Source organism: Kitasatospora sp. NPDC101108 (genome assembly GCF_055584725.1).
Genome location: NZ_JBVJLM010000004.1, coordinates 57,672 through 115,342 on the forward strand (window position 1 = coordinate 57,672; position 57,671 = coordinate 115,342).

5 protein-coding genes (2 of these 5 cut by a window edge) are annotated in these 57,671 nt (G+C 76.2%); all 5 read left to right on the plus strand.

Translation table 11 applies throughout. The annotated features are described in order from the left end of the window. A protein-coding gene (locus ACZ6Z8_RS11490) for a type I polyketide synthase (protein WP_465609148.1) crosses the window boundary here: on the plus strand, positions 1 to 8,081 show its 3' portion. Its footprint begins 20,245 nt before the window's first position; 8,081 of the gene's 28,326 nt are visible here — the last part of the coding sequence; its start codon lies off the left edge, out of view; the stop codon is at positions 8,079 to 8,081. Between the two features lie 10 nt (positions 8,082 to 8,091). After that, on the plus strand, positions 8,092 to 18,315 hold the full coding sequence (locus ACZ6Z8_RS11495; protein WP_465608526.1) for an SDR family NAD(P)-dependent oxidoreductase: 10,224 nt from the start codon (positions 8,092 to 8,094) through the stop codon (positions 18,313 to 18,315). A 36-nt stretch (positions 18,316 to 18,351) separates the two neighbouring features. Continuing rightward, positions 18,352 to 33,990 (plus strand): type I polyketide synthase, encoded by a 15,639-nt coding sequence (locus tag ACZ6Z8_RS11500; protein WP_465608528.1) that lies wholly within the window; start codon positions 18,352 to 18,354, stop codon positions 33,988 to 33,990. 234 nt (positions 33,991 to 34,224) lie between these two features. Then, positions 34,225 to 50,997: a type I polyketide synthase gene (locus tag ACZ6Z8_RS11505; RefSeq protein WP_465608530.1), complete on the plus strand. Its 16,773-nt coding sequence runs from the start codon at positions 34,225 to 34,227 to the stop codon at positions 50,995 to 50,997. 73 nt (positions 50,998 to 51,070) lie between these two features. Next, positions 51,071 to 57,671, plus strand: partial view of an SDR family NAD(P)-dependent oxidoreductase gene (locus ACZ6Z8_RS11510; RefSeq protein WP_465608532.1) — the 5' portion only. It continues 24,230 nt past the right edge of the window; only the first 6,601 of its 30,831 coding nucleotides appear in the window; it begins with the start codon at positions 51,071 to 51,073; its stop codon lies beyond the right edge, outside the window.

A 57,671-nucleotide genomic window follows, 5' to 3' on the forward strand; every position in this document is an offset into this window, starting at 1 on the left:
CGCGGCACATCGACTGGACGGCCGGCGCCGTCGAGCTGCTGGCCGAGGCCAGGGAGTGGCCGGAGACCGGCCGTCCGCGCCGGGCCGGCGTCTCGGCCTTCGGGGTCAGCGGCACCAATGCGCACGTGCTGCTCGAACAGGCCCCCCGGGTCGAACCTGCTCCCGAGGCCGAACCGGCCGCCGCTGCCCCGGTGCGGGCCGGTGCCGCGCCCTGGGTGGTGTCCGCCAGGTCCGAGGCCGCGCTGGACGCCTCGCTGGCCCGGCTCGGCACGGTCGAGGGCGCGTCCGCGCTCGACGTGGCCCACTCGCTGGCCGCCGGCCGGGCCTCCCTCACCCACCGGGCGGTGCTGCTGGACGGCGTCGAGGTCGCGCGCGGCCTCGCCACGGACCGGGCGGCGGCGTTCCTGTTCTCCGGTCAGGGGTCGCAGCGGTTGGGGATGGGGCGGGAGCTGTACGCCCGGTTCCCGGTGTTCGCGGAGGCCTTCGACGCGGTCTGCGCCCGGCTGGACCAGCACCTGGACCAGCCGGTGCGGGAGGTGGTGTGGGGTGAGGACGCGGAGCTGCTGAACCGGACGGACTTCGCGCAGGCGGGGTTGTTCGCGGTGGAGGTGGCGCTGTTCCGGCTGGTCGAATCACTCGGTGTGGAACCGGAGTTCGTGGCCGGGCATTCGATCGGCGAGATCGCCGCCGCTCATGTGGCGGGGGTGTTCTCGTTGGCGGACGCCTGCACCCTGGTCGCCGCCCGTGGCCGGTTGATGCAGGCGCTTCCGGAGGGTGGCGCGATGCTGGCGATCGAGGCGACGGAGGAGGAGGTCCGGCCGCTGCTCGGCGAGTCCGTCGCGCTGGCGGCCGTGAACGGCCCGTCCTCGGTGGTCGTTTCGGGTGCGGAGGAAGCGGTCGCGGCGATCGAAGCGCACTTCGCTGACCGCCGCACGACCCGGCTGCGGGTCTCGCACGCCTTCCACTCCCCGCTGATGGACCCGATGCTGGAGGACTTCCGTGCCGTCCTCACCGGGCTCACGTACCACGCGCCGTCGATCCCCCTGGTCTCCAACCTGACCGGCGAGCCGGTCACCGGCACGACCGACGCGGACTACTGGGTGCGCCACGTCCGGGAGACCGTCCGCTTCGCCGACGGCGTCCGCGCCCTGCTCGGCGCCGGCGCCGGCGCCCTGCTGGAACTGGGCCCGGACGGCGTGCTCAGCGCGCTCGCCCAGCGCTCCACCGGCGAGCACGACTGCGTGGTGGAACCGAGCTGCCGTCGCGACCGGCCGGAGGAACACACCCTGGTCACCGCGCTCGCCCGGCTGCACGTCGCGGGTGTGCCGGTCGACTGGACCGCACTGCTCGCCGGCACCGGCGCGGCCCGCGTCGACCTGCCCACCTACCCGTTCCAGCGCGAGCGGTACTGGCCCGAGCGCGCCCCCGAACCCGCCGCGGCCGGTGGCGACCCGGCGGACGCCGCCTTCTGGTCCGCCGTCGAACGCGCCGACACCGCCGCGCTCGGCACCGCCCTCGGACTGGCGGACGACAGCTCGCTCGCCGAGCTGCTGCCCGCACTGTCCACCTGGCGCCGCCGGCAGAGCGCCCGGACCGACGCCGACCGGCTGCGCTACCGCACCGCCTGGCGGCCGTACGCCGTCCCCGCCGGACCGGAGGCCCTGCCCGAGGGCTGGCTGGCCGTCCTGCCGGCCGGCCGGGCCGACGACCCGTGGACCGCGGCGGTGCTCACCGCCCTCGGTCCGGACGTGCTCCGGCTGGAGACCGGTCGGGACGAACGCGCCGCGCTGGTCGAACGGCTCGCGCCGCACGCCGGGGCGGTCACCGGCGTGATCACGCTGCTCGCCGCCGAGGACGCGCTGCCCACCGGGCTCGCCCGGCCGGACGAACTGCTCGCCGCGCTCGGCGAGGCCGGCATCGAGGCGCCGCTGTGGTGCCTCACCCGGGGAGCCGTCGCCGTCGGCGACACCGAGGCCCCGGACCGCGCCGCCCAGGCCGCCGCCTGGGGCATCGGCCGGGTCACCGCGCTGGAGCACCCGCGGCGCTGGGGCGGCCTGGTCGACCTCGCCAAGGCGCCCGACACCCCCACCGCGGCCCGGCTGCGCGCCCTGCTGACCGCTCCCGACGGGGAGGACCAGCTCGCCCTGCGCCCCTCCGGCGCCCTCGCCCGGCGCCTGGTCCGCGCCACCACGGACGCCGACGCGCGCCCCTGGACCCCGCGCGGCACCGTCCTGCTGATCGGCGACCCGGACGGCCACGCGGCGTCCACGGCCCGCTGGCTCGCCCGTACGGGAGCCCGCCAGGTGGTGCTGCTCACCGCCGGGGACACGGCCGACGGCTCGTCCGCCGTCGAGCGGCTCGGGGCCGAACTCGCCGAGCACGGCACCGGGCTGGGCGTCGTCACCGGTGCGCCCGGCGACCCCGCCGCCCTGGCCTCCGCGCTCGACCGGCCCGAGCTCACCGCCGTCCTGCACACCGGCCGCACCGCCGCGCCGGGCACACCCGACGAGCAGCTCGCCGGACTGCTCGCCGAACTCGCCGCACTCGACACCGCGCTCGGTGACCGGCCGCTCGACGCCTTCCTGCTGTTCGGATCCATCGCCGGCACCTGGGGCATCAAGGGCCGGGCCGACGAGGCCGCCGCCGGCGCCCTCCTGGAGGCCGCCGCCCAGTCCCGCCGGGCCGCCGGACGGGCCGCACTCGCCGTCGCCTGGGGTGCCTGGACCGGCAGCACCCCCGACTCCCTCGCCGCTCACCTGCGCGCCAACGGGCTGCCGCCACTCGCCCCCGAACGCGCGCTGACCGCCCTGGCGGCGGCCGCCGACGGCCCGGCCGCCGTCACCGTCGCCGAGGTCAGCTGGGAGCGGTTCGCCCCCGCCTTCGGCGAGACCCGGACCACCCGGCTGTTCGCCGAACTGCCCGAGGCCCGGCGCACCGCGGAGCCGCGGCAGCCGGGCGGTGGATCCGCCCGGGCCGAGGCACTGCGCGCCGACCTGCGCGACCGGTCCGCCGCCGAGCGCACCGAGGCCCTGCTCGCACTCGTCCGGGCCGAGGCCGCCGCCGTGCTCGGCCACGCCGACACCGACGACGTCCCCGCCGCGCACCCCTTCAAGGACCTCGGCTTCGACTCGCTGACCGCCGTCGACCTGCGCAACCGGCTCGCCACCGCGACCGGCCTGAAGCTGCCCGCCACCCTGGTGTTCGACTACCCGTCCCCGGCGGCCCTGGCCGCCCACCTGCGGGCCGAACTCCTCGACGAGGCGGGCGAGGCCGAACGCCCGGTCGCGGCCGTCGACACCGACGACCCGATCGTGATCGTCGGCATGGGCTGCCGCTACCCCGGCGGCGTTCGCTCGCCCGAGGACCTCTGGCAGCTGCTGCTCGACGGCACGGACGCCATCGGACCGTTCCCGACCGACCGCGGCTGGGACCTCGACCGGCTCGCCCACGGCGACCGCGACGGCCGCGGCCGCAGCGTCACCGGGCACGGCGGATTCCTGTACGACGCCGCCGAGTTCGACGCGGCCTTCTTCGGCGTCCCGCCGCGCGAGGCACTGGTCGTCGACCCGCAGCAGCGCCTGCTGCTGGAGACCGCCTGGGAGGCGCTGGAGCGCGCCGGGATCGACCCGGCCGGCCTGCGCGGCGGCGACACCGGCGTGTTCGTCGGCGGCGGCAGCGGCGACTACCGGCCCGCCATCGGCCAGCTCGGCCACGTCGAGACCGCCCAGTCCGCGAGCCTGCTCTCCGGCCGGCTCTCCTACACCCTCGGCCTGGAGGGGCCGTCGGTGAGCGTGGACACCGCGTGCTCCTCCTCGCTGGTCGCCCTGCACCTCGCCGCCCAGGCGCTGCGCGCCGGCGAGTGCTCGCTCGCCCTGGCCGGCGGTGTGACGGTGATGTCCAGCCCGGTCGGCTTCGTCGAGTTCGGCGAGATGGGCGCGCTGTCCCCGGACGGGCGCTGCCGGGCCTTCTCCGACGGGGCCGACGGCACCGGCTGGTCCGAGGGCGTCGGCGTCCTGGTGGTCGAACGGCGCTCCGACGCCGAACGCCTCGGCCACCGGGTCCTGGCCGTGCTGCGCGGCTCCGCCGTCAACCAGGACGGCGCGTCCAACGGCATCACCGCGCCCAACGGGCCGTCCCAGCAGCGCGTCATCCGGCGCGCGCTGGCCGGCGCCGGCCTGACACCCGGTGAGGTGGACGCCGTCGAGGCGCACGGCACCGGCACCCGGCTGGGTGACCCGATCGAGGCCCAGGCGCTGCTGGCCACCTACGGCCAGGACCGTGAGCGGCCGGTCCTGATCGGCGCGCTGAAGTCCAACCTGGGCCACACCCAGGCCGCCTCCGGAGTGGGCGGGGTGATCAAGATGGTGCTGGCCATGCGGCACGGCCTGCTGCCGCGCACCCTCCACCTGGACACGCCGTCCGCCCACGTCGACTGGACCGCCGGCGCCGCCGAGCTGCTCACCGAGGCCCGCGACTGGCCGGACACCGGCCGCCCGCGCCGGGCCGGCGTCTCGGCGTTCGGCGCCAGCGGCACCAACGCCCACGTGATCCTCGAACAGCCCGCCGAGGAGCCGCCGCCGGCGGCCGGACCGGCCGGGGACCGGCCGGACGACCGGACCCTGCCCGTCCCGCTCTCCGCCGCCACCCCGGAGGCGCTGCGCGAACAGGCCGCCCGTCTGCTCGACCGGCTCGCCGGCCACCCCGGCCTGACCGTCCGGGACCTCGGCCACTCGCTGGCCACCACCCGCACCCTGCTCGACCACCGGGCCGTGCTGCTCGCCGCCGACCGGGAGGAACTCGTCCGGGGCCTGCGCGCCCTCGCCGACGGGCGCCCCGGCGGCGAGGCCGTCCAGGGCTCGGCCCGCAGTGCGAGGACCGCCTTCCTGTTCCCCGGCCAGGGGTCGCAACGCCCCGGCGCCGGAAGCGGGTTGTACGCCTCCGAGCCGGTGTTCGCCGAGGCGCTGGACGCGGTGCTGGCCGGCTTCGAGGGCCGGCTCGCCGGCCCCCTGCGTGAGGTGTTGTTCGCGGAGGAGGGGTCGGTGGAGGCGGGGTTGCTGGACGACACGGGGTTCGCGCAGCCGGCGTTGTTCGCGCTGGAGGTGGCGTTGTTCCGGCTGGTGGAGTCGTGGGGTGTGCGGCCGGACTTCGTGGTGGGTCATTCGGTGGGGGAGCTGGCGGCCGCGCACGTGGCCGGGGTGTTCTCGCTGGAGGACGCGTGCACGCTGGTGGCGGCCCGGGCGCGGTTGATGTCGGCGCTGCCCCGTGGGGGAGCGATGGTCTCGGTCGAGGCGGCGGAGGAGGAGGTGCTGCCGTTGCTGACGGACGGCGTGTCGATCGCCGCCGTCAACGGCCCGCGCGCCGTCGTCCTCTCCGGCGACGCCGAGGCCGTCGAGCGCATCGCCGCCGGCCTGGCGGCCGACGGACGCAGGACTAGGCGTTTGCGGGTGAGCCATGCGTTTCACTCCGTACACATGGACGCGATGCTCGACGACTTCGAGCGGACCGCCCGGGGCATCGCCTGCACCGCCCCGCGCATCCCGCTCGTCTCCAACCTGACCGGTGAGATCGTCACCGGGGAGACCGGGGCGCACTACTGGGTCCGGCACGTCCGGGAGGCCGTCCGCTTCGCCGACGGCCTGGCCACCCTGGCCGCCCGCGGCGTGCGCCGCCACCTGGAACTCGGGCCGGACGGCGTGCTGTCCGCGCTCGTCCAGGCCGGCGGGGCCACCCAGGCCGACCCCGCCCGCCCGGTGGTCACCGCGACCGCCCTGCGGCACGGCCGCGACGAACGGACCACCCTGCTGACCGCCGTCGCCCGGCTGCACGCCGACGGGCTGGCACCGCACTGGCCCGCCGTCTTCGAGGGCACCGGCGCCCGCCGGGTCGACCTGCCCACCTACCCGTTCCAGCGGCAGCGCTACTGGCCCGAGCCCACCCCGGCCCCGGCTCCGGCCACCGCCGACGGGGAGTTCTGGACGGCGCTGCGCACCGAGTCCCTCGACGCGCTGGCCGACACCCTCGACGTCGACGGCGACGCGCTCGCCAAGGTCCTCCCCGCGCTGCGCGACTGGCACGACCGGCGCGAGGAGCAGGCCGCCGTGGACGCCCTCCGCCGGCGGATCGTCTGGCAGCCGCTCGACCGGGCCCGCTCCGGCGCCCCGGCCGGCACCTGGCTGGCCGTGCTGCCGGCCGGCCACGGCGACGACGCCTGGGTGGAGACCGTGCTCGGCGCGCTCGGCCCGGACACCGTCCGGCTGACCGTCGCGGCCGGCCTCGACCGCGCCCGCCTCGCCCAGGAGCTCGCCGAACTCCCGGACGGCGGCAGCGGATTCAGCGGAGTGCTGTCCCTCCTGGCGCTCGACGAGAGCACCGCGGAGGGTACCCCCGCCGGACCGGCCCGGACCGCCACCCTCCTCCAGGCCCTCGGCGACGCCCGGATCGGCGCCCCGCTGTGGTGCCTCACCAGGGAGGCCGTCGCGGCCGCCCCCGGCGACCGCGTCACCGGCCTGCCGCAGGCCGCGGTCTGGGGCCTCGGCCGGGTCGCCGCCCTCGAACTCCCGCAGCGCTGGGGAGGGCTGATCGACCTGCCGGGAACCGTCGACCGGGACGCCGCGGCCCTGCTGGCCGCCGTCCTGGCAGACCCGGCCGGGGAGGACCAGCTCGCCGTCCGCCGCACCGGCCTGTTCGCCCGCCGGCTGGCCGCCACCCCCGGCGGAACCGGCGACGACCAGCGCCTCTGGGAGCCCACCGGCACCGTGCTGATCACCGGCGGCACCGGCGCGCTCGGCGGCGAGGTCGCCCGCGGCCTCGCCGCCGCCGGGGCCCGGCACCTCCTCCTGCTCAGCCGCCGGGGCCCCGACGCGCCCGGCGCGGCCGGACTCCGCGAGGACCTCACCGCCGCCGGCGCCACCGTCACCATCACGGCCTGCGACGCGGCCGACCGGGAGGCGCTCGCCGCCGTCCTGGCCGCGGTGCCCGCCGACCAGCCGCTCAGCGCCGTCGTCCACGCCGCCGGCGTCCTCGACGACGGCGTGATCGACGGCCTCGACCCGGACCGCTTCACCGCCGTCCACCGGGCCAAGGCCGCCTCGGCCCTGCTGCTCGACGAACTGACCGCCGACCAGGACCTGGCCGTCTTCGCCCTGTTCTCCTCCGCCTCGGCCGCCGTCGGCAACCCGGGCCAGGGCAACTACGCGGCCGCCAACGCCCTCCTCGACGCCCTCGCCGAGCGCCGCCGCGCCCACGGGCAGGCGGCCACCTCGATCGCCTGGGGCGCCTGGGGCGGCAGCGGCATGGCCGCCGGCACCCGGGCCGCCGAGGCCGCCCGCCGCACCGGCATCCGGCCGCTCGACCCGGCCGCCGCGGTCAGCGCGCTGCGCCGGGCCGTCCTCGACGACGCCCCGACCACCCTGGTGGCCGACGTCGACCCGGAGCGCTTCGTGCGCGCCTTCACCGCCGTCCGGCCCAGCCGTCTGCTCGCCCAGCTGCCCGGCTACGCCGAGCCCCAGGGCCCCGGCGGCGACACCGGGAACGGCCGCGACACCGGGAACGGCCGCGAACTGCGCGCCGAACTCGCCGGACTGCCCCCGGCACGCCGCGCCGCCACCGTGCTCGGACTGGTCCGCGGCCGGGCCGCCGAGGTGCTCGGACTGCCCGGCATCGAGGCGGTCGGCCCGGACAAGGCCTTCCGGGACCTCGGCTTCGACTCCCTCGGCGCCGTCGAACTGCGCAACCGGCTCGGCGCCGCCACCGGCCTCGACCTCTCCCCGACGCTGGTCTTCGACCACCCGAGCCCCAGCGAGCTCGCCGAGCACCTGCTCGGCCTGCTGCTCACCGGACCCGGACGGGCCGGCACGGACGCCGAACCCGAGCGGGACCGCCTGCGGGCCCTCGTCGAGTCCGTCCCGCTGGACCGGCTCCGGCGCAGCGGCGTGCTGGACGAGCTGCTGAAGCTCGCCGACGGCGCCGCGGACGTCGGGGCCGCCGAGGACGCCGAGGACGACGACGCCATCGACGCGATGGACCTGGACGACCTGGTGCAGGCCGCCCTGCGCAACGACCCCGACCACGCCCAGGACTGACGGAGCTCCCATGACCACGCCCCACGACAAGGTAGTCGCCGCTCTCCGGTCCTCGCTGAAGGAATCCGAACGGCTGCGGCAGCAGAACCGCCGGCTGCTGGCCGCGGCCACCGAACCCGTCGCCGTGATCGGCATGGGCTGCCGCTACCCCGGCGGCATCGGTTCGCCCGAGGACCTCTGGGACCTGGTGGCGAGCGGCGCCGACGCGACCGGGGACTACCCGGCGGACCGCGGCTGGGACCTCGGCGCACTGCGCGACGCCGGCGTCGACGAGCGCGGCACCCGGGTCTCCCGGCGCGGTGGCTTCCTCGACGCGGTGTCCGGCTTCGACGCGGACTTCTTCGGGATCTCGCCGCGCGAGGCCGTCACCACCGACCCCCAGCAGCGGCTGCTGCTGGAGACCTCCTGGGAGGCCTTCGAACGGGCCGGCCTCGACCCGACGGCCCTGCGCGGCAGCCGCACCGGGGTGTTCCTGGGCACCAACGGCCAGGACTACGCCTACCTGCTGGTGCGCTCGCCGGCCGACGCCACCGGCGACATCGGCACCGGCATCGCCGCCTCCGCGCTGTCCGGCCGGCTCTCCTACACCCTCGGGCTGGAGGGCCCGTCGGTGACCGTGGACACCGCCTGCTCCTCCTCGCTGGTCGCCCTGCACTGGGCGGTCCAGGCGCTGCGGGCGGGCGAGTGCACACTGGCCATGGCGGGCGGCGTCAACGTGATGTCGACGCCCGGAGCACTGCTGGAGTTCAGCCGGCAGGGCGGGCTGGCCCCGGACGGGCGGTGCAAGGCCTTCGCGGACGGGGCGGACGGCACCGGCTGGTCGGAGGGCGTGGGCGTGCTGGTGCTGGAGCGGCTCTCGGACGCCCGGCGCCACGGGCACCGGGTGCTGGCCGTGGTCCGGGGCTCGGCGGTCAACCAGGACGGTGCCTCCAACGGGTTCACCGCCCCCAACGGGCCGTCTCAGCAGCGGGTGATCCGCCAGGCGCTGGCCAACGCCGGGCTGTCCGCCGCCGAGGTGGACGCGGTCGAGGGGCACGGGACGGGGACTCCGCTCGGCGACCCGATCGAGGCCCAGGCGCTGCTGGCCACCTACGGGCGAGGACGGGAGGCCGGCCGGCCGCTCTGGCTCGGCTCGGTCAAGTCGAACCTGGGCCACGCCCAGGCGGCGGCCGGGGTCGCGGGTGTGATCAAGACGGTGATGGCGATGCGGCACGGGGTGCTGCCGAAGACCCTGCACGCGGAGCGGCCGTCCGCGCGGGTGGACTGGTCGGCGGGCGACGTACGGCTGCTGACGGAGGCGCAGGAGTGGCCGGGCGGGGAGCGGCCCCGGCGGGCGGGGGTCTCCTCGTTCGGGATCAGCGGGACGAACGCGCACGTGATCGTCGAGGAGGCACCGCCGGAGGCGCCGCAGGAGCAGGATGCGGAGGCGCGGCCGTCGGTCGAGCCGGGCGCGGTGCCGTGGGTGGTGTCGGCGAAGTCCGAGGCTGCCTTGGGCGCCCAGCTCGCCCGGCTGACCGCGCTCGCCGGGTCGGCCGGCTCGCCCGTGGACGTGGGGCTGTCGTTGGCGGGCCGGTCGCGGTTCGGGCACCGGGCGCTGCTGGTGGACGGCGTGGAGGTCGCGCGGGGTGTCGCGAGCGAGCGTTCGACGGCGTTTCTGTTCTCGGGGCAGGGGTCGCAGCGGTTGGGGATGGGGCGGGAGTTGTATGCCCGGTTCCCGGTGTTCGCGGAGGCCTTCGACGCGGTCTGTGCGGAGCTGGACCTGCCGCTGCGCGAGGTGGTGTGGGGGACGGACCAGGATCGGCTGAACCGGACGGACTTCGCGCAGGCGGGCTTGTTCGCGGTGGAGGTGGCGCTGTTCCGGTTGGTCGAATCACTCGGCGTGGAGCCGGAGTTCGTGGCGGGGCACTCGATCGGTGAGGTGGCCGCCGCGCATCTGGCGGGGGTGTTCTCGCTGGCGGACGCGTGTGCGCTGGTGGCGGCGCGTGGTCGGCTGATGCAGGCGCTTCCGGACGGTGGCGCGATGCTGGCGATCGAGGCGACGGAGGAGGAGGTCCGGCCGCTGCTCGGCGAGTCGGTGTCGATAGCCGCCGTGAACGGGCCCACCTCGGTGGTCGTTTCCGGCACGGAGGAAGCGGTCGCGGCGATCGAAGCGCACTTCGCCGACCGGAAGACCAGCCGCCTGCGGGTCTCGCACGCCTTCCATTCGCCGCTGATGGACCCGATGCTGGACGACTTCCGTACCGTCCTCAACGGGCTCACGTACAGCGAGCCGTCGATCCCCCTCGTCTCCAATCTCACCGGCGAGCTGGTCACCGGCACGACCGACGCGGACTACTGGGTGCGGCACGTCCGCGAGGCCGTCCGCTTCGCCGACGGCCTCCGCACCCTGCATGCTGCCGGGGCCACCGCCTTCGTCGAGCTCGGCCCGGACGGCGTCCTGTCGGCCCTCGCCCAGGAGGCCGCCGCTCCGGCCGTCCCGCTGCTGCGCCGGGACCGGCCGGAGGAGACCGCCATGGTCACCGCCCTCGCCCGGCTGCACGTCGCCGGTGTGCCGGTGGACTGGGCGCGGCTGTTCGACGGCACCGGCGCCCGGCCCGTCGACCTGCCCACCTACCCCTTCCAGCACGAGCGCTACTGGCCCGCCCCGGGCAGCCTCACCGGGGACGTCGTCGCCGCCGGACTGCTGGCGGCGGACCACCCGCTGCTCGGCGCGGCGGTGCCGCTGGCCGGCACGGACAGTGTGGTGTTCACCGGGCGGCTCTCGCCCGGCACGGTGGCCTGGGACGGTGACGCGGACGTCTTCCCGGCCGCCGGGTTCCTGGAGCTGGCACTCCGGGTCGGCGACCACGTCGGCTGCGACCGGGTCGAGCGGCTCACCGTCACCAGCCCGCTGCCCCTGGGCACCGGCGACGGCACGATGGTCCAGATCCGCGCGGGCGCGCCGGACGGGACCGGCGCCCGGGCGGTGACGTTCTTCTCGCGCCCCGATGGCCCCCTGGACGAGCCGTGGACCGAACACGCCACCGGGCTGCTGACCACCGGAGCGCGCACCGCCGACTTCGACGCCACGGTCTGGCCGCCGGCCGGCGCGGCACCGCAGGGCGAGGGCGTCTGGCGGCGGGGCGAGGAGACCTTCGTCGAGGCCGAGTCGCCCGACGGTGCCGCGGGCTTCGGTCTGCACCCGGCGTTGCTGGCGTCGGTGGTGCGGGCGGACGGCCGTGGGTTGGTGCCGGTGGGCTGGTCGGGGGTGTCGTTGCATGCCTCGGGGGCGTCGGTGGTGCGGGCCCGGCTGGTGCGGACGGGCGCGAAGACGCTGTCCCTCGCCGTGGCGGACGCCGCCGGGGAACCGGTGATCTCCGCTGAATCGGTGGAGCTGGGCGATCCGCCCGTCGCTCCGGCCGGTCCGGGCGGGTCGCTGCTGCGGCTGGAGTGGGTGCCGGCACCGTCCCGTACGGGGGCGGCCGTCCGTTCGGTGTGGGTGGAGTCGCCGGCGGAGCTCGACGGGGAGGTGCCGGATGCGGTGCTGGTGTCCGTACCGGGCGGCCGGGTTCCGGAGGTGGTGCACGAGGTCACGGCGTGGGCGCTCGGGCTGGTGCGGGAGTGGTTGGCGGAGGAGCGGTTCGGGGGTTCGCGGCTGGTCTTCGTGACCAGGGGTGCGGTGCCGGGGGATGAGGTCTCGGACCTGGCCGGTGCGGCTGTGTGGGGTCTGGTGCGGGCGGCGGAGTCGGAGAACCCGGGGCGCTTCGTGCTGGTGGACACCGACGGTGACGTGCCGTTGGACGCCGTGCTGGCCGTGGGCGAGTCCCAGGTGCTGGTACGTGACGGCGTCGTCCGGGTCGGCCGGCTGACCCGGACCCCGAGTGGCGGGGCGCCCGGCGGCTGGGGCCCGGGCACGGTGGTCGTCACGGGCGGCACCGGCGGCCTGGGGCGGCGGGTGGCGCGACACCTGGTGGCCGAACACGGTGTTCGGAAGCTGCTGTTGCTGAGCCGCCGGGGCGGTCGCGGTGAGTGGGTGGAGGAACTGCGGGAGCTCGGCGCCGAGGTCGAGGTGCTGGCCTGCGACGCGGCCGACCCGGTGGCGCTGGCCGGGGCATTGGAGGGCCGGACGGTCACCGGCGTGGTGCACGCGGCCGGTGTGCTGGACGACGGCGTGGTCACCGGACTGACGCCCGAACGGCTCACCACCGTCCTGCGGCCCAAGGTGGACGCGGCCTGGAACCTGCACGAGCTGACGGCCGACCAGGACCTCAAGGCCTTCGTGCTGTTCTCGTCCGTATCGGGCGTGCTGGGCAGCGCCGGCCAGGGCAGCTACGCGGCGGCGAACGTCTTCCTGGACGCCCTGGCCGCCTGGCGCCGTCAGCAGGGCCTGCCCGCTCAGTCCCTGGGCTGGGGCGCCTGGGCGCCGACCGACGGCATGACCGGGACCCTCTCCGAGACGGACCTGCACCGGATCCGCTCCGCCGGGGTGCCGCCGCTGACCGAGGAGCAGGGCCTGGCCCTGCTCGACACCGCCATGACCCTGGACGAGCCCTACCTCGTGGCGACCGGCCGGATGGCCGCCGGAACGCGCCCGTCCGGCGAGCTGCCGAGCATGTTCCGCGCCCTGTTCCCCGCCGGGCGACGGACCGCCGCAGGCAGCACGGGGACGGGCGCCGCCCTCGCCGCCCGTCTGCACACCCTGCGCGAGGCCGACCGGCCGCGCCACCTCGTGGACCTGGTCCGTACCGAGGCCGCCGCCGTCCTCGGCCACGCCTCCGCCCGGGCCGTCGACCCGGGGCGGGAGTTCCGCGACCTCGGGTTCGACTCCCTCACCGCGATCGAGCTGCGCAACCGCCTCACCGCCGTCACCGGGATCCGGCTCCCGGCGACCCTGGTCTTCGACCACCCGACCCCGCACGCCCTCGCCGCACACCTCCTCGCCGAACTCCTCGACGGGGTCGCCGCCCCGGCGGTCCCGGCCGCCACCACGGCCCCCGCGGCCGGAGAACCGGTCGCGATCGTCGGCATGGCCTGCCGGTTCCCCGGCGGCGTCGCCTCACCCGAGGACCTCTGGCGGCTGCTGAGCGAGGGCCGCGACGGCATCTCCGGCTTCCCGTCCGACCGCGGCTGGGACCTGGACGCGCTGTTCGGCACCGGTCACGGCGTCAGCGCCACCCGTCGGGGCGGCTTCCTCACCGGTCTGGGCGACTTCGACGCGGGCTTCTTCGGGATCTCCCCGCGCGAGGCCCTCGCGATGGACCCGCAGCAGCGACTGCTGCTGGAGACGTCCTGGGAGGCGTTCGAGCGGGTCGGCATCGACCCGGTGGCGCTGCGCGGCAGCCGAACCGGTGTCTTCGTCGGCACCACCGGACAGGACTACGCCTCGCTGGTGATGAACTCGCGAGAGGAGGTGGAGGGGCACGCGAGCACCGGGCTGGCCAACAGTGTGATCTCGGGCCGGGTGTCGTACTGCCTCGGTCTGGAGGGGCCCGCCCTCACCATCGACACCGCCTGCTCCTCCTCGCTGGTGGCGATGCACCTGGCCGCGCAGTCCCTGCACAGCGGCGAATGCTCGCTCGCCCTGGCCGGCGGGGTGACCGTGCTGTCCACGCCGATGAGCTTCCTCGGCTTCACCCGTCAGGGCGGCCTGGCCCCGGACGGGCGGTGCAAGGCCTTCGCGGACGGGGCGGACGGCACGGGCTGGTCGGAGGGCGTGGGCGTGCTGGTGCTGGAGCGGCTCTCGGACGCGCGGCGCCACGGGCACCCGGTGCTGGCGGTCCTGCGCGGCAGCGCCGTCAACCAGGACGGCGCGTCGAACGGGCTGACCGCGCCGAACGGGCCGTCCCAGCAGCGGGTGATCCGCCAGGCGCTGGCCAACGCCGGGCTGTCCGCCGCCGAGGTGGACGCCGTGGAGGCGCACGGCACCGGGACCCGGCTGGGTGACCCGATCGAGGCGCAGGCGCTGCTGGCGACGTACGGGCAGGACCGTGAACTCCCGCTGCTGCTGGGCTCGGTGAAGTCCAACCTCGGTCACACCCAGGCGGCCGCCGGTGTGGCGGGGGTCATCAAGACCGTCGAGGCGATGCGGCACGGGGTACTGCCGAAGACCCTGCACGTGGACACGCCCTCCTCACACGTCGACTGGTCGTCCGGGGCGGTGGAACTGCTGACGGAGGCCCGCGAATGGCCCGGCGGGGAGCGGCCCCGGCGAGTCGGGGTCTCCTCGTTCGGGATCAGCGGGACGAACGCGCACGTGATCGTCGAGGAGGCGCCGCGGGTGGCGCCGCAGGAGGAGGACGCGGAAGCGCGGCCGCCGGTCGAGCCGGGCACGGTGCCGTGGGTGGTTTCGGGCGTCTCGGGGGCGGCGCTGGACGCACAGTTGGCCGGCCTCGCCGGGTCGGCCGGCTCGCCCGTGGACGTGGGGCTGTCGTTGGCGGGCCGGTCGCGGTTCGGGCACCGGGCGGTGCTGCTGGACGGCGTGGAGGTCGCGCGGGGTGTGGCCGGTGAGCGGCGGCTCGCGCTGCTGTTCTCCGGTCAGGGGTCGCAGCGGTTGGGGATGGGGCGGGAGTTGTATGCCCGGTTCCCGGCGTTCGCGCAGGCTTTCGACGCGGTCTGTGCGGAGCTGGACCTGCCGCTGCGGGAGGTGGTGTGGGGTGAGGACGCGGAGCTGCTGAACCGGACCGAGTTCGCCCAGGCGGGGTTGTTCGCGGTGGAGGTGGCGCTGTTCCGGCTGGTCGAATCACTCGGCGTGGAGCCGGAGTTCGTGGCGGGGCATTCGATCGGTGAGGTGGCCGCCGCGCACGTGGCGGGGGTGTTCTCGCTGGCGGACGCCTGCACCTTGGTTGCCGCCCGTGGTCGGTTGATGCAGGCGCTTCCGGAGGGCGGCGCGATGCTCGCCGTGCAGGCCACCGAGGAGGAGGTCCGGCCGCTGCTGGGTGAGTCGGTGTCGATAGCCGCCGTGAACGGCCCGTCCTCGGTGGTCGTTTCGGGCGCGGAGGAAGCGGTCGCGGCGGTCGAGACGCACTTCGCGGACCGCCGCACGACCCGCCTGCGGGTCTCGCACGCCTTCCACTCGCCGCTGATGGACCCGATGCTGGACGAGTTCCGTACGGTCCTCAACGGTCTGACCTGCCACGCGCCCTCGATCCCCCTGGTCTCCAACCTGACCGGCGAGCTGCTCGCCGGCACGACCGACGCGGACTACTGGGTACGCCACGTCCGCGAGACCGTCCGCTTCGCCGACGGCCTCCGCACCCTGGACGCCGCCGGCGCCACCGACTACCTGGAGCTGGGCCCCGGTGGCGTGCTCACCGCCCTCACCGAACGGACCCTCGGCCAGGGTGAGCCCGAGGGTGAGGACGAGTACCCGGCCGAGGGCACCGGCCGGGTCGCCGCCGCGGCGCTGCGTGCGGACCGCCCGGAGGAGGCCGCCCTGCTGACCGGCCTCGCCCGGCTGCACGTCGTCGGCGTGCCGGTGGAATGGGCCCGGGTGTTCGACGGCACCGGCGCCCGGCGGGTCGACCTGCCGACCTACGCCTTCCAGCGCGAGCGCTACTGGCCCGCGCAGGCCGCCCGCACCGGTGACGTGACCGGCGCCGGTCTGGCGTCCGCCGAGCACCCGCTGCTGGGAGCGGTCGTCTCCCCGGCCGATTCGGCGGGCGTCCTGCTGACGGGACGGCTGTCGCTGGCGGCGCAGCCCTGGCTGGGCGACCACCGGGTGGGCGGAGTGGCGGTGTTCCCGGCCGGCGGGCTGCTGGAGCTGGCCCTGCGGGCCGGGGACCAGGCCGGCTGCGACCGCGTCGAGCGGTTGACCGTCGCCGAGCCGCTGGTGCTGCCGGAGGACGGTGCCATCGCCGTCCAACTGGTGGTCGGCGCGCCCGACGATTCCGGCACGCGCCCGCTGGGCTGCTACGCCCGCCCGGCCGACGCCCTGGAGGAGCCGTGGACCTGCCACGCCACCGGCACCCTGGCGGTCGGCGGCCGCGACGGCGGGTTCGACACCTCGGTGTGGCCCCCGGCGGACGCATCGGCCGTCGAAGCGGAGAGCTGCCACGACCCGCTGGACCACGGCCCGGCCTTCCGTACGCTCCGCGCGGTGTGGCAGCGGGGCGAGGAGGTGTTCGCCGAGGCTGTTCTGCCCGGCCGGGCCGAGGACGCGACGCCCTACGGGCTGCACCCGGCGCTGCTGGAGGCCGCCGTCCAGGCGGCCGGTCTGCTCGGCCCCGAGGACGGTGCGCGGCTGGTGCCCGTGGACTGGCGGGAGGTGGCGCTGCATGCGACCGGCGCGGCCGTGGTGCGGCTGCGCGTCGCCCGGACGGGTGAGGATTGCGTGTCGGTCGAGGTCATGGACGCGGCCGGCGGACCCGTGCTGTCGGCGGGGTCGCTGACCCTGGCCGAGCCGGCCGCCGTCCGCGCGAACGCCGTGCCGGCCGGGGCGCTGCTGCGGCTGGACTGGGTGGACGCGCCCTCGACGGCCGACGGGCCGGTGCGCTCGGCGACCCTGGACGGGCCCATGGCCTCGTTGGCCTCGTTGGCCGAGGCGCCGGATGCGGTGCTGGTGTCCGTGCCGGTCGTGGGCGGGCGGGTTCCGGAGGTGGTGCACGAGGTCACGGCGTGGGCGCTCGGGCTGGTGCGGGAGTGGTTGGCGGAGGAGCGTTTCGGGGGTTCGCGGCTGGTCTTCGTGACCAGGGGTGCGGTGCCGGGGGATGAGGTCTCGGACCTGGCCGGTGCGGCTGTGTGGGGTCTGGTGCGGGCAGCGGAGGCGGAGAACCCGGGCCGCTTCGCCCTGCTCGACGTCGGCTCCGCCGCGGACACCACGGCCGCGCTGCCCGTCCTCGCCGCTCAACCGGCCGACGGTGACTTCCAGTTCGTGGCCCGCCGGGGTGCGGTGCGGGTCGGTCGGCTGGCGCGTGCCATGGCGGTGGCCGGGTCCTCGTCCGGTTGGGGCGGTGGGACGGTGGTGATCACGGGTGGTACGGGTGGTCTGGGTCGTCTGGTGGCCCGGCATCTGGTGGTGGAGCACGGGGTGCGTGATCTGCTGCTGTTGAGCCGGCGGGGCGGTCGCGGTGAGTGGGTGGAGGAACTGTGGGGGTTGGGCGCCGAGGTCGAGGTGCTGGCCTGCGACGCGGCCGACCGGGTGGCACTGGCCGGGGCACTGGAGGGCCGGACGGTCTCCGGTGTGGTGCACGCGGCCGGTGTGCTGGACGACGGTGTGGTCAGTGGGCTGACTCCTGAGCGGCTGAGGGCTGTCCTGCGGCCGAAGGTGGACGCGGCGTGGAACCTGCACGAGCTGACGGCGAGGCAGGACCTGAAGGCTTTCGTGTTGTTCTCCTCGGTTTCGGGGGTGATGGGCAGTGCGGGGCAGGGCAATTACGCGGCGGCGAACGTGTTCCTGGACGCGTTGGCGGCGTGGCGTCGTCAGCAGGGGCTGGTGGCGCAGTCGTTGGGCTGGGGTGCGTGGGTGCCCACGGCGGGGATGACCGGGACCCTCTCCGAGGCGGATCTGCAGCGGATCCGTTCCGCCGGGGTGCCGCCGCTGACCGAGGAACAGGGCCTCGCCCTGCTCGACACCGCCATGACCCTCGACGAGCCCTACCTCGTCCCCATCGGCCGCGCCGCCGGCCCGTCGAGGATGCCCGGCGCCGTGCCCGCACTGCTGCGCGGCCTGGTCCGCGGCGCCCGCCGGGCGGCCGAGTCCGGAGGCGGCAGCACCGGGACGGTCACCGCGCTGGCGGCCCGGCTGGCCGGACTGCGCGAGGGCGACCGGCTGCGCCACCTCACCGGCCTGGTCCGGACCGAGGCCGCGGCCGTCCTCGGCCATGGCTCGGCGCAGTCCGTCGAGGCCGACCGGGACTTCCACGACCTCGGCGTCGACTCCCTCACCGCCCTGGAACTGCGCAACCGCCTCACCGCCGTCACCGGCCTGCGGCTGCCCGCCACCCTGGTCTTCGACCACCCCACCCCGGCCGTTCTGGCCGCCCACCTCCTCGGTGTGCTCCTGGACCGGCGGGACACCGCGGACGGTGCCGCGCTGCTCGGACAACTCGACCGGCTCGACGAGGCCCTGGCGGACGGCGACACCGACCGGGCGACCCGGGACGCGGTCTCCCTCCGGCTGCGCCGAATGCTGGAGAAATTGCGAATCCTCGACGCCCAGAATGCCGAGGACGGCGTCGCGGAGCGACTCGAAGCGGCGAGTGCGGACGAGGTCCTCGCCTTCATCGACAACGAGCTCGGCCGTCTCAGCGACCGCTGACCGCACCTGCCTCTACACAGGAAGGCACCACCTCCCATGTCGAACGACAGCAAGCTCGTTGACTACCTCAAGTGGGTCACGGCCGACCTGCACCAGACCCGCCAACGGCTGCTGGAAGTCGAGTCCGGCCGGCACGAGCCGATCGCCGTCGTCGGCATGGCCTGCCGTCTGCCGGGCGGGGTGACCACCCCCGAGGAGCTCTGGCGGCTGGTCGCGGACGGCCGGGACGGCATCACCGCCTTCCCGTCCGACCGCGGCTGGGACCTGGCGGCGCTGTTCGGCGAGGGCGCCGGGAGCAGCGCCGCGATCGAGGGCGGATTCATCGCGGCGGCCGACTTCGACGCGGACTTCTTCGGGATCTCCCCGCGCGAGGCCCTCGCGATGGACCCGCAGCAGCGGCTGCTGCTGGAGACCTCCTGGGAGGCGTTCGAGCGGACGGGCATCGACCCGGCGGGCCTGCGCGGCACCCGGACCGGCGTCTTCGTCGGCACGGCGGGCGTCGACTACGTCGGTGTGGTCATGAACGCCGAGGAGGACATGGAGGGCCACGCGACCACCGGCCTGACGGCGAGCGTGCTGTCCGGCCGCCTGTCGTACACCTTCGGGCTGGAGGGCCCGGCGGTGACGGTCGACACCGCCTGCTCCTCCTCCCTGGTGGCGATGCACCTGGCCTCGCAGGCGCTGCGGGCCGGCGAGTGCACCCTCGCCCTCGCGGGCGGCGTGACGGTGCTCTCCACTCCGATGAGCTTCGCGGGCTTCAGCCGGCAGGGCGGGCTGGCCCCGGACGGGCGGTGCAAGGCCTTCGCGGACACCGCCGACGGAACGGGCTGGGCCGAGGGCGCCGGCGTGCTGGTGCTGGAACGGCTGTCCGACGCGCGGCGCCACGGGCATCCGGTGCTCGCGGTGCTGCGCGGCAGCGCCGTCAACCAGGACGGTGCCTCCAACGGGCTGACCGCGCCCAACGGGCCGTCCCAGCAGCGCGTCATCCGCGCCGCCCTGACGGCCGCCGGACTCTCGGCCGCCGAGGTGGACGCGGTCGAGGGGCACGGGACGGGGACTCCGCTCGGCGACCCGATCGAGGCCCAGGCGCTGCTGGCCACGTACGGGCAGGAGCGTGAACGACCGCTGCTGCTGGGCTCGTTGAAGTCCAACATCGGCCACACCCAGGCGGCGGCCGGGGTCGCGGGTGTGATCAAGACGGTGATGGCGATGCGGCACGGGGTGCTGCCGCGGACCCTGCACGTGGACGCGCCCTCCGGTGAGGTGGACTGGTCCGCGGGGGCGGTGGAGCTGCTGGCCGAGGCCCGGGACTGGCCGGAGACCGGCCGCCCGCGCCGGGCGGGTGTCTCGGCGTTCGGGATCAGCGGGACCAACGCCCACGTGATCGTGGAGCAGGCGCCGGAGGAGGCCGTGGAGGAGCCTGCGGCCGTGGTCGCCGGGCCGGTGGTGGTGCCGTGGGCGGTGTCGGCGAAGTCCGAGCCTGCTTTGGACGCCCGGCTGACCGCGCTCGCCGGGTCGGCCGGCTCGCCCGTGGACGTGGGGCTGTCGTTGGCGGGCCGGTCGCGGTTCGGGCACCGGGCGGTGCTGGTGGACGGCGTGGAGGTCGCGCGGGGTGCTGCGAGCGAGCGCTCGACGGCGTTTCTGTTCTCGGGGCAGGGGTCGCAGCGGTTGGGGATGGGGCGGGAGTTGTATGCCCGGTTCGCGGTGTTCGCGGAGGCGTTCGATGCGGTGTGTGCGGAGCTGGACCTGCCGGTGCGGGAGGTGGTGTGGGGTGAGGATGCGGAGCTGCTGAACCGGACGGACTTCGCTCAGGCGGGGTTGTTCGCGGTGGAGGTGGCGCTGTTCCGGCTGGTCGAATCACTCGGCGTGCGGCCGGAGTTCGTGGCCGGTCACTCGATCGGTGAGGTGGCCGCCGCGCATGTGGCAGGGGTGTTCTCACTGGCGGACGCCTGCACCTTGGTGGCCGCCCGTGGCCGGTTGATGCAGGCGCTGCCCTCCGGTGGCGCAATGCTGGCGGTGCAAGCCACCGAGGAGGAGGTCCGGCCGCTGCTGAACGACGCTGTCTCAATGGCCGCCGTGAACGGTCCGTCCTCCGTGGTTGTTTCGGGCGCGGAGGCTGCCGTCGCAGCGATCGAAGCGCACTTCGCTGACCGGAAGACCAGCCGCCTGCGGGTCTCGCACGCCTTCCACTCCCCGCTGATGGACCCGATGCTGGAGGACTTCCGTACCGCCCTCAACGGTCTGACCTACCACGCGCCGTCGATCCCCCTCGTGTCCAACCTGACCGGCGAGCTGGTCACCGGCACGACCGACGCGGACTACTGGGTGCGCCACGTCCGCGAGACCGTCCGCTTCGCCGACGGCCTGGGCGCCCTGCACGCGGCCGGGGCCACCGCCTTCCTGGAACTGGGCCCGGACGGCGTGCTCGCCGCGCTGGCCGAGCGGAACCTCGACGAGCACGAGGGCGGCACGACCTCCCCGGCCGTCCCGCTGCTGCGCCGGGACCGGCCGGAGGAGACCGCCATGGTCACCGCCCTCGCCCGGCTGCACGTCGCCGGTGTGCCGGTGGACTGGGCGCGGCTGTTCGACGGCACCGGCGCCCGGCCCGTCGACCTGGCCACCTACCCCTTCCAGCACGAGCGCTACTGGCCGCGCCCGGCCCGGCGTCTCGGTGACCTGACCGGAGCCGGACTGGCCTCCGCCGAACATCCCCTGCTGGGCGCCACCGTCGCCCTGGCGAACGCCGAGGGCACCCTGCTGACGGGCCGGCTGTCGCTGGCGGCACAGCCCTGGCTGGGCGACCACCGGGTGGGCGGAGTGGCGGTGTTCCCGCCGACCGGGTACCTGGAGCTGGCCGTGCGAGCGGGTGACCAGGTGGGCTGCGACCGGGTCGAGCGGTTGACCGTCACCGAGCCGCTGGTGCTGCCGGAGGACGGCTCGGTCGTGGTCCAGATCCAGGTGGGCGCGCCGGACGGCTCCGGCGCGCGCCCGGTGCGGGTCTTCTCCCGCACGGACGCCGAGCCCGACGCGCCGTGGACGGAGCACGCCGCGGGCGCGCTCGTCCGCGGCGAGCGGCCCGCCGGCTTCGACGCCTCGGTCTGGCCGCCCAAGGGGGCGGTGGTGGCCGATCCGGCGGCGGTGCGCGAGGAGGCGGAACTGGGCGAGGCCTTCGAGGGGCTGCGTTCGCTCTGGCGGCGGGGCGAGGAGACCTTCGTCGAGGCGGTGCTTCCGACCGAGGCGGCGGGCTTCGGTCTGCACCCGGCGCTGCTGGCGGCGGTGGTGCGGGCGGACGGCCGTGGGTTGGTGCCGGTGGGCTGGTCGGGGGTGTCGTTGCATGCCTCGGGGGCGTCGGTGGTGCGGGCCCGGCTGGTGCGGACGGGCGCGGAGACGTTGTCGCTCGCCGTGGCGGATGCCGCCGGGGAGCCGGTGCTGTCGGTGGAGTCACTGACGCTGGGTGAGCCCCCGGCGGTGGTGCAGGGTGCCGGTGCGGGCGGGTCCCTGCTGCGGCTGGAGTGGGTGCCGGCGCCGTCCCGTACGGGGGCGGCCGTCCGTTCGGTGTGGGTGGAGTCGCCGGCGGAGCTCGACGGGGAGGTGCCGGAGGCGGTGCTGGTGGCCGTGCCGGGCGGGCGGGTTCCGGAGGTGGTGCACGAGGTCACGGCGTGGGCGCTCGGGCTGGTGCGGGAGTGGTTGGCGGAGGAGCGGTTCGGGGGTTCGCGGCTGGTCTTCGTGACCAGGGGTGCGGTGCCGGGGGATGAGGTCTCGGATCTGGCCGGTGCGGCTGTGTGGGGTCTGGTGCGGGCGGCGGAGTCGGAGAACCCGGGGCGCTTCGTTCTGGTGGACACCGACGGTGAGGTGCCGTTGGACGCGGTGCTGGCCGTGGGCGAGTCCCAGGTGCTGGTACGTGACGGCGTCGTCCGGGTCGGTCGGCTGGCGCGTGCCGTGGCGGTGGCCGGGTCCTCGTCCGGTTGGGGCGGGGGGACGGTGGTGATCACCGGTGGTACGGGTGGTCTGGGTCGTCTGGTGGCTCGGCATCTGGTGGTGGAGCACGGGGTGCGTGATCTGCTGCTGTTGAGTCGGCGGGGCGGTCGCGGCGGCGACTGGGTGGAGGAACTGCGGGAGCTCGGCGCCGAGGTCGAGGTGCTGGCCTGCGACGCGGCCGACCGGGTGGCGCTGGCCGGGGCACTGGAGGGCCGGACGATCACCGGCGTGGTGCACGCGGCCGGTGTGCTGGACGACGGGGTGGTCACCGGGCTGACGCCCGAACGGCTCACCACCGTCCTGCGGCCGAAGGTGGACGCGGCGTGGAACCTGCACGAGTTGACGGCGGGGCAGGACCTGAAGGCTTTCGTGTTGTTCTCGTCCGTGTCGGGCGTGCTGGGCAGCGCCGGCCAGGGCAACTACGCGGCGGCGAACGTGTTCCTGGACGCCCTGGCCGCCTGGCGCCGTCAGCAGGGGCTGGCGGCGCAGTCGCTGGGCTGGGGGGCGTGGGTGCCCACGGCGGGGATGACCGGGACCCTCTCCGATGCGGATCTGCAGCGGATCCGTTCCGCCGGGGTGCCGCCGCTGACCGAGGAGCAGGGCCTCGCCCTGCTCGACGCCGCCATGACCCTGGACGAGCCGTACCTCGTGGCGACCGGCCGGATGGCCGCCGGAGCCCGCCCGCGCGGCGAGGTGCCGACCATGTTCCGCGCCCTGCTGCCCGCCGGGCGCCGCACCGCCTCCGCCACCGGCACGGGCGCCGCCGCCATGACGGCACTCGCCGACCACCTGTACGGGCTGCGCGGCACCGACCGGCTGCGCCACCTCCTCGACCTGGTCCGGACCGAGGCCGCGGCCGTCCTCGGCCACCCCGGACCGCAGTCCGTCGCGGCCGACCGTGACTTCCACGACCTCGGCGTCGACTCCCTCACCGCCCTGGAACTGCGCAACCGCCTCACCGCCGTCACCGGCCTGCGGCTGCCCGCCACCCTCGTCTTCGACCACCCCACCCCCACGGCCATCGCGGAGCTCCTGCTCGCCGAGGTGCTCGGCGGCCGGGACGAACCCGAACTCCCGCCGCTCGACCCCGCCGCCGCCACCGACGACCCGATCGCGATCGTCGGCATGGCCTGCCGACTGCCCGGCGGGATCGGCACACCCGAGGAGCTGTGGGAGCTGGTCGCCGAAGGGCGCGAAGGCATATCCGACTTCCCCACCGACCGGGGCTGGGACCTCGACACCCTGCTCGGCGGCGGCCCCGGCGACCGGGGGCGCAGCGCCACCGCCAAGGGCGGCTTCCTGCACGGGGTGGCCGACTTCGACGCCGCGTTCTTCGGCATCTCGCCGCGCGAGGCCCTCGCCATGGACCCGCAGCAGCGGCTGCTGCTGGAGACCTCCTGGGAGGCCGTCGAGCGGGCCGGCATCGACCCGGTGGCGCTGCGCGGCAGCCGGACCGGTGTGTTCGTCGGCACCGGCGGCCAGGACTACCTGACCCTCGTCATGAACTCCGCCGAGGACATCGAGGGGCACGCGAGCACCGGCCTGGCGGCGAGCGTGGTCTCCGGCCGGATCTCGTACACCTTCGGGCTGGAGGGCCCGGCGGTCACCGTCGACACCGCCTGCTCCTCCTCCCTGGTGGCGATGCACCTGGCCGCGCAGTCCCTGCGTAGCGGCGAGTGCACCCTCGCCCTGGCCGGAGGCGTGACCGTGATGTCGTCCTCACTGGGATTCCCCGGCTTCACCCGGCAGGGCGGGCTGGCCCCGGACGGGCGGTGCAAGGCCTTCGCGGACGGGGCGGACGGCACCGGCTGGTCCGAGGGCGCCGGCGTGCTGGTGCTGGAACGGCTGTCGGACGCGCGCCGCCACGGGCACCCCGTCCTCGCCGTGATGCGGGGCTCGGCCGTCAACCAGGACGGCGCCTCCAACGGACTGACGGCGCCCAACGGGCCGTCCCAGCAGCGCGTCATCTGCCAGGCCCTCGCCAACGCCCGGCTCTCGCCGGCCGAGATCGACTTCGTCGAGGGCCACGGCACGGGCACCACCCTGGGCGACCCGATCGAGGCCCAGGCGCTGCTGGCCACCTACGGGCAGGACCGTGAACAGCCGCTGCTGCTGGGCTCGTTGAAGTCCAACATCGGCCACACCCAGGCCGCCGCGGGAGCGGCCGGCGTGATCAAGGCGGTGCTCGCGATGCGGCACGGGGTGCTGCCGCGCACCCTGCACGTGGACGCGCCGTCCTCACACGTCGACTGGACGGCCGGGGACATCCGGCTGCTCACCCGGGCGGAGGAATGGCCACGGACCGGCCGGCCACGCCGGGCGGGCGTCTCGGCGTTCGGGATCAGCGGCACCAATGCGCACGTGATCGTCGAGGAGGCGCCGTCGGCCGACGCTCCCGCCGCGGATCAGGTGCCCGTGACGGTGCCGGCCGTGGTGCCGTGGGTGCTGGCGGGCAAGTCGGAGGCGGCGCTGGACGCGCAGCTGGCCGGGCCGGCGACGGTTGACGGCTCTCCGCTGGACATCGGCCTGTCGCTGGCCACCGGGCGCTCGCGGTTCGCGCACCGGGCGGTGCTGCTGGACGGCGTGGAGGTGGCCCGGGGCGTCGCCGACGGCGAGCGTCGGACGGCACTGCTCTTCTCCGGGCAGGGGGCCCAGCGGCTCGGCATGGGAAGGGAGTTGTACGAGCGCTTCCCGGTGTTCGCGGAGGCGTTCGATGCGGTGTGCGCGGAGTTCGGGCTGCCGGTGCGGGAGGTGGTGTGGGGTGAGGACGCGGAGCTGCTGAACCGGACGGACTTCGCCCAGGCGGGGCTGTTCGCGGTGGAGGTGGCGCTGTTCCGGCTGGTCGAATCACTCGGCGTGGAACCGGAGTTCGTGGCCGGTCACTCGATCGGCGAGATCGCCGCCGCTCATGTGGCGGGGGTGTTCTCGCTGGCGGACGCCTGCGCGCTGGTCGCCGCCCGTGGTCGGCTGATGCAGGCGCTTCCGGAGGGTGGCGCGATGCTGGCGATCGAGGCGACGGAGGAGGAGGTCCGGCCGCTGCTGAACGACGCTGTCTCGATAGCCGCCGTGAACGGTCCCACCTCGGTGGTCGTTTCGGGCGCGGAGGACGCCGTCGCGGCGATCGAAGCGCACTTCGCGGACCGCCGCACGACCCGCCTGCGGGTCTCGCACGCCTTCCACTCCCCGCTGATGGACCCGATGCTGGAGGACTTCCGTGCCGTCCTCACCGGGCTCACGTACCGCGAGCCCTCGATCCCGCTGGTCTCCAACCTGACCGGCGAGCTGGTCATGGTCACCGGCGCGACCGACGCGGACCACTGGGTGCGCCACGTCCGCGAGACCGTCCGCTTCGCCGACGGCCTCCGCACCCTCCACGCCGCCGGCGCCACCGACTACCTGGAACTGGGCCCCGACGCCGCGCTGTCCCCGGCCGTCCGCCAGACCCTCGCCGAGGCCCCGGGCGCCCCGGGCGCCGTCGTGGAACCGGCCTGCCGTCGCGGCCGCGCCGAGGAGAGCACCCTGCTGACCGCGCTCGCCCGGCTGCACGTCGTCGGCGGGGCCGTCGACTGGGCCCGGGTGTTCGACGGCACCGGCGCCCGGCGGGTCGACCTGCCCACCTACGCCTTCCAGCGCGAGCGCTACTGGCCCAGGACGCACGCTCCGGCCGGACGGCCGGGCGCCGCGCCGGAGGACGCGCTGGACGCCCGGTTCTGGGCGGCCGTCGAGGGCGAGGATTTGGACGCGCTCGCGGCCGACCTGGCCGTGGACGGCGCGGCGCTCGGATCCGTCCTCCCCGCGCTGTCCGTCTGGCGGCGCCACCACCGCGACCAGTCCCTGCTGGACGCGCTGCGCTTCCACGAGTCCTGGCCTGCTCTGCCGGGCGGCTCGACGGCCCGCCCGGCCGGCCCGTGGCTGGTCGTGACACCGGCCGAGGGCGGCGACGAGGCCTGGGCGGCGGCAGCCTGCGAGGCGGTCGGCGCGGAGGCCCTGTGCCTGTCCGTGCGCGCCACCGGGCGGGCCGAGCTGGCCGCGCTGCTGCGCGAACTGCCGACGGCCGGACGGCCGTTCGCCGGGGTGCTGTCCCTGATGGCGCTCGGCGCCGGAGACCTGCCGGCCGCCGGCACCCTCACCCTGCTGCAGGCCCTGCGCGACACCGGCCTCACCGCCCCGCTGTGGTGCCTGACCCGCGGCGCGGTCGCGGTGGCCCGTACCGAGGCACCGGCCGCGCCCGAGCAGGCCGCCGTCTGGGGCCTCGGCCGGGTCGCCGCCCTGGAACACCCCCAGCAGTGGGGCGGCCTGATCGACCTGCCCGAGGCACCGGACCCGGCCGCGGTGCGCCGGCTGGCCGCCGTGCTCGCCGCGACCGACGGCGAGGACCAGCTCGCGATCCGGGCCACCGCCGTGCACGCGCGCCGGCTCACCCCGGCCCCGGCCGGCTCCCCGGACGCCGGCTGGACCCCGGGGGAGAGCCGCGGCACCGTGCTGATCACCGGCGGCACCGGCGGGCGCGGCGCCGCCGTGGCCCAATGGCTCGCCGACGCGGGCGCCGACCACCTGCTGCTGGTCGGCCGCCGGGGCCCGGACGCCCCCGGCGCGGCCGACCTCGCCGCCCGGCTGCGCGCCCGTGGCGCCCGGGTGACCGTCGCGGCCTGCGACGTCGCCGACCGGTCGGAGCTGGCCGCCCTGCTCGCCGGGCTGCCCGAGGACGCCCCGCTGACCGCCGTCGTCCACGCGGCGGGCACCGTCGACGACGGCGTGCTGGACGACCTGACGCCCGAACGCCTCGCCGCCGCCCAGCAGGCGCGGGCGCAGGGCGCCCTCCACCTGGACGAGCTGACCCGCGGGCTCGACCTGACCGCCTTCGTGCTCTGCTCCTCCGTCGCGGGCACCGTCGGCACCGCCGGCCGGGCCGCCCTCGCGGCCCCGGCCGCCGTCCTGGACGCGCTGGCCCGGCGCCGCCGTGCCGAGGGCCTGCCCGCCACCGCCATCGCCTGGGGCGCCTGGGTCGGCGCCGAGTACAGCGCCCCGGCGGACCCCGACGGCCGGACCCAGCGGGCGGCCGTCCCCGCCCTGCACCCCGACCTCGCGCTGGCCGCGCTGCGCCAGGCCGTCACCCGGCCGGCCCCGGCGCTGGTGCTCCTGGACCTGGCCCAGCCGCAGGTCCTGGAGAGCCTGGTCGGTCTGCGCGGCAACCCGCTGCTGCGGGACCTGCCCGCCGCCCGCCCGGTGCTGGAGGCCGCCGCCGAGACCCGCCGGGGCTTCGCGACCGCCGCCTCCGAGCTCACCGGACGCCTGCGCGCGCTGGCCCCGAACGAGCGCACCGCGCTGCTCACCGACCTGGTGCGCACCCAGGTCGCGGCGGTGCTCGGCCACGCCGACCGCTCCGCCGTCGCGCCGGACCGCAAGTTCCGCGACCTCGGCTTCGACTCGCTCACGGCCGTCGAACTGCCCGCCCGGCTCGGGGCGGCCACCGGACTGAAGCTGCCCGCCACCTCGGTGTACGACTACCCGACCGCCCAGGCGCTGGCCGAGCACCTGCTGGCCGAACTGCTGGACACGCCCGCCGTCCCGGCCGCGACCGCCGCCGGCGGACCGGCGGCCGCCGGCGACCCGATCGCGATCGTCGGCATGGCCTGCCGGCTGCCCGGCGGGGTGACCTCCCCGGACGACCTGTGGCGCCTGGTCGAGGAGGGCGGCGACGCCATCGCCGGCTTCCCCGAGGACCGCGGCTGGGACCTGCGCACCCTGCTGGCCGGCGACCGGGACGGCCGCGGACGCAGTGCCACCCTGGAGGGCGGCTTCATCGACGGCGTCGCCGACTTCGACGCCGGGTTCTTCGACATCTCGCCGCGCGAGGCCCTCGCCATGGACCCGCAGCAGCGACTGCTGCTGGAGACCTCCTGGGAGGCGCTGGAGCGCGCCGGGGTCGACCCCCGGCAGCTCGGCGGCAGCCGGACCGGTGTCTTCGTCGGCACCAACGGCCTCGACTACGCCACCCTGATGATGAACTCCCGCGAGGACATCGGCGGCCACTCCGGCACCGGCCTGGCGTCGAGCGTGCTGTCCGGCCGGATCTCCTACACCCTCGGCCTGGAGGGCCCGGCCGTCACCGTCGACACCGCCTGCTCCTCCTCGCTGGTCGCCCTGCACCTCGCGGCCCAGGCGCTGCGCGCCGGCGAGTGCTCGCTGGCGCTCGCGGGCGGCGTGACGGTGATGACCACCCCGGTGAGCTTCGCCGGGTTCACGGTGCAGAACGGGCTGGCCCCGGACGGCCGCTGCAAGGCCTACTCGGACGCCGCGGACGGCACCAACTGGTCCGAGGGCGTGGGCGTGCTCGTGCTGGAGCGGCTCTCCGACGCCGAGCGCAACGGCCACCAGGTGCTCGCGGTGGTGCGCGGCAGCGCCGTCAACCAGGACGGCGCCTCCAACGGGCTGACCGCGCCCAACGGCCCCTCCCAGCAGCGGGTGATCCGCCAGGCCCTGGCGAGCGCCGGACTTTCGGCCGCCGAGGTGGACGCGGTCGAGGGCCACGGGACGGGGACTCCGCTCGGCGACCCGATCGAGGCCCAGGCGCTGCTGGCCACCTACGGCCGCGACCGTGAACGGCCGCTGCTTCTGGGCTCGTTGAAGTCCAACATCGGCCACACCCAGGCCGCCGCCGGCGTCGCGGGCGTGATCAAGACGGTGCTCGCCATGCGGCACGGGGTGCTGCCCAAGTCGCTGCACCTCGACCAGCCGTCCGGGCACGTGGACTGGTCGTCGGGCTCGATCGACCTGCTCACCGAGGCCCGGCCGTGGCCCGAGGCCGGCCGCCCCCGGCGGGCCGGGGTCTCCTCCTTCGGGATCAGCGGCACCAACGCGCACGTGATCCTCGAACAGGCGCCGAGCCCGGCCGAGGGCATCGAGGAGGAGGGCCCCGAGGAGCACCGGGTGCTGCCGGCCGTCGTCCCCTGGGTGGTCTCCGCCCGCTCCGGTGCGGCGCTGGACACCCACCTGACCCGGGTCTCGACCCTCGAACTCTCCCCGCTGGACATCGGGTTCTCGCTGGCCGTCGGCCGCTCCGGCTTCGAGCACCGGGCCGTGCTGCTCGCGTGCAGCGAAGGGCTGACCGAGGTCGCCCGCGGGGTCTCCGCCGATCGCACGACGGCGTTCCTGTTCTCCGGTCAGGGGTCACAACGGCTCGGAATGGGGCGGGAGTTGTATGCCCGGTTCCCGGTGTTCGCGGAGGCTTTCGATGCGGTGTGTGCGGAGCTGGAACTGCCGCTGCGCGAAGTGGTGTGGGGTGAGGACGCGGAGCTGCTGAACCGGACCGAGTTCGCCCAGGCGGGGTTGTTCGCGGTGGAGGTGGCGCTGTTCCGGCTGGTCGAGTCACTCGGCGTGCGGCCGGAGTTCGTGGCCGGGCACTCGATCGGCGAGATCGCCGCCGCGCACGTGGCCGGCGTGTTCTCGCTGGCGGACGCCTGCACCCTGGTCGCCGCCCGTGGCCGGCTGATGCAGGCGCTTCCGGAGGGCGGCGCGATGCTGGCCGTGCAGGCCACCGAGGAGGAGGTCCGGCCGCTGCTGAACGACGAGCTGTCGACAGCCGCCGTCAACGGCCCGTCCTCGGTGGTCGTGTCCGGCACGGACGACGCCGTCGCGGCGGTCGAGGCGCACTTCTCGGACCGCCGTACGACCCGCCTGCGGGTCTCGCACGCCTTCCACTCCCCGCTGATGGACCCGATGCTGGAGGACTTCCGGCAGGTCCTCGACGGGCTGACCTACCACGTGCCCTCGATCCCCGTCGTCTCCAACCTGACCGGCGGGATCGCCGTCCCCGCCGACCTGCGGTCGCCCGAGTACTGGGTGCGCCACGTCCGGGAGACCGTCCGCTTCGCCGACGGCATCCGCGCCCTCCGCGCGGCCGGCGTCACCGCGCTGCTCGAACTCGGCCCTGACGGCGTGCTCACCGCGCTCGCCGAACAGACCCTCGCCGACGAGGGCTCCGCGGGCCCGGACCGCACCGGCCCGGGCTCCGGCGGGGACACCGCCGACTGCGTCCGGGCCGCGGCCCTGCGCAAGGACCGCGCCGAGGAGCGCAGCCTGCTGACCGCGCTCGCCGAGCTGTACGCGGCCGGCGTCCCGGTCGACTGGGTGGCGCTGTTCGACAGGACCGGCGCCCGCCGGGTCGAGCTGCCCACCTACGCCTTCGAGCACCGCCGCTACTGGCCCCGCCCCGCGGCGCTCTCCGGTGACGTCGGCTCCGTCGGGCTGGTTTCGGCCGAGCACCCGCTGCTCGGCGCCGCCGTCCCGCTCGCCGACGCCGACGGCGTGCTGTTCACCAGTCGGCTGGCGCTGCGCGTCCACCCCTGGGTCCTGGACCACCGCATCGCCGGCCGGCCCGCCTTCCCCGCCGCCGGCTTCGTCGAGCTGGCCGTGCGGGCGGGCGACCAGGTCGGCTGCGGCCGGATCGCGGACCTGACCCTCGGCGACCCGCTGCCGCTGGCCGAGCACGACGAACCCGTCGTGCAGGTGCGGGTCGGCGCTCCCGACGACGCCGGCGCCCGCCCGGTGGCCTGCTACGCCCGCCCCGGTGACGCCGCCCCCGACGAGCCCTGGACGCGCTGCGCCACCGGCACCCTGCTGCCGCAGGAGGACGACCTGCCCGACCACGCCCAGGCGGTCTGGCCGCCGGCCGGCTCGGTCGCCGTCGACCTGGACGGGTTCTACCGCCACCCCGGGCGCGGCCCGGCGTTCCACGGGCTGCGCGCGGCCTGGCTGCGCGGCGAGGAGGTCTTCGCCGAGGTCGCGCTGTCCGCCGAACCGGCCGACGACGCCCGCTACTTCGGCCTCCACCCGGCCCTCCTGGACGCCGTGCTGCACGGCGCCGTGCTGCTCGGCGTCGGCGACGAGGCGCAGCTGCCGGAGCCGCACGCCTGGCAGGGCGTCGCCCTGCACGCCGGGGGAGCGGCCGCCCTGCGGGTGCGCATCGTGCGCCTGGACGGGTCCACGGTGTCGGTCACGGCGACCGACCCCGCGGGCGGGGCCGTACTCACCGTCGACTCGGTCGCCCTGCGCGCCCCGCAGGACGCCCCGGACGCCGTCCGGGCCGGCCGGGACCCGCTGTTCCGGATCGACTGGATCCCCGCGCCCGCCGCGCCGGTCGCCGCCACGCCGCCGCGCTGTACGGCGCTCGGCCCGGACGACTACGGCACCGGCTCCTCGATCGCGGCCCTCGCCGACCTCGGCCGCCCGGTGCCCGACCTGGTCCTGGTCGCGCTGCGCGGCCCGGACGGCGACGTGCCCGAGGCCGTGCACGCGCACACCGCCCGGGTCCTCGCCCTGGTCCAGGAGTGGCTCGCCGAGGACCGGGCGGCGGCCTCCCGGCTGGTCTTCGTCACCCGGGGCGCCGTCCGGGCCGCCGACGGCGAGACCGTCCGCGACCTGCCCGGCGGCGCCGCCTGGGGCCTGGTCCGCTCGGCGAACTCCGAGCACCCCGGCCGCTTCGCCCTGCTCGACGTCGAAGGCCCCGAGGACGTGACGGCGGTCCTGCCGCTGCTGCCCGGCCTGCTGGCCGACGGCGAGGCCCAGTTCGCCGTCCGCGGCGGGGAACTGCGGGTCGGCCGGCTCGCCCGGCTGGCCGACCCGGCGGACACCGCCCGGGAGACCGGCGGGGAGACCGGCGGGGAGACCGCCCGGGAGACCGGCGGGGAGCCCGCCGACCGCACCACGCCGCCCGCCTGGCACCCCGACGGCACGGTGCTGATCACCGGCGGCACCGGCGCCCTGGGCCGCCACCTGGCCCGGCGCCTGGCCCGCACCGGCACCCGGCACCTGCTGCTCACCAGCCGGCGCGGGCCCGACGCGCCCGGCGCCGCCGAGCTGGCGGCCGAGCTGGCGGAACTCGGGACCGAGGCCCGGGTGGTCGCCTGCGACACCTCGGACCGGACCGCCACCGAAAAGCTGCTCGCGGGCATCGCCGCCGAGCACCCGCTCACCGCCGTGATCCACACCGCCGGTGTGCTGGACGACGGCATCGTCACCTCGCTCACCCCCGAACGGCTGTCCGCCGTCCTGCGGCCCAAGGTCGACGCGGTCTGGCGGCTGCACGAACTCACCCGCGGCCTCGACCTCGCCGCCTTCGTCACCTTCTCCTCCATCGCGGGCGTCATGGGCAGCCCCGGCCAGGGCAACTACGCCGCCGCGAACGCCTTTCTGGACACCCTGGTCGACCACCGCAGGTCGCTCGGCCTGGCCGGCACCTCGCTCGCCTGGGGCCCGTGGGCCCAGGACGCCGGCATGACCAGCGAGCTCAGCGAGACCGACATGCGGCGCATGCAGTCCGGCGGCATCCCGCCGCTCTCCGTCGAACAGGGCCTCGACCTGTTCGAGGCGGCACTCGGCTCGGTCGAACCCCTGGTCATCCCGATGGGACTGACGGTCGGCGGGATGCGGCCCCAGGGCGAGGTGCCCCCGCTGTTCCGCGGCCTGGTCCGCGCCGCCCGGCGCACCGCGGCGCGCGCCGCGAGCGGAGCCGACACGGCCGCCGACTTCACCCGGCAGCTGCTGGACCTCGGCGAACGCGACCGGATGCGCTACCTGGTCGACACCGTCCGGGCCGAGGCCGCCGCCGTCCTCGGCCACCCCACCCCGGACGCCGTCGACGCCGAACGGGACTTCTACGAGCTCGGCTTCGACTCGCTCACCGCCGTCGAACTGCGCAACCGACTGGCCGCCGTCACCGGCCTGCGGATGCCCGCGACCGTCGTCTTCGACAGCCGCTCGCCGGGCGAGCTCGCCACCTGGATCCGCGGCGAACTCGCCGACCAGCGCACCGCGGACGGCCCGGACGGGACCGTGCTGGTGTCCGGCGGCGAAACCGAACTCGACTCCCTGGAGAGGCTGTTCACCGACGCCCTGGCCAACGGCAAGGTGCCCGAGGCGCAGCGGATGCTCGCCAGCGTCGCGGCGCTGCGCCCGACCTTCGAGGCGACCGCCGAGCTGGAGGACCTGCCCTGGGCGACCCGACTGGCCGAGGGGCCGCGCCCGACCCGGCTGATCTGCGTCAGCGCGCCCACCGCCAACGCCGGTGTGCACCAGTACTCCCGGCTGGCCGCCCACTTCCGGGGCGAGCGCGAGGTGTCGGCGCTCCCCCTGGTCGGCTTCGCCACCGGCGAGCGGCTGCCCGCCAACCCCGAGGTCGCCACCCGGGTGATCGCCGAGAGCGCCCTGCGGGCCGCCGACGGCGAGCCGTTCGTGCTGGCCGGCCACTCCTCCGGCGGGTCCTTCGCCTACGCCGCGGCCGGCCTGCTGGAACACACCTGGGGCATCCGCCCGGCGGGCGTGGTGCTCTTCGACACGCTGAGCTTCCAGCACAACGCCGACGAGGGCACCGACTACACCGGCATGATGCGGCTCAACTTCACCGGCGCCGACTCACCGGTGAGGCTGACCAACTCCCGGCTGTCCGCCATGGGCCGCTGGATGGTGCTGCTCAACCGGCTGGAGGTCCAGCACACCTCGGCACCCGTGCTGCTGGTCAGCTGCGAGCGGGCCCTCACCGGCGCCGACGCGGCCCCGATCGAGCAGCGCGCCCAGGCCGAACCGCTGGTGCCCGGCGCCCAGGTGGTCGGGGTGGACGCCGACCACCTGTCGATGATCCGGGAGGACTCGGAGAGGACCGCGAGGATCGTGGAGGAGTGGCTGCGCGGCCGGGAGTGAGCGCGGCGGACGGGTGAGCGGGCGGGCTCGGGCACCGGTGGGTGCCCGGGCCCGCCCGTCCGCGTCCGCGGTCGTTCAGGACCCTAGGGAAAACCGGGGCCGAGCGTGGCGAGACTGGGCGGGCCACGGGTCGGACCTGACGTCAGGTGTCGGCGGTCGGCGCCGGACCGGGCGCGCGGCAGGGCCCTCCCCGGCACGGTGTTCCTGGCGACCCCCGGAGAGGCTGACGTCCCGATGTCGAACGAAGACAAGCTCCGCGACTACCTGAAGCGGGCGATCGCCGATCTCCAGGAGACCCGCGAGCAGCTGCACGAGGTGACCGAGCAGCAGCGGGAACCGATCGCGGTCGTCGGGATGGCCTGCCGGCTGCCGGGCGGGGTCTCCTCGCCCGAGGAGCTGTGGGAACTGGTCCGGGACGGCGTCGACGCGGTGTCCGACTTCCCGGCGGACCGCGGCTGGGACCTCCCCGAGGGCTCCGTCACCTCCCGGCAGAGCGGATTCCTGCACGACGCCGGGGACTTCGACGCGGACTTCTTCGGCATCTCGCCGCGCGAGGCGCTGGCCATGGACCCGCAGCAGCGGCTGATGCTGGAGACCGCGTGGGAGGCGGTCGAGCGGGCCGGCATCGACCCGGGCTCGCTGCACGGCACCCGGACCGGGGTGTTCGTCGGGGCCGGCCACGGCGGCTACGACAGCGCCTCCACCGCCCACGGGCGGATCGACGGTGACGCCTCCGGGCACCTGCTCACCGGCAACACCGTCAGCATCGCCTCCGGCCGGATCTCCTACGTCCTCGGACTGGAAGGCCCGGCCGTCACCGTCGACACGGCCTGCTCGTCCTCGCTGGTCGCCCTGCACCTGGCCGTGCAGTCGCTGCGCCGAGGGGAGTGCACCCTCGCCCTGGCCGGCGGAGTGACGGTGATGTCCACCCCGCAGATGTTCACCGAGTTCTCCCGCCAGGGCGGCCTGGCCGCCGACGGACGGTGCAAGCCCTTCGCGGCCGCGGCGGACGGCACCGCCTGGGGTGAGGGCGCGGCCGTCCTGCTGGTCGAACGGCTCTCGGACGCCCGGCGCAACGGGCACCCGGTGCTGGCGGTGGTGCGCGGCAGCGCCGTCAACCAGGACGGCGCCTCCAACGGCCTCACCGCGCCGAACGGCCCGTCCCAGCAGCGGGTGATCCGGGCGGCCCTGGCCGACGCCGGGGTGGCGGCCCGCGAGGTCGACGTGGTCGAGGCGCACGGCACCGGGACCCGGCTGGGCGACCCGATCGAGGCCGCGGCACTGCTGGCCACCTACGGACAGAACCGTGAACGGCCCCTGCTGATCGGCGCGTTGAAATCCAACACCGGGCACACCCAGGCCGCCTCCGGCGTGGCCGGGGTGATCAGGACGGTGCTGGCCATGCGGCACGGCCTGCTCCCGCGCACCCTCCACCTCGACGAGCCGACCCCGCACGTCGACTGGACCGCCGGGTCCGCCGAACTGCTCGCCGAGGCCCGTGAGTGGCCGGAGACCGGACGGCCGCGCCGGGCCGGGGTGTCCTCCTTCGGGGTCAGCGGCACCAACGCGCACGTGGTGCTGGAGGCCGTCCCGGAGCCGGTGGAGGCCGAGCCGGCGGCGGAGGAGCTGCCGGGGGCCGTGCTGCCCTGGGTGCTGTCGGCCCGTGGTGACGCCGCCCTGCGCGCCCAGGCCGGACGGCTGGCCGCCCACCTCAGGACCCACGGTCCGCTCGCGTCGGCGGACGTCGCCCTCTCGCTCGCGACCGCCAGGGCGGGGCTGGAGCACCGGGCCGTCGTCCTCGGCCACGGCCCGGAGGAGCGGCTGCGCGCCCTGGACGCCCTGGCGGGCGGGGAGAGCGGAGCCGATGTCGTCCTGGGGACGGTGGACAAGGGGGCGACGGCGTTCCTGTTCTCGGGTCAGGGGTCGCAGCGGTTGGGGATGGGGCGGGAGTTGTATGCCCGGTTCCCGGTGTTCGCGCAGGCCTTCGATGCGGTGTGTGCGGAGCTGGACCTGCCGCTGCGGGAGGTCGTCTGGGGTGAGGATGCGGAGCTGCTGAACCGGACGGACTTCGCGCAGGCGGGGTTGTTCGCGGTGGAGGTGGCGCTGTTCCGGCTGGTCGAGTCGCTGGGCGTGCGGCCGGAGTTCGTGGCGGGTCACTCGATCGGTGAGGTGGCCGCCGCGCACGTGGCCGGTGTGTTCTCGCTGGCGGACGCCTGCACCTTGGTTGCCGCCCGTGGCCGGCTGATGGAGGCGCTTCCGGAGGGCGGCGCGATGCTGGCCGTGCAGGCCACCGAGGAGGAGGTCCGGCCGCTGCTGAACGACGCTGTCTCGACAGCAGCCGTGAACGGTCCGTCCTCGGTGGTCGTTTCAGGTGCGGAGGAAGCGGTCGCGGCGGTCGAGGCGCACTTCGCGGACCGCCGTACGACCCGGCTGCGGGTCTCGCACGCCTTCCATTCGCCGCTGATGGACCCGATGCTGGAGGACTTCCGTACCGTCCTCAACGGTCTGACGTACCACGCGCCGTCGATCCCGCTGGTCTCCAACCTGACCGGCGAGCTGCTCGCCGGCACGACCGAGGCGGACTACTGGGTGCGCCACGTCCGCGAGCCCGTCCGCTTCGCCGACGGCCTCCGCACCCTGCACGACCAGGGCGTCACCCGGCTCCTCGAACTCGGCCCCGACGGAGTCCTCAGCGCCATGGCGGCCGAATCGCTGCCCGGCGACGCGGCGCCGGTGGCCCTGCTGCGCAAGGACCGCCCCGAGGAGACCGCCCTGCTGGCGGCCCTCGCCCGGCTGCATGTGCGCGGTGCCGGACCGGACTGGACGGCGGTGCTCGCCGGCACCGGCGGCCGCCGCACCGAGCTGCCCACCTACGCCTTCCAGCGGCAGCGCTACTGGCTGCCCGAACTCCACCAGCGGGAAACCGGCACGCCCACGGCCGACCCGGTCGAGGACTCCTTCTGGGCGGCCGTCGAGGCGGGCGACCTGCGGGAGGCGTCGGCGGTGCTGGGCATCGCGGAGGAGGACACCGAGGCCTCGCTCGACCGCCTCCTGCCGGTGCTGTCCTCCTGGCGCGGGCAGCGGCGGCTGTTGAGCACGCTCGACTCCTGGACCTACCGGACCTCCTGGGTGCCGCTACCTGGTCTTACTGACGCCGTGCCCACCGGCCGCTGGCTCGCGGTCCTACCCGAGAGCACGGAGGGCACGGAGGCTGAGGCGAGCACGGAGGCTGAGGGGAGCACGGCGAGCACGGAGGGCACGGAGGACACGGCGGGCGCGCCGGCCGGGGACTGGCCCGCCGCCGTCCTGGCCGCCCTGGCCGCCCAGGGTCTGCGGATCGAACGGGTGACGGGGGCCCAGGCCCTGGCCGCACGGCTGGCCGCGGGAGCGGACGAGCCGGTCGCCGGTGTGCTGTCCTTCCTCGCGGCCGACGGCCGACCGGACCCGGAACACCCCGAGGTCCCCGGGTACCTGCCCGCCACCGTCGACCTGCTTCGGGCCCTGGAGGCCGCCGGTGGCCCGGCGCGGCTCTGGTGCCTCACCCGGGGCGCCGTCGCCGCCGACGCCTCGGACCGGGTGGCCGCGCCCGAGCAGGCCCAGCTCTGGGGCCTTGGCCGGGTCGCCGCGCTGGAGCACCCCCGGCGCTGGGGCGGCCTGATCGACCTGCCCGCGACGGCCGGCTCCCGGACGGCGGCCCAGCTGGTTGGCGTGCTGGCCCAGGCCGCCGAACAGCACGCCGACGCGCACGGCGCCACCGGACACCCCGCCGCCGGACAACGGCCCGTCGAGGACCAGGTCGCCCTGCGTGCCTCCGGTGCCCGCGCCCGTCGGCTGACCCGCGCCGCCGCCCCCGTACCGCCCGCCCCCGCCGCCCCCGTACTGCCCGCCCGCGCCGCCACGGGAGCGGCCGACGGGACGGGCTGGGCCCCGCCCGCCGGCACGATCCTGATCACCGGCGGGACGGGCGCGCTCGGCGCCCACGTCGCCCGCTGGCTGGCCGGGGCCGGAGCGGAACACCTGCTGCTGCTCGGGCGACGGGGCCCGCAGGCCCCCGGGGCGGGGGAGCTGGGCGAGGAGCTGGCCGCGCTCGGCGCCCGGGTGACCGTCGTCGCCTGCGACGCGGCCGACCGCGAGGCGCTGGCGGCCGTGCTGGCCGCCGTTCCGGCCGAGCTGCCGCTGACCGGCGTCGTCCACGCGGCGGGGGTGCTCGACGACGGGGTGCTGGACGGACTGACGGCCGAGCGGTTCGCCTCCGTGCTGCGGGCCAAGGCCGTCCCCGCCCGGCACCTCCACGAGCTGACGGCCAATCAGGACCTCGCCCTGTTCGTGCTGTTCTCCTCGATCACCGGGGTCCTCGGCAACCCCGGCCAGGCCAACTACGCCGCCGCCAACGCCTACCTGGACGCCCTGGCCGAGCACCGCCGGGCGGCCGGCCGGCCCGTCACCTGCCTGGCCTGGGGCCCGTGGGCCGGCGGCGGCATGGCGGGGGACCATCCGGCCCTGACCGGGCGGATGCGGCGCAGCGGCCTCACCCCGATGGACCCGGCGCGGGCAGTGGCGGCGCTGGGCCGCGCGCTCGGCGCCGGCGCCTCCGGTCTGACCGTGGCCGACGTGGACTGGAGCGTGCTCGCCCCCGCCCTCACCGCCGCCCGGCCGAGCGCGCTGATCGCGGGGCTGCCGGAGGCCCGGCGGGCCGGCGCCCCCGCCGTCGGCGCGGAGGAGCGCTCCCCGCTGGCCGGGCGGCTGTCCGGCCGTGACACCGCGGAGCGGCAACGCGTACTGCTGGAGCTGGTGCGCACCGAGGCCGCGGCCGTGCTGGGGCACACCGGCCCCGCGACGGTGGACGCCGCCCGGGCCTTCCGGGACCTCGGCTTCGACTCGCTGACCGCCGTCGAACTGCGCAACCGCCTCGCCGCCGCCACCGGTCTGGGGCTGCCCGCGACCCTGTTGTTCGACCATCCGACGCCGTCGGCCCTGGCCGGTCACCTGCGCACCGAACTGGACGGCACCGAGGCGGGACCGGCGGCCGCCGCGACGGTGACCGCCACGGTGACCGCCGCCGACGACGAGCCGATCGCGATCGTCGCGATGGCCTGCCGCTTCCCCGGCGGGGTGGACTCGCCGGAGGGCCTGTGGGAGCTGCTCGCCGAGGGGCGGGACGCGGTGGGCCCGTTCCCGGCCGACCGCGGCTGGGACACCGAGCGGCTGCACCACCCGGATCCGGACCACGAGGGCACCAGCTACGTCGCCGAGGGCGCCTTCGTCACCGGCGTGGCCGACTTCGACGCGGACTTCTTCGGGATCTCCCCGCGCGAGGCGCTCGCCATGGACCCGCAGCAGCGGCTGATGCTGGAGACCGCGTGGGAGGCCGTCGAGCGGGCCGGCATCGACGCCGGGGCGCTGCGCGGTTCGCGGACCGGCGTGTTCGTCGGCTCCAACTTCCAGGACTACCAGGTGGTGCTGGACGCGGCCCGGGAGGGCGTGGCCGGGCACGTGATGACCGGTAACGCCGCGAGCGTCCTGTCCGGCCGGATCGCCTACACGCTCGGGCTGGAGGGCCCGGCCGTCACCGTTGACACGGCCTGCTCCTCCTCGCTGGTGGCCCTGCACCTGGCCGCCCAGGCCCTGCGCCGGGGCGAGTGCGCGCTCGCCCTGGCCGGCGGTGTGACGGTGATGGCCACGCCGCAGGTGTTCATCGAGTTCTCCCGGCAGCGCGGGCTGGCCCCGGACGGCCGCTGCAAGCCCTTCGCCGCTGCCGCGGACGGCACCGGCTGGTCCGAGGGGGCCGGGGTGCTGCTGGTCGAGCGGCTCTCGGACGCCCGGCGCAACGGGCATCCGGTGCTGGCGGTGGTCCGTGGCAGCGCCGTCAACCAGGACGGCGCCTCCAACGGCCTGACGGCGCCGAACGGTCCGTCCCAGCAGCGGGTGATCCGGGCGGCCCTGGCCGACGCCGGGCTGTCGCCCGCCGAGGTGGACGCGGTCGAGGCGCACGGCACCGGGACCCGGCTGGGCGACCCGATCGAGGCCCAGGCGCTGCTGGCGACCTACGGGCAGGACCGTGAACTGCCGCTGCTGCTGGGCTCGGTGAAGTCCAACCTGGGCCACACCCAGGCCGCCGCCGGGGTCGCCGGGGTGATCCGGACGGTGCTCGCCCTGCGGCACGGCGAACTGCCGAAGTCCCTGCACATCGACACGCCGACCCCGCAGGTGGACTGGACCGCCGGCGCCGTGGAACTGCTCGCCGAGGCCCGGCAGTGGCCGGAGACCGGACGGCCGCGCCGGGCCGGGGTGTCCTCCTTCGGGGTCAGCGGCACCAACGCCCACGTGATCCTGGAGGCCGCACCGGCTGTCGAGCCCGTGCCGGCTGCCGAGCCCGCGCCGGAGCCCGTGCCCGAGCTCGCGCCCGTGCCCGAGCTCGCGCCCGTGCCCGAGCTCACGCCCGCGCCGGAGCGCGGGTCCGTGCCGCAGCCCGAACCCGCCGCGCCCGCCCACCCGTTGCCCTGGCTGCTGTCCGCCCGCACCCCCGGGGCGGTGCGCGAGCAGGCCCGCCGCCTGGCCGCCCGGGTGCGCGCCACCGGGCCCGCACCCGACGACGTCGCCCACGCCCTGGTCACCACCCGGGCGGCCCTGGAGCACCGGGCCGCCGTGGTGGCGCCGGACCTGGACGGTCTCCTGGGCGGTCTGGACGCGCTGGCCGAGGGCCGGGCCGTCCCCACCGTGCTGGAGGGCCGGAGCTCGGGCGACGGCGACCCGGTCCTGGTGTTCCCCGGCCAGGGCTCCCAGTGGGCCGGCATGGCCCTCGAACTGCTGCACACCGCACCGGCGTTCGCCCGGCGCTTCGCCGAGTGCGAGGCCGCGCTCGCGCCCTGGACCGGCTGGCCGGCCGGCGCGGTGCTGCGAGGTGACGCCGGGGCGCCCGGCCTCGACCGGGTCGAGGTGGTGCAGCCGGTGCTGTTCGCCGTCATGGTGTCGCTGGCCGAGCTGTGGCGCTCCTACGGCGTCCGGCCGGCGGCCGTGCTCGGCCACTCCCAGGGCGAGATCGCCGCCGCCTGCGTGGCCGGCGCGCTCTCGCTCGACGACGCCGCCCGGGTGGTCGCACTGCGCAGCCGGGCGCTGCGGCAGCTGGCCGGCCTCGGCGGCATGGTCTCGGTGGCCGAGCCGGTCACCGCCGTCCGGGAACGGCTCGGCCGCTGGGGCGAGCTGATCTCGGTCGCCGCCGTCAACGGCCCCGGCTCGGTGGTGGTCTCCGGCGAACCCGGCGCCCTGGACGAACTGCTCGCCGACTGCGAGCGGTCCGGCGTCCGGGCCCGCCGCATCCCGGTCGACTACGCCTCGCACTCCGCCCAGGTCGAGCGGATCGAACGCGAGCTGCTGGACCTGCTGGCCCCGATCACCCCGCGCAGCGCCGACATCCCGTTCTGCTCCACCGTCACCGGCGCGGTCGTCGACACCGCCGGGCTCGACGCCGCCTACTGGTACCGCAACCTGCGCCGGACCGTCGAGTTCGAACAGGCCACCCGCACCCTGCTGGCGGCCGGACACCAGCTGTTCGTCGAGGTCAGCCCGCACCCGGTGGTCACCACCGGCCTCCAGGAGACGATCGAGGACGCCGGCCTGCCCGCCGCCGCCCTCGGCACCCTGCGCCGCGACGAGGGCGGCCTCGGCCGCTTCCTGCTCGCCCTGGCCGACGCCCGGGTGCACGGCGCCCGGGTGGACTGGCAGCGCTGCTTCGCCGGTGCCGCCCCCCGGCCCGTCGAGCTTCCGACCTACCCCTTCCAGCGGCAGCGCTACTGGCCGCGCCCCGGTGCCGCCGGCGGCGACGTGACCACGGCCGGCCTCGCCGCGCCGGAGCACCCGCTGCTCGGCGCCGCCGTCGAACTCGCCCGGGACGGCGGCCTGCTGGCCACCGCCCGCTGGTCGCTGCACACCCACCCCTGGCTCGCCGACCACGCCGTCGCCGACACCCTGGTCGTTCCCGGCGCGGCGCTGGTCGAGGCGGTCGTCCGGGCCGGGGACGAGCTGGGCTGCGGCCGGATCGAGGAACTGACCCTGCACGCGCCCGTCCTGCTGCCCGAACGCGGCGCCCTCCAGGTGCAGATCGAACTGGGCGCCCCCGACGGCGCGGGCCTGCGCCCGGTCGCGGTGCACACCCGGCCCGCGGAGGCGGACGCACCGGACGCCTGGACCCGGCACGCCGAGGGCCGGGTCGGCCCGGCCGGCGCCGAGCCCGCACCGGAGACCGCCGCCTGGCCGCCGGCCGGGGCCGAGCCGGTCGACCTGGAGGGCTGGTACCCGGGCCTGCGCGCCGACGGGTACGGCTACGGCCCGGTGTTCCGGGGCGTGCGCGCGGCCTGGCTGCTCGGCGACACCGTCCACGCCGAGGTGGAGCTGCCCGAGCCGGCCCGCCCCGACGCCCCCCGCTACGGACTGCACCCGGCCCTGCTGGACGCGGCCCTCCACCCGGCCGGGCTCGGCCCGCTGCGCGGCCGCCCCGGACTGCCGTTCGCCTGGACCGGCGTCACCCTGCACGCCGCCGGGGCGACCGCGCTGCGGGTCACGCTCGCCCCGGCCGGATCCGACGCGGTCCACGTCCGGATGACCGACCCGGCCGGACGGCCGGTGGCCACCGTCGACGCCCTGGCCGTGCGCCCGCTCACCGGAGCCGCCCTCGACCCGGCCGCCCGGGTGGCCCGCGAGGCGCTCCACCACCTGGACTGGCAGGCTCTGCCCGCCCCGCAGGCCGCTCCGGCCGCCGCCCGCTGGACCGTCCTCGGCGAACCGCCCGTCCACGCGGCCGCGCTCGCCGAGGCGGGGATCAGCTTCGGCCCCGGGGGCGGCGTCGTCCTCCACCAGGCCACCGGACCGCACCCGCGGGCCGCGCTCGAAGGCGTCCTCGCCGTGCTGCGGGGTCACCTCGCCGGGGACGCGGGCGCGGGCGCAGGCGCAGGCGCAGGCGTGGACGCGGACGGGCACGCGGACGGGGACGGACACGGGGACGGGGCCGGGGCCGGCGGCGGGGACGCCACCCTGCTCGTCGTCACCCGCCGGGCCGTCGCCACCGACCCCGCCGAGGACGTCCACGACCTGCCCGCCGCGGCGGTGCACGGACTGGTCGGCTCCGCCCAGAACGAGCACCCCGGCCGGATCGTGCTCGCCGACCTGGACGACGACCCCGCCTCCTGGCGCACCCTGCCCGCCGCCCTCGCCGCAGCCCTGGCCGCCGGCGAACCCCGGCTGGCCCTGCGCCACGGCACCGTCCACGCCCCCCGGCTGGTCCACGCCCACACCGCCGCGCCGCTGCCCGTCCCCGACGGCCCGTGGCGCCTGGACGTCCGCACCAAGGGCACGGTCGACAACCTCGAACTGCTGCCCTGCCCGGACGCCGCCGAACCGCTCGGCGACGGCCAGGTGCGGATCGAGGTCCGGGCCGCCGGTCTCAACTTCCGGGACGTCCTCAACGCCCTCGACATGTACCCCGGCGGGGCGCGGCACCTCGGCTCCGAGGCCGCCGGCATCGTCCGGGAGACCGGACCGGGCGTCACCGGACTCGCCGTCGGCGACCGGGTGATGGGCATGGTCCCCGGCGGCTTCGGCCCGCTCGCCGTCACCGACCACCGCCTGCTCACCCGGATACCGCAGGACTGGACCTACGCCCAGGCCGCCTCCGTCCCCGTGGTCTTCCTCACCGCCTACTACGCGCTGCGCGACCTGGCCGGGCTCCGGGCCGGCGAACGCCTGCTCGTCCACGCCGCCACCGGTGGCGTCGGCATGGCCGCCGTCCAGCTCGCCCGGCTCTGGGGCGCCGAGGTGTACGGCACCGCGAGCGAGGCCAAGCAGCACCTGCTGCGCGCCGACGGCCTGCCCGGCACCGCCGTCGCCTCCTCCCGCACCCTCGACTTCGAGGACCGCTTCCGCACCGCCACCGGCGGCGCGGGCGTGGACGTGGTGCTCAACTCCCTCGCGGGGGAGTACGTCGACGCCTCGCTGCGGCTGCTCGCCCCCGGCGGCCGGCTGATCGAGATGGGCAAGACGGACGTCCGCGACGCCGAGGAGGTCGCCGCGGCCCACGGCGGCGCCCGCTACCGGGCCTTCGACCTCCAGGAGGCCGGCCCGGAGCGGATCGGGCAGATGCTCGCCGATCTGGTGGAGCTGTTCGAACAGGGCGCGCTGCGACCCCTCCCGCTCACCTGCTGGGACGTCACCCGGGCCCGGGAGGCCTTCCGGCACATGGCCCAGGCCCGGCACACCGGCAAGATCGTGCTCACCGTGCCGCGCCCCTGGGACCGGGAGGGCACCGTCCTGATCACCGGGGGCACCGGCACCCTCGGCGGCGAACTCGCCCGCCATCTGGTCACCGAACACGGCGTGCGGCACCTGCTGCTGGCCGGTCGCCGCGGCCTCCAGGCCCCCGGAGCGCGGGAGTTGAGCGAGGAGCTGGCCGCCTCCGGCGCCGAGGTCACGGTCGCCGCCTGCGACACCGCCGACCGCGCCGCCGTGGCCGCCCTGCTGGCCGGGGTGCCCGCCCGGCACCCGCTGACCGCCGTCGTGCACGCCGCCGGCATCCTCGACGACGGCGTGGTCGACGCCCTCACCCCCGAGCGGCTCGCCGTCGTGCTGCGGCCGAAGGCCGACGCCGCCCAGCACCTGCACGACCTCACCCGTGGCCTCGACCTCGCCGACTTCGTCCTGTTCTCCTCCGCCGCCGGTGTGTTCGGCTCGCCCGGCCAGGGCGGCTACGCCGCCGCCAACAGCTGGCTCGACGCCCTCGCCCAGCACCGCCGGGTCTCCGGCCTGCCCGCCACCTCCCTGGCCTGGGGCCTGTGGGCCCAGGCCAGCACCATGACCGCCCACCTCGGCGCGACCGACCGCGCCCGCGCCGAACAGTCCGGCGCGCTCACCCTCGACACCGCCGACGGCCTCGCCCTGTTCGACGCCGCCCTCGCCGCCCGCCGCGCCCTGCTGGTCCCCGTCCGGCTGGACACCGCTGCCCTGCGCGGCCGCGGCCCGGCCGAACTCCCGCCGCTGCTGCGCGACCTGGTCCGCACCCGGGCACGCCGCACGGCGCAGTCCGGGCCGGCCGCGGGCGGGCTGCCCGCCCGCCTGGCGGCCCTCGGCCCGGCCGAGCGCCACGCGGCGCTGCTCGACCTGGTGAGCGGCTGCACCGCGGCCGTCCTCGGCCACGGTTCGGCCGAACAGGTCCACGCCACCCGGCCGTTCCGCGACCTCGGCCTGGACTCGCTGACCGCCGTCGAACTGCGCAACCGGCTCAACACCGCCACCGGCCTGCGGCTGCCTGCCACCCTGGTCTTCGACCACCCCACCCCCGGCGCGCTCGCCGGGCACCTGGCCGAGGCCCTCGGCGGCCGGACCGCCGGCCCCGCGGCCGGCCCCGCGCCGGGCGCCGCCGACGAACCGGTCGCGATCGTCGGCATGGCCTGCCGCTTCCCCGGCGCCGTCACCTCCCCCGAGGAGCTGTGGACCCTGCTGGCCGGCGGCACCGACGCCGTCGCCGGCTTCCCCACGGACCGCGGCTGGGACCTCGAACGGCTCTACGACGGCATCCCCGACCACCCGGACTCCTCCCGCACCCGCCAGGGCGGCTTCCTCGACGCGGCCGCCTGGTTCGACGCCGACTTCTTCGGCGTCAGCCCCAACGAGGCGCTGGCCATGGACCCGCAGCAGCGGCTGCTGCTGGAGACCGCCTGGGAGGCGGTCGAACGCGCCGGCATCGACCCCGGCACCCTGCGCGGCAGCCGCACCGGGGTGTTCGCCGGCCTGTCCTCCAGCGACTACCTCGACCGGGTCACCCGCATCCCCGAGGAGGCCGCCCCGTACGTCAACACCGGCAACGCCGTCAGTGTCGCCTCCGGCCGGGTCGCCTACACGCTCGGGCTGGAGGGCCCGGCGGTGACGGTGGACACCGCCTGCTCCTCCTCCCTGGTGGCGCTGCACCTGGCCGTGCGCGCGCTGCGCGGCGGCGAGTGCTCGCTGGCCCTGGCCGGCGGCGTCACCGTGATGTCCACGCCGATGATCCCGGTCGACTTCGCCCGTCAGCGCGGCCTGGCCGCGGACGGCCGCTGCAAGCCCTTCGCCGAGGCGGCCGACGGCACCGGCTTCTCCGAGGGCGTCGGCGTGCTGCTGGTCGAACGGCTCTCGGACGCCCGGCGCAACGGGCACCCGGTGCTGGCGGTCGTCCGTGGCAGCGCGGTCAACCAGGACGGCGCCAGCAACGGACTCAGCGCCCCCAACGGTCCGTCCCAGCAGCGGGTGATCCGGGCGGCCCTGGCCGACGCCGGGCTGTCGCCCGCCGAGGTGGACGCGGTCGAGGCGCACGGCACCGGGACCCGGCTGGGCGACCCGATCGAGGCCCAGGCGCTGCTGGCGACCTACGGGCAGGACCGTGAACTGCCGCTGCTGCTGGGCTCGGTGAAGTCCAACCTGGGCCACACCCAGGCCGCCGCCGGGGTCGCCGGGGTGATCCGGACGGTGCTCGCCCTGCGGCACGGCGAACTGCCGAAGTCGCTGCACATCGACACGCCGACCAGCCACGTGGACTGGTCCCAAGGGGCCGTGGAACTGCTCACCGAGGCCCGCGCCTGGCCGGAGACCGGCCGGCCCTGCCGGGCCGGGGTGTCCTCCTTCGGACTCAGCGGCACCAACGCCCACGTGATCCTCGAAGCGGCACCCGAATCCGGGGGCGTCCAGCCCGGTGCCGTCGAGCCCGGTGCCGTGCCGGCCGGTGCCCCGGAACCCGGTGCCCCGGAACCCGGTACCCCCGAATCCGGAGCCCTGCCCTGGCTGCTCTCCGCCCGCAGCGCCCAGGCGCTGCGCGGCCAGGCCCGCGCCCTGCTCGGCCACCTCGACACCGCCGCCCCGGCGCCGCTCGACCTCGCCCACTCGCTCGCCACCCGACGGGCCCTCCTGGAGCACCGGGCCGCCGTCATCGGCACCGGCCCCGCGGAGCTGCGCGCCGGACTGGCCGCCCTCGCCGACGGCACCCCCGCCCCCGGCGTGGTCACCGGCCGGCACGCCGCCGGGCGGGACCGCCGGGTCGTCCTGCTGTTCCCCGGCCAGGGCTCCCAGTGGGCCGGCATGGGCGCCGAACTCCTGGACAGCTCACCGGAGTTCGCCGAGACCATCGCCGCCTGCGAACAGGCCCTGGCGCCCTGGACGGACTGGTCGCTGAGCGCCGTCCTGCGCGGCGCGCCGGACGCCCCGGCACTGGACCGGGTCGACGTCGCCCAGCCCGCGCTCTGGGCCACCATGATCGCGCTCGCCGCCTGCTGGCAGGCCCACGGGGTGACCCCCGCCGCCGTGCTCGGCCACTCCCAGGGCGAGATCGCCGCCGCCTGCGTGGCCGGCGCGCTCTCCCTGGAGGACGGGGCCAAGGTGGTCGCCCTGCGCAGCCTGGCCATCGCCCGCGAACTGTCCGGCCACGGCGGCATGGTGTCCGTCCCGCAGACCCACGCCGAGGTCCTGGCCCGGATCGAACCCTACGACGGCCGGATCTCGGTCGCCGCCGCCAACGGCCCCGCCGGGGTGGTGGTCTCCGGCGAGCCCGAGGCCCTCGACCGGCTGCTGGCCGGCTGCGAGCAGGACGGCATCCGGGCCAAGCGGATCCCCGTCGACTACGCCTCGCACTCCGCCCAGGTCGAGCGCATCGAGCGGACCCTGCTCACCGAACTCCACGGGATCACCACCCGGGAGGCCCGGATCCCGTTCTTCTCCACCGTCACCGCCGACTGGCTCGGCGACACCCCGCTGGACGCCCGGTACTGGTACCGGAACCTGCGCCGCACCGTCCGGCTGGAGGAGTCCGTCCGCGCCCTGCTCGCCCAGGGCCACGACGCCTTCCTCGAATGCAGCCCGCACCCGGTGCTGGCCATGGCCGTCGAGGACACCGCCGCCGACGCGGGGGCCCGGGCCGTGGTGCTGGGCACCGTCCGGCGCGAGGACGGCGGCCCCGCGCGGCTGCTGACCTCGCTCGCCGAGGCGCACGTCAGCGGGGTGCGGATCGACTGGGCCCCCGCCCTGGCCGGCGGACGCCCGGTGGACCTGCCGACCTACGCCTTCCAGCGTCGCCGCTACTGGCTCGCCCAGGACACCGCCGCCGCCGGCCCGACCGACCCGTCCGGACTGGACCGCGCCGTCCACCTCGCGGGCGACGACACGATCCTGCTCACCGGCCGGATCGGCACCGCCACCCACCCCTGGACCGCCGACCACCGGGTGCGCGGCACCGCCGTCGTTCCCGGCACCGCCCTGCTCGACTGGGCCGTCCGGGCCGGCGACGAGGCCGGCTGCCCGGCCGTCGCCGAACTCACCGAGCACAGCCCGCTGGTCCTGCCCGAGCACGGCACCCTCGACCTCCAGCTCACCGTCGGCCCGGCCGGCGAGGACGGCCGGCGGCCCCTCACCGTCCACGCCCGCCGCACCGACGCGCCCGGGTCCACCCCGTGGACCCGGCACGCCGCCGGCACCCTCGCCCCCGCCGGGGCACCGTCCGCCGCCCGGCCGGCGTCCCAGGACGCCCTGCCGCCGGACACCGGCACCGGGACCCCCACCGATACCCCCACCGACACCCACACCGACACCCACGCCGGACCGGACGGGTACGGCGAGCGCTTCCGCACCGTCCGGTCGCTCGCCCGGCGAGGCGAGGAGCGGTACGCCGAGGTCGCCCTGGCCGAGGAGCACCGGGCCGAGGCGGCCGGCTTCCGGCTCCACCCCGCGCTGCTCCAGGGCCTGCTGGCCGCCACCGGGGCCGGCGCGGACGCCGGCGCCGCCGCCCAGCCCGCCCACTGGCGCGGGGTCACCCTGCACGCCACCGGCGCCACCCGGCTCCGGGTCCGGCTCACCCCGGGCCCCGACGGCAGCCACGCGCTCAGCGCCGTCGACCCGGACGGCGCCCCCGTGCTCACCGTCGAGGCCGTCACCGCCCGCCCGATCGCCGCCGACCGGCTCGGGCCCGAGCCGGAGCCGCTGTACGCGGTCGAGTGGTGCCCGGTGACCCCCGGCGAACCGCGCGGAACCGTCGCCCTCCTGGGCGCGGACCCGGCAGTCACGGACCCGGCAGCCATGGACCCGTCGGCCACGGACCCGGCAGTCACGGACCCGGCAGCCATGGACCCGTCGGCCACGGACCCCGGTCCGGCCGCCGCGCCCGGTGCCCCCCGCTACGCCGACCTGGCCGAGCTCACCGCCGCCCTGGACGCCGGCGAGCCGGCCCCCGACACCGTCGTCCACCGTCTCACCACCGCCGACGGCGACGACCCCGTCACCGCCACCCACCAGGCCGTCCGGGCCGCCCACCGCCTCGCCCGCGCCTGGCTCGCCGAACCGCGCCTGGCCGGCTCCCGGCTCGCCCTGCTCACCCGGGGCGCCGAAGCCGCCGTCCTCGGAGAGGACGTGACCTCCCTCGCCCAGGCCGCCGTGCACGGACTGATCCGCTCCGCGCAGTCCGAGGAGCCCGGCCGGTTCCTGCTGCTCGACCTCGACGACGACCCGGCGTCCACGGCGGCCCTGTCCGCCGCCCTCGCCGTGCCCGACGAGCCCCGGCTCGCCGTCCGGCACGGCCGGGTGACGGCCCCCCGGCTGCGCCCGCTGCCGGTCCCCGGGCCCGGGCAGACGTCCACGGACCGTCCGGCCTGGTCCTGGAACCCCGCCGGCACCGTCCTGATCACCGGAGGCACCGGTACCCTCGGCGCACTGGTCGCCCGCCACCTGGTCACCGCACACGGCGTACGCCACCTGCTGCTCACCGGCCGGCGCGGTCCCGCCGCGCCCGGCGCGCAGGCCCTGCGCGAGGAACTCACCGCCCTCGGCGCCACCGTCACCGTCGCCGCCTGCGACACCGCCGACCGGGCCGCCCTGGACGCCCTGCTCGCCACCGTCCCGGCCGAGCACCCGCTCACCGGCGTCGTGCACGCCGCCGGCGTCCTGCACGACGGGCTCCTCACCAACCTGACGGACGAGCAGCTCACCGAGGTGCTGCGCCCCAAGGCCGACGCCGCCTGGCACCTGCACCGCGCCACCGCGCACCTGGACCTTTCCGCCTTCGTCCTCTTCTCCTCCTTCGCCGCCACCGCCGGCGGACCGGCCCAGGCCAACTACGCGGCCGCCAACGCCTTCCTCGACGCGCTGGCGCACCGGCGCCGGGCGGAGAGCCGCCCGGCCGTCTCGCTCGGCTGGGGATACTGGGGAGAATCGAGTGCGATGACGTCCACGCTGGACGCCGTGGACATCGCCCGCTTCGCCCGCTCCGGCATGCTGCCGCTCCCGGCCGCCCAGGGCCTCGCCCTGCTCGACGCCGCGAGCACCGTGGACCGCCCCCACCTCGCCCCCGTACGGCTCGACCGGTACGCCCTGGCCACGGCCGGCGCTCCGCCGCTCTTCGCCGACCTGCTGCCCCGGCGCACCACCGCGCGGCCCACGGCCGCCGGCACCGCCACCGGCGGCGAGCGCGGGGTCCCGGACCGGCTGGCCGGCCTCGGCGCCGCCCAGCAGGAGCAACTGCTCCAGAGCCTGGTGATCGGCCACCTGGCGGCCGTGCTCGGCCACGCGGAGCCCGACGCGCTCGATCCGGAACGCGGCTTCCTGGACCACGGCATGTCCTCGCTGGCCGCCGTCGAACTGCGCAACCGGCTGAACGCCGAACTCGGACTGCGCCTGCCCACCACCACGGTCTTCGACCACCCGTCACCGGTCGCCCTGGCCGGCCGGCTGCGCGAACTCCTGGGCGCGCCGACGGACGCCGGAGCCCCGGCCCGGCCCGTTTTCGCCGAACTCGACGTCCTGGAGACCGCGCTCACCGGCGCGCTCGACAGCGCCGCCCTGGACCAGACGTCCCGCGCCCGGCTGCTCACCCGCCTCAAGAGCCTCCAGTGGCGGCTCGACGACGGCGCGACGGAGCCGGCCGACGGCGACCCCGAACCGGACGCCGGACTCGACGGCAGCACCGACGACGAGATGTTCGACCTGATCGACCGCGAACTCGGACTCGCCTGACCGCCGCAGGCACACCCCGCCGCGCACCGGCCGCCGACCCGTACCACCTTCCGAACTGCGAGGTTTCCCACCCATGGCCAGCACCTCCGAGGACAAGCTCCGCGACTACCTCAAGAAGGTCACCGCGGACCTGCGGCGAACCAGGCTGCGGCTGGAGTCGGTCGAGGCCAGGGACGCCGAGCCGATCGCGATCGTCGGGATGGCCTGCCGCTACCCCGGCGGCGTCCGCACCCCGGAGGACCTGTGGCGGCTGGTCGCGGACGGCACCGACGCCATCGGTGAACTCCCGGCCGACCGCGGCTGGGACACCGAGGCGCTCTACGACCCCACCCCCGGCACCCCCGGCAAGAGCTACGTGCGGCACGGCGGATTCCTGGACGGCGTGGCCGACTTCGACGCCGAACTCTTCGGCATCGCCCCCCGCGAGGCCCTTGCCATGGACCCGCAGCAGCGGCTCCTGCTGGAGTCCGCCTGGGAGGCGATCGAACGCGCCCGGATCGCCCCCGCCTCGCTGCGCGGCACCGACACCGGCGTGTTCATCGGCGGCGCCGACACCGACTACGGCTCACTGGCCCGCCAGACCGAGGAGACCGAGGGGCACCTGCTCACCGGCGGAGCCGTCAGCGTGCTCTCCGGCCGGATCTCCTACACCCTCGGGCTGGAGGGTCCGGCCGTCACCGTCGACACCGCCTGCTCCTCCGCCCTCGTCGCCCTCCACCTCGCGGTGCGCGCGCTGCGGGCCGGGGAATGCTCGCTGGCCGTCGCCGGCGGCGTCGCCGTGATGCCCACCACCCGGCTGTTCACCGAGTTCTCCCGTCAGCGCGGCCTGGCCCCGGACGGGCGGTGCAAGCCCTTCGCGGAGGCGGCGGACGGCACCTCCTGGGCCGAGGGCGTGGGCGTGCTGCTGGTCGAACGGCTCTCGGACGCCCGGCGCAACGGGCACCCGGTGCTGGCCGTCGTCCGTGGCACCGCGGTCAACCAGGACGGTGCCAGCAGCCGGCTGACCGCCCCCAACGGGCCCTCCCAGCAGCGGGTCATCCAGGCCGCCCTGGCCAACGCCCGGCTCACCCCGGACCAGGTCGACGCCGTCGAGGCGCACGGCACCGGCACCACCCTGGGCGACCCGATCGAGGCCCAGGCCCTGCTCGCCACCTACGGCCGGGACCGGCCGGCGGACCGCCCGCTGTACCTCGGTGGCATCAAGTCGAACATCGGGCACGCCCAGGCGGCGGCCGGGGTCGCGGGTGTGATCAAGACGGTGATGGCGATGCGGCACGGGGTGCTGCCGCGGACCCTGCACGTGGACGCGCCGTCCGGTGAGGTGGACTGGTCGGCGGGGGCGGTGGAGCTGCTGGCCGAGGCCCGGGACTGGCCGGAGACCGGCCGCCCGCGCCGGGCCGGCGTCTCGGCCTTCGGGATCAGCGGCACCAACGCCCACGTGGTACTGGAACAGGCAGCGGACACGGCGGTGGCACCCGCGCCGGAGGAGGCCGCCCCGGCCCCGGCCGTGCTGCCCTGGGTGCTCAACGGCCGGACCGGGGACGCGCTGCGCGCCCAGGCCGCACGGCTGCTGGACGGCGCGGCCGGACTGTCCGCCGGGGACCTGGCGTGGTCGCTGGCGACCAGCCGCTCACCGCTCGGCCACCGGGCCGTGGTGGTGGGATCCGACCGCGAAGCGCTGCTGCGCGGTCTCGGCGCGATCGCGGCGGGCGAGGGCACAGGCGCGGGCGAGGGCGCGGGCGAGGGCGCGGGCACCGGCGTGAACCCGGCGGTCGTCGAGGGTGCGGTCCGGGGCGGCGGGACGGCGTTCCTGTTCTCGGGTCAGGGGTCGCAGCGGTTGGGGATGGGGCGGGAGTTGTATGCCCGGTTCCCGGTGTTCGCGGAGGCGTTTGACGCGGTCTGTGCGGAGCTGGACCTGCCGCTGCGGGAGGTCGTCTGGGGTGAGGATGCGGAGCTGCTGAACCGGACGGACTTCGCTCAGGCGGGGTTGTTCGCGGTGGAGGTGGCGCTGTTCCGGCTGGTCGAATCGCTCGGTGTGGAACCGGAGTTCGTGGCGGGTCATTCGATCGGTGAGGTGGCCGCCGCTCATGTGGCGGGGGTGTTCTCGCTGGCGGACGCGTGTGCGCTGGTCGCCGCCCGTGGCCGGTTGATGCAGGCGCTGCCCTCCGGTGGCGCGATGCTGGCGGTGCAGGCCACCGAGGAGGAGGTCCGGCCGCTGCTGGGCGAGTCGGTGTCGATAGCCGCCGTGAACGGGCCCACCTCGGTGGTCGTTTCGGGCGCGGAGGCTGCCGTCGCGGCGATCGAGGCGCGATTCGCCGACCGGAAGACCAGTCGGCTGCGGGTCTCGCACGCCTTTCACTCGCCGCTGATGGACCCGATGCTGGACGAGTTCCGTACCGTCCTCACCGGTCTGACGTACCACGCGCCGTCGATCCCGCTGGTCTCCAACCTGACCGGCGAGCTCGGCGCGGACCACCGGTCGCCCGAGTACTGGGTGCGCCACGTCCGCGAGGCCGTCCGCTTCGCCGACGGCCTCCGCGCGCTGGAGGCGGCCGGTGTCAGCCGCTTCCTGGAGCTCGGCCCGGATGGTGTGCTCACCGCGATGGCGGCCGACTCGCTCACCGGTGACGCCGTGACGGCCGCGCTCCTGCGCAAGGGCCGGCCCGAGGAGCCCACCGCGCTCGTGGCGCTCGCCCGTCTGCACGTCACCGGGACGAACGTCGACTGGGCCGCCCTGTTCGCCGGCTGCGCCGTCCGTACCGTCGAGCTGCCCACGTACGCCTTCCAGCACCGCCGCTACTGGCCCACCCCCTCCACGACCGTCACCGGCGACCTCGGCGCCGCCGGCCTCCACGCGGCCGACCACCCGCTGCTCACGGCCGCCCTCGAACTGTCCGACGACGACGGCCTGTTGTTCACCTCCCGGCTCTCCCGGCAGTCCCACCCCTGGCTCGCCGACCACGTGGTCCGGGGCGACGTCCTGCTGCCCGGCACCGCCTTCCTGGAACTCGCCGTCCGGGCGGGCGACGAGGCCGGCTGCGACCGGGTCGAGGAGCTGACCCTGGCCGCGCCGCTGGTGCTGCCCGAGCACGGAGGAGTCCAGCTGCAGTTGCGCGTCGGCGCGGCGGACGAGAACGGCCGGCGCGCCTTCACGGTCGCCTCCCGTCCCGAGGACGCCGACGGCGGACCCTGGGACCAGCACGCGAGCGGCACCCTGGGGACGGGTGCGGCACCGGTGGAGTTCGATGCCTCGGTGTGGCCGCCGACCGGTGCGCAGCCGGTGGACCTGAGCGGCCTCTACGAGGGCATGGCGGACGGTGGGTATGCGTACGGTCCGGTGTTCCGGGGCCTGCGGGCGGCCTGGCGGCGCGGTGACGAGGTGTTCGCCGAGGTCGCCCTGCCGGCCGGGACCGAGGGCACCGGCTACGGCCTGCACCCGGCGCTGCTGGACGCGGCCCTGCACGTGACGGCCGTGAACGGCATGCCGCACGGTGTGGTGCCCTTCTCCTGGGAGGAGGTGTCGCTGCACGCCTCCGGCGCCTCGGCGGTGCGGGTGCGGGTCACCCGGACCGGCGAGGAGTCCGTCGCGGTGGCGGTCACCGACAGCGAGGGCCTGCCGGTGGCGTCGATCGGGTCGCTGGTCCTGCGGACGGCGTCGGCCGCCGACGCGAGGGCCTCCGCCCGTGACGCGCTGTTCCGGGTGGACTGGGTGCCGGTGGTGCCGGTGGTGCCGGTCGAGCCGGGTGTCGGGTCGTTTGTGGAGGTCGGGTCGCTGGCGGAGGTGCCGGCTGAGGTGCCGCCGGTGGTGGTGGTGCGGTCGGTGGCCGGTGGTGGGGTGCACGAGCGGTCGGCGTGGGCTCTGGAGTGGGTGCAGGGCTGGTTGGCGGAGGAGCGGTTCGCGGCCTCGCGGTTGGTGTTCGTGACGTGTGGTGCGGTGGACGGCTCGGATCTTTCCGCTGCTGCGGTGTGGGGTTTGGTGCGGTCGGCGGTTTCGGAGGAGCCGGGTCGGTTCGGTCTGGTGGATCTGGCGGGGGAGGAGGAGCTGCCGGCGTCGGCGCTGGGTGTGGATGAGCCGCAGTTGCTGGTGCGGGACGGCCGGCTGCTGGCTGCCCGGCTGGTGCGCGCCGCCGCCCGGGCCGAGGCCGTGCCGGTGGTGTGGCCTGGTGAGGGCACGGTCCTGGTGACCGGTGGGACGGGTGGTCTGGGCCGGGTCGTTGCCCGGCATCTGGCTCGTGAGCACGGCGTGCGGAGCCTTCTACTGGTGAGCCGCCGGGGTGCGGAGGCCGAGGGTGTGGGGGCGCTGCTGGCGGAGCTGGAGGCGCTGGGCGCGCGGGCGGTGGTCGAGGCCTGTGATGTGGCGGACGAGGTGGCGGTGGCGGGTCTGTTCGCCCGGCACGAGATCCGTGCGGTCGTGCACACGGCCGGGGTGATCGATGACGGGGTGGTCGGCTCGCTGACGCCTGACCGGCTGTCGGCGGTGCTCCGTCCGAAGGCGGACGCCGCGTGGAACCTCCACGAGGCCACGAAGGAAAGCGAGTTGGCGGCCTTCGTCCTGTTCTCCTCGGTCTCCGGTGTGTTCGGCGGCCCGGGCCAGGCCGCCTACGCGGCGGGCAACGCCTACCTGGACGCCCTGGCGGTGCACCGCCGTTCGCTCGGCCTGCCCGCCGTCTCCCAGGCCTGGGGCCCGTGGACCCACGACGGCGGCATGACCGCCACCCTCGCCGAGGTCGACCTGCACCGGATCGCCCGCTCGGGCCTGCCGGAGCTGACCCCCACCGAGGGCGTGGCCCTCTTCGACGCCTCGCTCGCGGCCGACGAGCCGGCGATCCTGCCCGTGCGCCTGGACCTCGCCGCGCTGCGCTCCCAGGAGCCGGTGCCCGCCCTGCTGCGCGGGCTGGTGCGCGGCCGGGTCCGCCGCACCGTGGTGGCCGGGCAGGCGGGATCGGCCGGGGCGGCGGCGCTGGCGCAACGCCTGGCCGCGCTGGGCGGTGACGAGCGGCGCGCGGTGGTGCTGGAGCTGGTGCGCGACCAGGTCGCCGTGGTGCTAGGGCACGAGGGCGGGTCGGTGGTCGATCCGTCGCGGGCGTTCCAGGACCTCGGGTTCGACTCGCTGACGGCGGTGGAGCTGCGGAACCGGCTGCGGTCCGTGACCGGCCTTCAGCTGCCGTCCACGGTGGTGTTCGACTACCCGACGGCGGGCGCGCTGGCCGGTTTCCTGCTGGAGGGCCTGTTCGGGGCCGAGAGCGTGGTCCCTGTCCCGGAGGTTCTGCCGTCAGTGACGGACGACCCGGTCGTGATCGTGGGGATGGCCTGCCGCTACCCCGGAGGCGTCGCCTCACCGGAGGACCTGTGGCGGCTGGTCGCCGACGGGGTGGACGCGGTGTCGGACTTCCCGGCCAACCGTGGCTGGGACCTCGACGCCCTGCACAGCGAGGACCGGTCGGCACCGGGCACCTCCTACACCCGGATGGGCTCGTTCCTTCACGACGCCGGGCAGTTCGACCCCGAGTTCTTCGGGATGAGTCCGCGGGAGGCGTTGGCGACGGACGCGCAGCAGCGGTTGCTGCTGGAGACGTCCTGGGAGGCGTTCGAGCGGGCGGGTATCGACCCGGTGTCGCTGCGGGGCAGCCGTACCGGTGTGTTCGCGGGCGTGATGTACACCGACTACCGCTCGCTGCTGGACGGCGACGAGTTCGAGGGCTTCCGGGGCAACGGGAGCGCCCCCAGCGTGGCGTCCGGACGCGTGTCCTACACCTTCGGGTTCGAGGGCCCGGCGGTGACGGTGGACACGGCGTGTTCCTCCTCGCTCGTGGCCATGCACCTGGCCGCCCAGGCGCTGCGCAGCGGTGAGTGCTCGTTGGCGCTGGCCGGCGGTGTGACGGTGATGTCCACCCCGGGCACCTTCGTGGAGTTCTCGCGGCAGGGTGGGTTGTCGGCGGACGGGCGGTGCCGTTCGTTCGCGGAGGCGGCGGACGGGGTCGGTTGGGGTGAGGGCGTCGGTGTGGTGGTGCTGGAGCGTCTGTCGGACGCCCGGCGCAACGGTCACCGGGTGCTGGCGGTGCTGCGGGGCAGTGCGGTGAACCAGGACGGTGCGTCCAATGGTCTGACGGCGCCGAACGGGCCGTCGCAGCAGCGGGTGATCCGGCAGGCGCTGGCGAGTGCGGGTCTCGCACCCGCCGAGGTCGACGCGGTGGAGGCGCACGGGACCGGGACGACGCTGGGTGACCCGATCGAGGCGCAGGCGCTGCTGGCGACGTACGGGCAGGACCGTGAACTGCCGCTGCTGCTCGGTTCGATCAAGTCGAACATCGGGCACGCCCAGGCGGCGGCCGGTGTCGCGGGTGTGATCAAGATGGTGCTGGCCATGCAGCACGGGCAGTTGCCGCGCACGTTGCACGTGGATGCGCCGTCCTCGCACGTGGACTGGACGGCGGGGGCGGTGGAGCTGTTGGCGGAGGGTGCGGAGTGGCCGGCCACCGGTCATCCGCGCCGGGCGGGCGTGTCGTCCTTCGGGATCAGCGGCACCAATGCCCACCTGATCCTGGAGCAGGGTGAATCCGAGGCCGTGCAGCACGGTTCGGTCGCCCCGGGCTCGATGCCCTGGGTGGTGTCGGCGAAGTCCGCCGCCGCGCTCGACGCGCAGCTCGTACGGCTGACGGAGGCGGGTGAACTTC

Coding starts and splice junctions, on each gene's coding strand:
- ACZ6Z8_RS11495 (WP_465608526.1), top strand. CDS start 8,092: ATGACCACGCCCCACGACAAGGTAGTCGCCGCTCTCCGGTCCTCGCTG.
- ACZ6Z8_RS11500 (WP_465608528.1), top strand. CDS start 18,352: ATGTCGAACGACAGCAAGCTCGTTGACTACCTCAAGTGGGTCACGGCC.
- ACZ6Z8_RS11505 (WP_465608530.1), top strand. CDS start 34,225: ATGTCGAACGAAGACAAGCTCCGCGACTACCTGAAGCGGGCGATCGCC.